The organism is Bartonella saheliensis (assembly GCF_902162175.1).
On the sequence record NZ_LR607201.1, the window covers coordinates 1 to 57,671 of the forward strand.

General features: G+C 37.3%; 41 protein-coding genes (1 of these 41 running past the window's edge). 20 read left to right on the forward strand and 21 right to left on the reverse strand.

The annotated features are described in order from the left end of the window. Positions 1 to 165 precede the first annotated feature (165 nt). Positions 166 to 1,431, reverse strand: a complete 1,266-nt coding sequence (gene rho, locus FS875_RS03725; protein WP_012232634.1) for a transcription termination factor Rho — start codon at positions 1,429 to 1,431, stop codon at positions 166 to 168. 556 nt (positions 1,432 to 1,987) lie between these two features. Here rho and FS875_RS03730 point away from each other — a divergent pair. From FS875_RS03730 to polA, 6 genes are all read left to right on the forward strand, one after another. Next, entirely contained in the window at positions 1,988 to 2,812 is an 825-nt protein-coding gene (locus tag FS875_RS03730) for a pyruvate, water dikinase regulatory protein (protein ID WP_144753226.1), read from the forward strand. A 9-nt stretch (positions 2,813 to 2,821) separates the two neighbouring features. After that, on the forward strand, positions 2,822 to 3,418 hold the full coding sequence (locus FS875_RS03735) for a Maf family nucleotide pyrophosphatase (RefSeq protein WP_144753230.1): 597 nt from the start codon (positions 2,822 to 2,824) through the stop codon (positions 3,416 to 3,418). Beyond that, entirely contained in the window at positions 3,411 to 4,292 is an 882-nt protein-coding gene (locus FS875_RS03740; protein WP_144753233.1) for a shikimate dehydrogenase, read from the forward strand. Before FS875_RS03735 ends, FS875_RS03740 begins: the two co-directional genes overlap by 8 nt. Next, a complete protein-coding gene (gene coaE / locus FS875_RS03745; protein ID WP_144753236.1) occupies positions 4,289 to 4,876 on the forward strand; it encodes a dephospho-CoA kinase in 588 nt (195 codons plus the stop codon). The genes FS875_RS03740 and coaE overlap by 4 nt, the downstream gene beginning before the upstream one ends. Before the next feature lie 4 nt (positions 4,877 to 4,880). Then, positions 4,881 to 5,588 carry a DNA polymerase III subunit epsilon gene (gene dnaQ / locus FS875_RS03750; protein ID WP_144753239.1) on the forward strand — a complete coding sequence of 236 codons (708 nt, stop codon included), beginning with the start codon at positions 4,881 to 4,883 and terminating at the stop codon, positions 5,586 to 5,588. A 308-nt stretch (positions 5,589 to 5,896) separates the two neighbouring features. Then, positions 5,897 to 8,806: a DNA polymerase I gene (gene polA / locus FS875_RS03755; RefSeq protein ID WP_144753241.1), complete on the forward strand. Its 2,910-nt coding sequence runs from the start codon at positions 5,897 to 5,899 to the stop codon at positions 8,804 to 8,806. A 10-nt stretch (positions 8,807 to 8,816) separates the two neighbouring features. Here the strand turns inward: polA and FS875_RS03760 are convergent, their stop codons facing one another. From FS875_RS03760 to ihfB, 7 genes are all read right to left on the reverse strand, one after another. Next, the gene (locus FS875_RS03760) at positions 8,817 to 9,677 is read right to left on the reverse strand and encodes an endonuclease/exonuclease/phosphatase family protein (RefSeq protein WP_144753374.1); all 861 of its coding nucleotides are present in this window, start codon (positions 9,675 to 9,677) and stop codon (positions 8,817 to 8,819) included. 111 nt (positions 9,678 to 9,788) lie between these two features. After that, positions 9,789 to 10,562 (reverse strand): Bax inhibitor-1/YccA family protein, encoded by a 774-nt coding sequence (locus FS875_RS03765; protein ID WP_144753244.1) that lies wholly within the window; start codon positions 10,560 to 10,562, stop codon positions 9,789 to 9,791. Between the two features lie 831 nt (positions 10,563 to 11,393). After that, the gene (gene lspA, locus FS875_RS03770) at positions 11,394 to 11,897 is read right to left on the reverse strand and encodes a signal peptidase II (protein ID WP_144753247.1); all 504 of its coding nucleotides are present in this window, start codon (positions 11,895 to 11,897) and stop codon (positions 11,394 to 11,396) included. Beyond that, entirely contained in the window at positions 11,894 to 12,742 is an 849-nt protein-coding gene (locus tag FS875_RS03775) for a TrmH family RNA methyltransferase (RefSeq protein ID WP_144753250.1), read from the reverse strand. Before FS875_RS03775 ends, lspA begins: the two co-directional genes overlap by 4 nt. 2 nt (positions 12,743 to 12,744) lie before the next feature. Next, positions 12,745 to 13,677 carry a class I SAM-dependent methyltransferase gene (locus tag FS875_RS03780; RefSeq protein WP_144753377.1) on the reverse strand — a complete coding sequence of 311 codons (933 nt, stop codon included), beginning with the start codon at positions 13,675 to 13,677 and terminating at the stop codon, positions 12,745 to 12,747. A gap of 160 nt (positions 13,678 to 13,837) precedes the next feature. Beyond that, positions 13,838 to 14,134, reverse strand: coding sequence for a lipopolysaccharide assembly protein LapA domain-containing protein (locus tag FS875_RS03785; protein WP_144753252.1), 297 nt, complete (start codon positions 14,132 to 14,134; stop codon positions 13,838 to 13,840). A 7-nt stretch (positions 14,135 to 14,141) separates the two neighbouring features. Next, positions 14,142 to 14,420: an integration host factor subunit beta gene (ihfB, locus tag FS875_RS03790; RefSeq protein ID WP_144753255.1), complete on the reverse strand. Its 279-nt coding sequence runs from the start codon at positions 14,418 to 14,420 to the stop codon at positions 14,142 to 14,144. 185 nt (positions 14,421 to 14,605) lie between these two features. On the opposite strand from ihfB, the gene lptC reads away from it, so the two are divergent. The 6 genes from lptC to rlmN all read left to right on the forward strand — a co-directional run bounded on the left by lptC (position 14,606) and on the right by rlmN (position 20,810). After that, positions 14,606 to 15,247 carry an LPS export ABC transporter periplasmic protein LptC gene (lptC, locus tag FS875_RS03795; RefSeq protein ID WP_144753258.1) on the forward strand — a complete coding sequence of 214 codons (642 nt, stop codon included), beginning with the start codon at positions 14,606 to 14,608 and terminating at the stop codon, positions 15,245 to 15,247. 106 nt (positions 15,248 to 15,353) lie between these two features. Beyond that, positions 15,354 to 15,926, forward strand: coding sequence for an LptA/OstA family protein (locus FS875_RS03800; protein WP_144753261.1), 573 nt, complete (start codon positions 15,354 to 15,356; stop codon positions 15,924 to 15,926). Positions 15,927 to 15,932: 6 nt separating this feature from the next. Then, positions 15,933 to 16,727: an LPS export ABC transporter ATP-binding protein gene (gene lptB / locus FS875_RS03805; RefSeq protein ID WP_144753264.1), complete on the forward strand. Its 795-nt coding sequence runs from the start codon at positions 15,933 to 15,935 to the stop codon at positions 16,725 to 16,727. 1,119 nt (positions 16,728 to 17,846) lie between these two features. After that, positions 17,847 to 18,311, forward strand: coding sequence for a PTS IIA-like nitrogen regulatory protein PtsN (ptsN, locus tag FS875_RS03810; RefSeq protein WP_039759419.1), 465 nt, complete (start codon positions 17,847 to 17,849; stop codon positions 18,309 to 18,311). A 726-nt stretch (positions 18,312 to 19,037) separates the two neighbouring features. Further along, entirely contained in the window at positions 19,038 to 19,541 is a 504-nt protein-coding gene (locus FS875_RS03815; RefSeq protein WP_144753380.1) for an invasion associated locus B family protein, read from the forward strand. A 42-nt stretch (positions 19,542 to 19,583) separates the two neighbouring features. After that, entirely contained in the window at positions 19,584 to 20,810 is a 1,227-nt protein-coding gene (gene rlmN / locus FS875_RS03820; protein ID WP_144753267.1) for a dual-specificity RNA methyltransferase RlmN, read from the forward strand. 720 nt (positions 20,811 to 21,530) lie between these two features. Here rlmN and FS875_RS03825 read toward each other — a convergent pair. After that, positions 21,531 to 22,172: a LysE family translocator gene (locus FS875_RS03825; RefSeq protein ID WP_144753270.1), complete on the reverse strand. Its 642-nt coding sequence runs from the start codon at positions 22,170 to 22,172 to the stop codon at positions 21,531 to 21,533. 173 nt (positions 22,173 to 22,345) lie between these two features. On the opposite strand from FS875_RS03825, the gene FS875_RS03830 reads away from it, so the two are divergent. From FS875_RS03830 to trxA, 6 genes are all read left to right on the forward strand, one after another. Then, positions 22,346 to 23,581 (forward strand): argininosuccinate synthase, encoded by a 1,236-nt coding sequence (locus FS875_RS03830; RefSeq protein WP_144753273.1) that lies wholly within the window; start codon positions 22,346 to 22,348, stop codon positions 23,579 to 23,581. 617 nt (positions 23,582 to 24,198) lie between these two features. Continuing rightward, on the forward strand, positions 24,199 to 25,860 hold the full coding sequence (locus FS875_RS03835; RefSeq protein ID WP_144753276.1) for a lysine--tRNA ligase: 1,662 nt from the start codon (positions 24,199 to 24,201) through the stop codon (positions 25,858 to 25,860). Then, entirely contained in the window at positions 25,860 to 27,434 is a 1,575-nt protein-coding gene (locus FS875_RS03840; RefSeq protein WP_144753279.1) for a peptide chain release factor 3, read from the forward strand. Before FS875_RS03835 ends, FS875_RS03840 begins: the two co-directional genes overlap by 1 nt. 312 nt (positions 27,435 to 27,746) lie before the next feature. Next, entirely contained in the window at positions 27,747 to 30,866 is a 3,120-nt protein-coding gene (gene addB / locus FS875_RS03845; protein WP_144753282.1) for a double-strand break repair protein AddB, read from the forward strand. Positions 30,867 to 30,868: 2 nt separating this feature from the next. After that, entirely contained in the window at positions 30,869 to 34,345 is a 3,477-nt protein-coding gene (gene addA / locus FS875_RS03850; RefSeq protein ID WP_144753285.1) for a double-strand break repair helicase AddA, read from the forward strand. A gap of 174 nt (positions 34,346 to 34,519) precedes the next feature. Beyond that, entirely contained in the window at positions 34,520 to 34,843 is a 324-nt protein-coding gene (gene trxA, locus FS875_RS03855; protein ID WP_144753288.1) for a thioredoxin, read from the forward strand. 202 nt (positions 34,844 to 35,045) lie between these two features. Here the strand turns inward: trxA and tsaE are convergent, their stop codons facing one another. From tsaE to gyrB, 11 genes are all read right to left on the reverse strand, one after another. After that, positions 35,046 to 35,513, reverse strand: coding sequence for a tRNA (adenosine(37)-N6)-threonylcarbamoyltransferase complex ATPase subunit type 1 TsaE (gene tsaE / locus FS875_RS03860; protein ID WP_144753383.1), 468 nt, complete (start codon positions 35,511 to 35,513; stop codon positions 35,046 to 35,048). Between the two features lie 11 nt (positions 35,514 to 35,524). Continuing rightward, the gene (locus FS875_RS03865) at positions 35,525 to 37,990 is read right to left on the reverse strand and encodes a PAS domain-containing sensor histidine kinase (protein WP_144753290.1); all 2,466 of its coding nucleotides are present in this window, start codon (positions 37,988 to 37,990) and stop codon (positions 35,525 to 35,527) included. 36 nt (positions 37,991 to 38,026) lie between these two features. Continuing rightward, a complete protein-coding gene (gene ahcY, locus FS875_RS03870) occupies positions 38,027 to 39,424 on the reverse strand; it encodes an adenosylhomocysteinase (RefSeq protein WP_144753293.1) in 1,398 nt (465 codons plus the stop codon). A gap of 720 nt (positions 39,425 to 40,144) precedes the next feature. Then, the gene (locus FS875_RS03875; protein WP_144753296.1) at positions 40,145 to 41,143 is read right to left on the reverse strand and encodes a complex I NDUFA9 subunit family protein; all 999 of its coding nucleotides are present in this window, start codon (positions 41,141 to 41,143) and stop codon (positions 40,145 to 40,147) included. Positions 41,144 to 41,186: 43 nt separating this feature from the next. Beyond that, entirely contained in the window at positions 41,187 to 42,506 is a 1,320-nt protein-coding gene (locus tag FS875_RS03880; RefSeq protein ID WP_144753299.1) for a bifunctional folylpolyglutamate synthase/dihydrofolate synthase, read from the reverse strand. A gap of 4 nt (positions 42,507 to 42,510) precedes the next feature. Continuing rightward, entirely contained in the window at positions 42,511 to 43,431 is a 921-nt protein-coding gene (gene accD, locus FS875_RS03885) for an acetyl-CoA carboxylase, carboxyltransferase subunit beta (protein ID WP_144753302.1), read from the reverse strand. A gap of 687 nt (positions 43,432 to 44,118) precedes the next feature. Beyond that, entirely contained in the window at positions 44,119 to 44,838 is a 720-nt protein-coding gene (locus FS875_RS03890) for a sulfate transporter family protein (protein WP_144753305.1), read from the reverse strand. Between the two features lie 1,108 nt (positions 44,839 to 45,946). Next, positions 45,947 to 47,371, reverse strand: a complete 1,425-nt coding sequence (coaBC, locus tag FS875_RS03895; protein ID WP_144753307.1) for a bifunctional phosphopantothenoylcysteine decarboxylase/phosphopantothenate--cysteine ligase CoaBC — start codon at positions 47,369 to 47,371, stop codon at positions 45,947 to 45,949. A 69-nt stretch (positions 47,372 to 47,440) separates the two neighbouring features. Beyond that, positions 47,441 to 49,027 (reverse strand): 2-polyprenylphenol 6-hydroxylase, encoded by a 1,587-nt coding sequence (ubiB, locus tag FS875_RS03900; RefSeq protein ID WP_144753310.1) that lies wholly within the window; start codon positions 49,025 to 49,027, stop codon positions 47,441 to 47,443. A gap of 2 nt (positions 49,028 to 49,029) precedes the next feature. Next, the gene (gene ubiE, locus FS875_RS03905; RefSeq protein ID WP_144753313.1) at positions 49,030 to 49,812 is read right to left on the reverse strand and encodes a bifunctional demethylmenaquinone methyltransferase/2-methoxy-6-polyprenyl-1,4-benzoquinol methylase UbiE; all 783 of its coding nucleotides are present in this window, start codon (positions 49,810 to 49,812) and stop codon (positions 49,030 to 49,032) included. Positions 49,813 to 49,929: 117 nt separating this feature from the next. Further along, positions 49,930 to 52,362, reverse strand: a complete 2,433-nt coding sequence (gene gyrB, locus FS875_RS03910; protein WP_144753316.1) for a DNA topoisomerase (ATP-hydrolyzing) subunit B — start codon at positions 52,360 to 52,362, stop codon at positions 49,930 to 49,932. Between the two features lie 534 nt (positions 52,363 to 52,896). Here gyrB and FS875_RS03915 point away from each other — a divergent pair. Next, positions 52,897 to 53,856 carry a transporter substrate-binding domain-containing protein gene (locus FS875_RS03915; protein ID WP_144753318.1) on the forward strand — a complete coding sequence of 320 codons (960 nt, stop codon included), beginning with the start codon at positions 52,897 to 52,899 and terminating at the stop codon, positions 53,854 to 53,856. An 11-nt stretch (positions 53,857 to 53,867) separates the two neighbouring features. Here the strand turns inward: FS875_RS03915 and FS875_RS03920 are convergent, their stop codons facing one another. Beyond that, the gene (locus tag FS875_RS03920; protein ID WP_144753321.1) at positions 53,868 to 55,400 is read right to left on the reverse strand and encodes a YifB family Mg chelatase-like AAA ATPase; all 1,533 of its coding nucleotides are present in this window, start codon (positions 55,398 to 55,400) and stop codon (positions 53,868 to 53,870) included. A gap of 398 nt (positions 55,401 to 55,798) precedes the next feature. On the opposite strand from FS875_RS03920, the gene FS875_RS03925 reads away from it, so the two are divergent. Continuing rightward, on the forward strand, positions 55,799 to 57,671 hold the 5' portion of the coding sequence (locus tag FS875_RS03925) for an autotransporter assembly complex protein TamA (protein WP_144753324.1). It continues 92 nt past the right edge of the window; only the first 1,873 of its 1,965 coding nucleotides appear in the window; it begins with the start codon at positions 55,799 to 55,801; its stop codon lies off the right edge, out of view.

Here is a 57,671-nt window from a genome sequence, read left to right on the forward strand (position 1 = left end):
GCAAACAACCACAAAGCGTTTTAACAACATTTACAACATGAGGACCAGAAAGCCGAATGACCGCAACCCCTGAAGGCAACAATCCACTCGAAACAGCAAAGATTGTATCCACAGGATGTATCCTAACAAAAAAACTTAATATTTCCCAAAAAAAACTTGATGTTTCTATGTATTCATTGAATCAAAGAATTCACTATTGTTTTTCGTTTGTTTTAATTTATCAATCAAAAATTCAATTGCATCCGTTACATTCATAGGTGCTAAAATACGGCGAAGTACGAAAATTTTATGTAAATCTTGCCGTGCTACTAAAAGCTCTTCCTTACGCGTTCCTGACTTCAAAATATCCATAGCAGGGAAAATACGCTTATCAGCAACTTTTCGATCAAGAACGATTTCCGAATTACCTGTTCCTTTAAATTCTTCGAAAATAACCTCATCCATACGACTACCGGTATCAATCAAAGCTGTGGCAATAATAGTTAAAGACCCACCTTCTTCAATATTGCGTGCTGCACCAAAAAAACGTTTAGGACGCTGTAGGGCATTTGCATCCACACCACCTGTTAAAACCTTACCAGAGGAAGGAACAACCGTATTATAGGCGCGCCCCAAACGTGTAATCGAATCAAGAAGAATAACAACATCACGACCATATTCAACGAGGCGTTTAGCTTTTTCAATAACCATTTCAGCCACTTGTACGTGACGTATAGCTGGTTCATCAAAAGTAGAAGAAACAACTTCTCCTTTTACGGAACGTTGCATATCAGTAACTTCTTCTGGCCGTTCATCAATTAAAAGAACAATAAGATAACATTCAGGATGATTAGTGGTAATAGAATGCGCAATATTTTGAAGGAGAACTGTTTTTCCTGTCCGAGGAGGCGCTACAATAAGTCCTCGTTGACCTTTTCCCAATGGAGATATCAAATCAATTACGCGCGACGACATATCCTTCTCTGTAGGATCTTGTATCTCCATTTGGAAACGTTCATTTGAATAAAGAGGCGTAAGATTATCAAAGTGAATTTTATAACGAATTTTTTCAGGTTTTTCAAAATTAATGGTATTAATTTTAAGAAGAGCAAAATAACGTTCCCCTTCTTTAGGACTCCGTATAGGACCCTCAATGGTATCGCCTGTTTTTAAAGAAAATGACTGAATTTGTGCAGGTGAAAGATAAATATCATCAGGTCCTGGAAGATAATTAGCATCAGCAGATCGCAAAAATCCAAATCCATCTTGTAAAACTTCTACAACACCTTCTCCGATAATTTCTACATCTTGTAGAGCAAGTTTTTTCAAGATAGCAAACATTAATTCTTGTTTGCGCATTAGGGAGGCATTTTCAACTTCTAATGTTTCAGCAAAAGAAACAAGTTCAACAGGATTTTTGCTTTTAAGTTCTTGTAGTTTCATTTTTTGCATGAAAGATGCTCTTTAAATTAAGGGAGAATTACCTTGAACAATTTATGGAGATTTTATAGAACGAAATATTCTCAAGAAAAAAACATTTTACACTCAATTTTTTTAATCTGCAAGTACCATTTATATGAAATTTATTCGCATAGCATCAAGAATATTACATAAAAAATATAAAATTCGATATGGACTTTAATTATCTTATAAAAAATATAATTTTAACTTATAGCATTCATAAAGTGTTGTTCAAGAGTATTTTTTCCAAAACTTTTTATTAATAAATTTATATTACAGAAAGGGATTATTTTTATTTAAAACTGTGTTTAGTGTGAATTATTATTTACACTTTATTTGTCCTCAATTTTATCCACAGAAGAGAAGAAAAAAAGGATAGAAATAACACTATCTTAAAGGCACTATCCCCTCTTTTCTCTTAAAAGAGGTTTTAGATTATCACAAGGGATTTATCTGTGTATAATAATGGAAGATTTTTTCTAAATTTTAGTCTTATAAAAAAGGTTAAGGATATATACACATGTCTTAACAAGGAGTTAAAATTTTTGTGACAAAAGAAAAAAAATTCTTTCATTTACATATGCTTTCTGATGCAACGGGGGAGACATTAATTTCTGTTGGAAGAGCTGTAGCATCCCAGTATACAACGATTCAGGCAACAGAGCATATCTATCCTATGATTCGTAATAAAATACAGTTACAAAAAGCTCTTGATGAAATACAACAAGAGCCTGGTATTGTTCTTTACACAATAATTGATGAAGAACTTAAACTTCTTCTTCAAAAAAGATGCGAAAAAATAAAAGTTCCCTATATTGATATATTACATCCTGTTTTAAATGCTTTTCAATCTTATCTTGGGATGCCAACTCACTTACGTGCGAGTGCACAACATGATCTTAATGCGGATTATTTTCGCCGTATTGAGGCATTGGATTTTACAATAGAGCACGATGATGGACAATCTTTCAGTAGCTTATCTGAAGCGGATGTAATTCTTGTAGGAATTTCAAGAACCTCTAAAACGCCAACAAGTATCTACTTAGCAAATCGTGGAATTAAGACAGCTAATGTTCCCCTTATTCCAGGTATTGATTTACCAGAAGCTCTTTTGGAAGCAAAAAATTCTTTAATTATTGGTTTAATTGCTTCAGCTGAAAGAATCTCACATATTCGCCAAAATCGTGACTTGGGAGAAGGTTTTGCTCTTGATAGTTATACAAATCGTATTAACATAGCTGAAGAATTAATCTATGCAAAACGCATTTGCGAACGTTTTGGTTGGCCCATTATTGATGTGACAAGGCGCTCTATTGAAGAAACTGCAGCGGCAATATTTGAGCTTTTATCACGATTTCGTGAAGGAAAGTGAAAGAGTCTCATGGCTATAAATAGGTTGATATTAGCATCTCTTAGTTTTTATCGTGCACAATTATTAAAAAAAGCAGGTTTAAATTTTTTGATTGAAGGAGCTTCTTTTGATGAAAGAGAAATAGAAAAAAAAGCAAAAGAAAAAACTCCTAAAGAACTCAGCTGTTTTCTTGCGAGTGCAAAGGCAAAAAATGTTTCTAATCGTTTTTCTGATGCTTTTGTTATTGGTTGCGATCAAGTGCTTGATTTGGAAGGTCAAGTTCTTCATAAAGTCACAAATAGTAAGGAAGCACATCAGCGTTTACGTGATTTATCAGGAAAAAAACATTCTCTTCATAGTGCAGTCGCTTTATTTCAGAATGGTCAGGAAATTTGGGTAGAATCTTTTAGTGCACATATGTCAGTACGTCCTCTTTCATCAGAGTTTATTGAACGTTATTTAGCGCGCGTGGGAACAGATGTTTTTAACAGTGTAGGAGTCTATCAAATTGAAGGAGAAGGGATTCAACTCTTTGAAAAAATTGATGGGGATTTTTTTACCATTGTTGGTTTACCTTTGTTGCCCTTACTCATAAAATTGCGTCATTTAGGGGTTATTGATGGTTAATTTAATAAGAAAGCATGAAACAACAGGAGATCCATGTGCTTTTGTTGTTGGTGCTCCTATTCATCATTCAAAATCGCCAAAAATTCATAATTTTTGGCTTAAACAATATAACCTGCAAGGCAAGTATATTGCACAAGAAGTAACATCTGAAGAATTTAGAGATTTTTTCACATCTATAAAAAAAAGGGGGTTTTGTGGAGGGAATATCACGCTACCCCATAAACAGGAAGCGTTTCATTTAGCAAATTATAAAGATGATGTAGCAACAATGATCGGTGCTGTTAATACGCTTTGGTATGAAGGAAATAAACTTTGTGCCACAAATAGTGATTCTTATGGTTTTAGTGCGAATCTTGATGATTTTGCTCCTGATTGGGTGGGAGAAACAGCAGTTATTTTTGGGGCAGGTGGTGCTGCACGTGCTGTTCTATACGCCTTAAAAGAACGTGGATTTGAACGCATTTGCTTAGTTAATCGTACAAAGGGGCGGGCAGAAGATTTAGCACAGCATTTCGGAAAACCTGTGGAAGTTCACGATTGGCAGAATACAGATAAAATACTTTACCAAGCTGATTTAATTGTCAATACGACTTCTATAGGTATGACAACTCTATCTGAGGAAAAAGAAACTTCTTTTTTTTGTGATTTTCATAAAGCAAAAACAACGGCATTGGTAACAGATATTGTTTACACACCATTGCTAACGCCTTTTCTACAACAAGCAAAAGCACATGGTTTAAGGACTGTTGATGGGCTTGGTATGCTTTTACATCAGGCTGTTTTAGGATTTGAACTCTGGTTTGGAATAAGACCACAGGTTACAAAAGCATTACGAGCAGCAATTTTACAGGATATGGGTGAAAAGGTGGAATGAAAATCATAGGGTTGACCGGATCAATTGCTATGGGAAAATCAACAGTTGCTGATTTTTTCAAGCAAGCGGATATTCCTGTTTTTAACGCTGATGAAGCAGTACATCAACTTTATAAGAGTGAACCAGCTGTATCACTCATAGCACATATATTTCCCAATGTTGTTGAGGATGGAAAGGTTAACCGCCTAAAGCTTTCTAAAATTTTGATAAATGATCGTGAAAAATTACAAATTTTAGAAAAAATAATACATCCTTTAGTGCAAAAAAAAGAAAAAGAATTTATTGAGACAGCACGCCAACAGGAAAAGGAATTAGTTGTTCTTGAGATTCCACTTCTTTTTGAAACAAATGGTGAAAAACGTGTAGACAGTATTGTTGTTGTCTCTGCGCCACGAGCAATACAAAAAGCACGTGCGATGATTCGCCAAGATATGAATGAAGAAAAATTTTCTTTTATTGATGCCAGGCAAATGTCTGATGAAGAAAAACGTAAACGTGCAGATTTTATTATTGATACAGGAAAAGATTTAGAGAATACACGTAGACAGGTTTTGTACGTGATAAAAAATTTACTAAAGAATTGAAATCATGCGTGAAGTTATTTTTGATACAGAAACAACAGGTTTAGATAAAGAAAAAGATCGCATAATCGAAATCGGTTGTGTGGAGATGGTTGATCGTTATCTTACAGGACGCCGATTTCATGTTTATTTGAATCCACAAGGTGTTATCATTCCTGATGAAGTTATAGCGATCCATGGATTGACCAATGAACGCCTAAAAAATGAAAAAAGCTTTAGCGATATTGCTGATGAATTTTTGGAATTTATCAATGGCGCAACAATGATTGCCCATAATGCAAGTTTTGATATAGGTTTTATTAATGCAGAATTAAAACGCGTCAATAAGCCGCTTATTAGTGTTGATAATATTCTTGATACATTGGCTATGGCAAGGCGTAAATTTCCTATGGGTCCTAATTCTCTTGATATTTTATGCAAACGTTTTGGAATTGATAATAGTCATCGTGTTCTTCATGGTGCTTTGCTTGATGCAGAGATTCTCGCCGATGTTTATATTGAACTAATTGGTGGAAAGCAGGGTACATTGGGTTTTGAGAACAAAAGAAGTGTTAATGAACATACTAAAAATGATAAAGATACACCTTATGCAGTTAAATCTCGTCCGCAGGCTTTACCTTCAAGATTGAGTGCACAGGAAAAAAAGTTACATGCTGATTTTATCAATAAAATGGGTGAAAAAGCTCTGTGGAATAATTTCAAAATTCATGAATAATATCCCTATCTTTTTTCTAAAAATAAAATACGGATATCAAAAAAAACGGTCGTTGTGGGGAGGGGAACACCACAACGACCTTGTCGCTACATCGTACCTCAGCTATCATAGGAGGAGCAAAATGAAAGCTATTAATCCTGTAACAGCAAAGAAAAGCTCTAGGTACGTAATATAAAATGTAACGACTTCATGTCTTATGAAAAGAAAAAATGGCTTTTTAGAGGCAAAATGAAAAAAATAAAATAAAAGTGAAAAAAATATATAAGGGGAATGTGTTTTTTTAGCTGAAATGGAGAAATAAAATTGTCATGAAAGCAACAGATCATCTTTTGTTGGTTGATGGATCAGGCTATGTTTTTCGTGCTTACTATGCTTTACCGCCTTTAAAACGTAAAAAGGATGGACTTCCTATAGGAGCAGTAGCTGGTTTTTGTAATATGTTATGGAAATTACTCTGTGATGCTCGTAACACAGCGACAGGTATTATTCCAACACACTTTGCTGTTATTTTTGATTATTCATCTGATACTTTTCGAAAACAAATCTACCCTCAGTATAAAGCGAATCGCTCTGAACCTCCCGAAGATTTAATTCCTCAATTTGCGTTAATACGCCAAGCAACAAAGGCTTTTAATTTGCCTTGTATTGAAAAGGAAGGATTTGAAGCAGACGATTTAATTGCGACCTATGCAACATTAGCAACAAAAGTTGGTGCAAAAACAACGATTATCTCTTCTGATAAGGATCTTATGCAACTCGTCAATAAGCATGTATCCTTGTATGATGGAATGAAAGACAAACATATAGGTGTCTTAGAAGTTATAGAGAAATGGGGTGTTCCTCCTGAAAAGATGATCGATTTACAAGCATTAATTGGAGATACAACCGATAATGTACCAGGTATTCCAGGCATTGGTCCAAAAACTGCTGCGCAATTATTGAATCAATTTGATTCTCTTGATCTTTTATTACAACGTGTGACTGAAATTAAACAAACAAAACGACGTGAAAATATTCAAGCTTATAGTGAACAAGTTAAAATTTCTCGTGAACTCGTTCGGCTTAAAACAGATGTCCCTGTAAATAATAATTTAGATGATTTTATTTTAGAACCCCAAGATGGCCCGCGTTTAATTGGTTTTCTGAAAGCAATGGAATTTTCAACACTCACGCGTCGCGTGGCAGAAGCAACATCATGTGATGCAGCAGCTATTGATGCCCTTGATATAGCTGTTGAGTGGGAAAAATCTGAAAAGGAGCGTGATTCTACTGTAAAAAAAGAAGATAGCACACTTCCTCATAACTTTTCTGAGAATTCTCCACAACAGTTAGCAGAAAAACGCAAAGATCAAGCACTAACTCAAAAAATTACAAGAGATGCTTACACAACGATTCTTGATGAAGGCGTTTTGAAAGAGTGGTTATGGCAAGCAGAAGAGCAAGGCTTTTTTGCATTTGATACAGAAACAACTTCCCTTGATCCTATGCAAGCAAAGCTTGTTGGCTTTTCCTTAGCATTGCAGCCAGAAAAAGCGGCTTATGTGCCTCTTGAACATGTTGAAGGGGGAGAAGATGATCTTTTGGGAGGGGCACGTATTGCAGAACAGATTAAAACCGAGAAGGCTTTAGCACTTTTAAAGCCAATATTGGAAGATTCTGCGGTGTTAAAAATTGGTCAGAATGTAAAATATGATTGGTTAGTGATGAAACAATATGGCATCGTAATGCGTTGTTTTGATGACACCATGTTGTTATCTTATGCTTTAGATGCTGGAACATTAACGCATAATATGGATGATTTATCTAAGCGTTGGCTTGGACATACACCAATTGCCTATAAAGATTTAACACATAATGGAAAAAAGATCACTTCTTTTACACAAGTAGATTTGAAACAAGCAACGCTTTATGCGGCTGAAGATGCTGATGTAACGCTGCGTTTGTGGCAAGTTTTAAAACCGCAGCTTGTCGCTCAAGGAATGACTAAAATCTATGAACGTCTTGATAGACCGCTCATAGAAGTTCTCGCAAGAATGGAAGAACGTGGAATTCTTATTGATAAGCAGATTTTATTGCGTCTTTCAGGAGAATTAGCGCAAGCTGCTACTCTTTTAGAAGAGGAAATTTATCAACTCGCGGATGAGAAATTCAATCTTGCTTCACCAAAGCAATTGGGTGATATCCTTTTTGGTAAAATGGGATTGCTTGGAGGAGCCAAAACTAAGGGGGGGCAGTGGTCAACTTCTGCACAGACTTTAGAAGAATTGGCAGCTGAAGGTCATATTTTGCCACGTAAAATTATTGATTGGCGCCAGCTTACAAAACTAAAATCGACTTATACAGATGCTTTGCCTTCTTATATTTTACCAAAAACCGGACGTGTTCATACGAATTATTCTTTGGCAACAACATCAACGGGGCGGTTATCATCATCAGAACCAAATTTACAAAATATTCCGGTACGGACCGTGGAAGGGCGTAAAATTCGCACAGCTTTTATTGCTCCCAAAGGACATGTGTTACTTTCGGCAGATTATAGTCAGATTGAATTGCGTATTCTTGCCCATATTGCGGATATAAAAGCATTAAAAGAAGCTTTTGCTAAAGGACATGATATTCACGCTATAACGGCGTCAGAAATGTTTGGCATTGCGATAGAGGGAATGCCTTCAGATACACGACGGCGTGCAAAAGCGATTAATTTTGGTATTATTTATGGTATTTCAGCTTTTGGATTGGCCAATCAATTAGGAATTTCACGCCAAGAAGCAGGTCGTTATATTCAACTTTATTTTGAAAGATTTCCGGGAATTAAAGATTATATGGAAAAAACTAAAAGCTTTGCACGTGAAAATGGTTATGTAGAAACAATTTTTGGACGTCGTATCCATTATCCAGAAATAAAAGCAAAGAATGTAAAAATTCGTTCTTTTAATGAGAGAGCGGCTATCAATGCTCCCATTCAAGGTTCTGCGGCCGATATTATTCGCCGCGCCATGATACAGATGGAAGATGCTTTAAAAGAAAAAAATCTATCAGCAAACATGTTACTTCAAGTGCATGATGAACTGATTTTTGAGGTACCAGAAGAGGAGAGTGAAAAAACCATGGCTGTTGTTAAAAATGTTATGGAAAATGCTACAATGCCGGTTTTATCTTTATCTGTACCCCTTGAAGTGAAAGTCATGACGGCTCAAAATTGGGATGAGGCTCATTAACTTTTTTCATTTATTTTTTAAGCATGTTTATCGCATTAGCAAGGTTAAGATAAGCTTTAATAGGTAAATGATCTGAGGCAATGCGTGCAAGTGGTGAATGGTGGTTTTCAAGATTTGTTACCAATTGGTGAGGAAAGGCAAAAACGCGATCAAGTGCTAAAAAGGGAAAGCGAGAGGGAAAACTTGGTACAACTTCAAGTGTGCTATTAAAATAGGGATAAAAATGGTTTAAAGATGAGCCTTTTCCCATCCGCCATTCATTAAAATCTCCAATAAGGAGTGTAGGCATAAGGGAGCGTTTTTGCAAAATTGCAAGGAGCATTTTTGTTTGTTGTTTGCGAGAATAACGTAATAAGCCAAAATGAGCTGCGATAATACGAATAGGACCTGCTGCCATTTCCAATTCTACAATGATAGCACCACGTGGTTCAATGCCAGGAAGAGTGACTTGTAAAGTGTCACGTACATATCCCTTTCGCAAAAAAAGGGCATTCCCATGCCAACCATGACCATGAGGTGACATAGTATCCAGAGGCACAGGGATCAAACCGGTTTCAGCTTTTAACAGCTGAAGATTAATCAAACCAATGCGTTCGCCAAAACGTTTATCTGCTTCTTGAAGAGCAAGGATATCAACTTGTAATTCAGTAATAACACGAACAATTCGTGTAGGATTAAAAATTTTATCAACACCTACACATTTATGCACATTATAAGAAGCAACGGTCAGATCATAATGATTATTTGGATTGAGGATATTTGATGGATGATGAGAGCGGCTGTAGATTGTTTTAAAAAGGGAGTTATGGAGCTTTTGTTGGATAAAATCAGTAAACCAAGGGAGTTTTTGCTTGTAAGGTATTTTTGTCATTTTGCGAAAAGAATAATCCCTAAAAGGCAAAAAATAAAAACTTACACTAAAAACAAAAGGACCTTGTCTCATTTAGAAACAAGGTCCTTTCATTAAGCGCTGTTTTTGCAATCAATCACGGTTTGAACCGAGAAATTGTAGCAAGAAGACAAACATATTGATGAAATCAAGATAAAGACTCAACGCGCCCATAATAACTTTACGACCTTTGGTATCGCCTTGATCCCCTTCATAATACATCAATTTAATATTTTGAGTATCGTAAGCTGTTAGACCAGCAAAGATAAAAACACCAATAACGGAGATAGCAAATTGCAAAGCACTTGATCCAAGAAAAATATTCACAACCATGGAAAGCATCAAACCGATCAAACCTATGAAAAAGAATGAACCCATTGCTGTAAGATCACGCTTTGTTGTGTATCCATAAAGTGAAAGAGCTCCAAAAGTTGCAGCAGAAATGACGAAGGTTTGTACAATGCTCTCTGTCGTATAACGTAAAACGATTGAAGACAGTGAAAGCCCAATTAAAGCAGCATAACCAAAAAAGAGGCTACGAGCAGCATTGGTGCTTAATGTATTAATTTTAAAACTAAGGAATAAAACTGCAACAAGTGGTGCAAACATCACAATATAAGAGAATGGCGATGTATAAAATGTCACTCCAAATGATGTTAAATAAATACTGCTATTGATCTGAGCTGCTGCTTGGCTCATATCTGTTGTCGTTGCTAATGATACAATTGCATAGGCAGCAGCAGCTGTAATAAGCAAACCAATGGCCATTGTATTGTAAACACCCAACATATAGTCACGCAATCCCTGATCAATCGATGCATCAGCATGAGAAGCAGGCGCTGAACGTAAATTTTTAAAATTAGCCATAATATAAAATCCTTTAGCATATGTCCCGTCAGGCATTGGGTTTTTAAGTATCTCTCTCATTGAAGAGACAAACTTTGTATAAGCCTTAATTTGGCGAATACAAAAAACCTTCAGAATCACTGGCGGAATTCCAGCATATTTTCCCCCTTATTATGGAGATTTATTTAAAAATTACAAGAGATTTATCGAAACAAGGAACCTTACAAATTGGTAAGGAAACAGTTCATTTTCATGAAAAATATTTTTATTTTTCGCCATATTTTTACAAAATAAAAGGACGATACTAAAATTTTTTTATTATTTGCCGGAACCCTATAATTCTCACTTACAAAATATCTATCTTTAAGGTGATAAGGAAGTGTCGCGCAGCATCACGCTACTTTTCAGCCTTCAAGATTGCATATGCTCTGCCCTACCAGAATCCCTAATTGAATTGAGTTTTTATATAACACATTGATATATAAATATATTAATTTTTTCATTCTAAATATCTCTCTCCAAAATATCGTAAGATTTTCTGATGACAAACCTGTTTATATTTAATCCATCAAGATTATTTTTTTTTGCACGACATAGGAGTAGAGTTGGCGTGCTAATAAAAAGCTGTAAAATATTTTTTCTTAGAGTGTAACGTGTAGATAAAAAGATATTGATTTCTATTTGAAGTCAATTCTTTTGTATTGAGCGAAGATGGACATGTACAGTTGGAGAAAAAATAAAGTTCTCATAAAGAAAAATATGTAAAACAATCAGCCGCAAGAATTATCTAAGAGAGTTTGTAATCAGGCTTATAATGGTTAAAAATCTCTGTTTTTTAAGGCAATGAGAACATTAATGAGAAGATGTATATTTGGAATGACGTTTTGCTTTCACCCAAGTGCGCAGTTCCTCAATAAGGATAGCAATAACACCAAGTGTGATAAAACTATCTGCAAGATTGAAAATAGCAAAATAAAAAATATCATCAATGTGAAAAAGTATATAATCAGTGACATGATGAAAGCGAATACGATCAATAAGGTTGCCGATTGCTCCTCCAATAATAAGGACAAGACCGAAACGTGTTAAAAATTTATTATATTCAGCATTCTTCCATAACCATAGAAGAAAGATAATTACAATGATTGTGATGGCAATGATTCCCCAATGAGAAAAGGAAGAAAAAAACGAAAATGCAATGCCAGAATTACGCACATGATAAAGGGAAAGGAAAGGAATAAGCGGAATTTCTGTTCCTAAAGGCATATTGTGCATAATCCAGTACTTAACAGCTTGGTCAAGTCCGACCGTAAGGGCTAAGCCAAGGAGAAGAAAAGAGAGTGATTTGTGGATCATATTTTTTCCTCACATGGTTCCAGTGTTAAATAAGGGCGACGGATTTCATAAAGCATAACAGCTGTTGCTACTGCCAGATTAAGTGAGTCAGCGCGTCCACTTTGTGGAATACGCGCAAGTTTATCACATCGACTTGCCAGAATATCTGATAGCCCCTGTTTTTCATTTCCCATTAAAAGGATTATTGGACCATTTTTGAAATCAAGTGTCCGATAATCCAGAGATCCTTTAAGATGCGTGCCAACAATCATGCCTTTAAAGTGAGCTGACCAGTTTAAAAAGGCGCTTTCATCAAAACGATAAAGGGGTATAGAGAAAATAGATCCCATGGTTGCACGAACTGTTTCAGGTGAGAAAGGGTCTGTTGTTTCGCCAATTAAAAAAACACCTTTGGCACCTACAGCATCAGCAGTGCGAATAATGGTGCCAAGATTTCCAGGGTCACGCACACGATCAAGCGCGATGTAAACATCTTTAGCTTGCCTTTGTATTGTTTCAAGAGGTTGCCATTTTTGTTTGAAAATACCAATAACTGTTTGTGGGTTATCGCGCCGAGTAAGTGATTCCATAACCTTTTGTGAGGCTTTTATAACAAAACCACCATTGGCTACAGCGCGTGCAGCAGTATTTTCGATAGTGGCATTACCAATTTCACTTTTAGAAAAAATAAGTGTCTGTATTGTCCAACCGAGATTGAGAGCATCAATGACCAATTTCAATCCCTCTGCCATGAAAAGACCTTCGCGATTACGATTTTTCTTTTGGTTAAGTGCCTTAAGATCTTTTATGATAGGGTTGCTAAGAGAGGTAATTTCTTTCACTCTACCAGTTTTTTGTCCACACATATTCAAGCAATCCAACGGCTAAAAAGAGAAGTAGAAAGGGCGCGCCCTGCAACTTCTTCACGCAAAATGAGTTCTCCTGATTCGACCGTACCACCAAGATTTACAAATGTATCGCGCATTAAAGTATGAAGTGCAAAAAAGGAAGCACGAATGGAATAAGCTGTCAGGACAACTGAGAGCGGTTTATCAGAGAGGAGTTTACGACAATTTGTGATCATGGCTGGTAAATGATCAAACAGTTGCCAAATTTCGCCATGGGGTCCACGTCCATAAGCAGGGGGATCAAGAAGGATCATATCATAGCTTTTTTTGCGACGGAGTTCTCGCTCGACAAATTTTACAGCATCATCGCAAATCCAGCGAATAGAATGATCTGGTAATCCTGCTCTTTCCTGATTAGCTTTTGCCCACGCAATGGCTTTTTTAGAAGCATCAACATGGGTAACGTTTGCACCCGCTCGTGCTCCAATCAAAGAGGCAACCCCTGTATAGCCAAAAAGATTCAATAGTTTTATAGGACGTGCGGCTTTTATGATTTGTTCTTCCATAGAGCGCCAATGGGCATCTTGTTCAGGAAAAACGCCTACATGACGAAAGGAAGTAAAGCGTCCTAGAAAAGACAATCCATTCCAAGAAAGAGGCCATGTTTCACCAAGTGGCTTTTTAGGAAAATGCCAACGACCAACACCTTCTTCATCACGGTTTCCTGTAAAAATAGCATCAACATCAGCCCATTTTTTTTGTGATAAAGCAGGTTTCCATAGTGCTTGACCTTCAGGGCGAATAATTCGATAATCTCCATAACGCTCTAATTTTTGTCCATTTCCAGAATCAATGAGAGCATAGTTTTCACTCATACCTGTTTCTAAAATAAGAGGCAACTTTTCCTGCGGATATCTATTCTTGTAGGAGGATTGAAAACATTGTGCAGGCATGTTTTGTATCATGGTATATGAGGCATAAAAAATTACATTATAAAGCTCTTAAATGTTTCGTAAAAGTGCAAAAGAACTAAAATCAATTAAAACACGTATAGAAACAAACTCTGTATTGACGATAAAATACTAAAGGGAAAACGATTTCATTAAAAGACCATTACACCAGATTTGTGATAGACGTTTTCAATTTTTCAATCTCAGCTTTACTTTTTTTGAGAGCTTTTTTGCATTTATGATAGGAAAACCAACGGATCAGATTTCCTAATAAAATACCAAAACCAAAGAAAATAAAAAGCCATATAAAGAGGGGAGCATGATAAGTAAAACTTTCAGAATTTTCTCGAAAAGGATCAAGGGTTAACGGAACTATTTGACGATTAGCTACGATAAAAACAATCAAAAGCGCTGTGATAATCACACCGATACTTGTTAGAAGAATACGTTTAATAATCATAAGTTTCTCACTGATTAAGACGGTCGCGTAAATCCTTGCCAGTTTTAAAAAAAGGAATCCATTTTTCTTCAACAGCAACGGCTTCTCCTGTTCGTGGGTTACGTCCATTCCGAGCTGAACGGCTCTTTACAGAAAAAGCACCAAATCCACGAAGTTCAACACGATCGCCATTGGCAAGCGCTGTCGAAATTTCTTCAAAAATAGCATTTACAATATTTTCCACATCCCGTTGAAAAAGATGCGGGTTATGATGAGCAATAATTTGTACAAGCTCTGATTTAACCACAATAGCCTCACTTTCACACAAAGAACTTTTTTATAATTGTGCACTTCATGCATATTACAATATATAAATGGATAAAAGCAAAATAAAACCAAGAAAAAGCAAATTTCAAGAAACAAAATTTGAAAATACCTCTTATAAAGGTTATACAGGTTAAAAATGCGGAATATTTAAGAGATTAGGAGAGTATGTCCGTACACAATCATTATGAAGTCTTTTCAACGCAATCATCAGTTGGAGATGTTTTTAAAAAGGCATCTCGTCATTCGCGTCGCATTAGCCTATTAAAAGTTTTTTTACCCCTCTTAGCGTTAGTTTCAGCGCTGGTTTTTTGCTGGTTTACGTTTTTCTTGGTTCCCGTTACTCCTGATCCTATGCCTTTGAATAATGAAGAGAATGGAGTGATCAACTTGACGATACTTAATCCAAAATTAGAAGGTTATACGCGTGCTCATGAACCTTATTGGCTTAAAGCAGAAAAAGCATTTCAAGATCAAACGCGCTCTGGAATAATTGGATTACAAAACATCACAGCGAAAGCATCTATGGGCCAACAAAGGCAATTTTTTCTTGCTGCAAAAGGGGGGATTTACGATAACATTCATGGTTTTTTACAGTTGGATAAGCCATTCACCATTACGACGAATGATGGAATGATAGCGCAATTTATGTCGGCTAATATTAATTTATCTGAGGGACAGTTAAAAACAGATCAACGCGTTAATATTCAGCGAGCCGGTTTTCATCTTGCAGCCAATGCCTTACAAATTCGAGAAAAAGGAAAAAGCATGTATTTCCATGGTGGTGTGCACTTAGTGCTTCAAAAGTAATGACGCAATATCAATACGAATTTTTAAGGGATTTTAAAAAGAGAATTCATATGTATATACAAACAGAAGAATTGAAAGAATGAGATCATACAAAAGATGGATAGGTATGACGTTGGCTTTTAGCATGGGAATGTTAGGAGGGGGAACGGTTTTAGGATATGCTGAAGGGACCCATTTTGGAATAAGTCTATCAAACGACAAAGAACCAGTAGAACTTCATGCAGATTCTTTAGAAATACGTGATAAAGAAGGTATAGCCCTTTTTAAGGGTGATGTTTCAGTGGTGCAAGGTGAACGTCTTTTACGGACGGCAAAATTAATTGTTTATTACGATAAAGACCATAAAGAAGCAGATAAAAACAAGGAAGATACGAAGGCATCATCTTTTACTTTGTTTGGTTCATCGGGTATACAAAAAATGGAAGCTTTAGGAAAAGTCTATATAAAAACAGCGACGCAAACTGCTACAGGGGATAAAGGCGTTTTTGATGGAAAATCAAAAATGATGAGTTTGACAGGGAATCATGTTGTATTGACAGATGGTGACAATGTGGCAACAGGATGTAAATTAACGGCAAATATGGAAAGCGGAAGGGCTTTTTTAGAAGGTTGTGAGACGGCTAAGAAAAAAGGTCGCGTTTCTATTATTTTTAAACAAAATCAACAAAATGTCCATTAAGGTTTCATGTTTGGAATTAAAAGAAAAAAACAGACTGATCAGCATAATCTTGTAAGTGAAGCTTCAAAAAAGCGCTTAAAAGGGACTTTGATTGCCAGTCATTTGATTAAAGTTTATCGAGGAAGACCAACGGTTAATGGTGTTTCTTTTGGCATTCGTACGGGAGAAGCAGTTGGCATTTTAGGTCCTAATGGGGCAGGTAAAACAACTTGTTTTTATATGGTTACGGGGCTCATAAAATCTGATGGAGGATCCATTAAAATTGATGGATTTGATATTACGCATCTTCCGATGTATCGACGGGCGCGTTTAGGGATTGGGTATCTTCCCCAAGAAGCATCTATTTTTCGTGGTCTTTCAGTAGAAAATAACATTAAAGCTGTTTTAGAAGTCGTTGAAAAAGATCGTCTTAAACAACGTGAAGAGCTTGATAGTCTTTTACATGAATTTAAAATTGATCATTTACGTAAAATGTCTGCGCTTTCGTTATCTGGGGGTGAACGTCGACGACTTGAAATTGCGCGTGCTTTAGCTTCTCGCCCTCATTTTATGTTACTTGATGAACCATTTGCAGGAATTGATCCTATCGCTATTTTTGATATTCAACAACTTATTCGTCATTTAACGAGGCGTGGCATCGGTGTTTTAATAACAGATCATAATGTACGTGAGACACTGGGGCTTGTCGACCGCGCTTATATTATTCATACCGGCAAAGTGTTAGTTCATGGTCGTCCTAATGATATTATCAACAACGTTGATGTCCGTAGAATCTATTTGGGACATCAGTTTTCTCTATGATTTTACGGCTTTCATACAGCTCTATTGAAGTTTAATAGAAATAACATAGTCGTCACAAACACATTTCAAAGGAGGTAGATAAGGTTTTATTGTAATTAGTTGTAATTATTAGTAAAGCATATTATTAGTATATATTCTCATTACAGAAACAAATGGAATTGTTATTTTATTGTAGAAACGATGATAATGTCATCAAAGATTTGTAAATCAATAAAAGAATACGATTTTAGGATAAAGTTTAAGTTTTTTAATTAAAGCTGTGCAATAGGATTTTCTCTGGTGATTATATTCATTCCATTATTATTGAAAATCTCCTTATTTATGCCAAAACTTGCTTTATGAATGCAATCTAATAAATTTTTATTGAGTGGAGAAAAAGGCTTCATCACTATAAGGTAAATTTATTGCTTTATTGGTTGAGCTTACACATGATTGTATCATAGAAAAGATATCATTAGATTAACTTGATAATAAGTGATAAATGAGGCTGTAAATAAATGCATGTGTTATTGAAAGGTGAGAGATATTCATCATATTTTTCTCTGTCAAATTAAAGAACATGTTGATGGTGCTGTTTTGGGTATTTTGATTGGAGCATTCATCCGTTATATATTGCGTTTATTTAATGGGGATTGTCGTGTTTTATTAGTTTGTATGGCGTATTTAAAATAGGAGCAAAATGCCGTTATGTTCTTGTTATAAGGCTTTGTTTAAGCTATACAGTAATTTTCAAACTAAAGGTCCATTTTGCTCAATACGCTTCTCATTCTATTAAGAGCTTATTTTTAAAGAAAGAAAAAACTCTAATGGGGAATTATATATTAACTCTTGTGACAAGTTTAATAAATTTATAAATAATGTCCTTTTCTAGGGTCTTAAGGAAATTAATTTTATGAACAACTTCATTTCTTTTTTTTCTTTTCTCATGCTGTTAATGAGGAGCTAAACACTATTTATTGTTCTGTTAAAAGTGATATGAGACGTATTAAGCCTTCACTCATTATAAATTAAAAAATAAAAACATATGCGATGCTACAACAAGTGAAAGAACTTTAAGGTTCGATATCGTTTATAGGGTTTATTAGTGAGCATTTGAGCGTGTAAGAGGAAAATTAAAGGATGAATTTGAGTGAGTTAATAGCACCGGAAGCAATTATTCCGGCTCTTAAGGCTAATTCGAAAAAACAAGTTCTGCAAATTTTAGCCGAAAAAGCGTCTCAGCTGACAGGTCTTAGTGAGCATGTAATTTTTGATATTGTTTTGCAACGCGAGAAACTTGGTTCAACGGGGTTGGGTGGTGGTATTGCGATTCCTCATGGAAAATTACCTGATATTAATCGGATTATTGGTATATTTGCGCGTCTTGAAAGTCCTGTTGATTTTGAAGCTCTCGATGACGAGCCTATAGACCTTGTTTTTCTCCTTTTGGCACCTGAAAATGCAGGTGCAGATCACTTAAAAGCTTTATCACAGATTGCACGTGTTTTACGTCATGCTGATGTTGTGCAAAAATTGCGCAATACACACAATGCCAATGCGCTTTATGCTTTATTGATTCAAACTTCAGAATCAAACGCAGCTTAAAAAAGATTATAAGTGTATAAATTGTGAAAGGTACGCCATAAAGCTTAGAAATAATATAATTTGTATCTTAAAGGGCTGATAGTAAAAGATCACGTTATGCGATTCGCTATTGAGACAGAGTTTAAGGATTCTCTGTTTCATAATTTAATATATTGATAATATTTGGTTATTTTGTGAGATCTTTTTAAGATTATGACAAGATGATATCAGGACGATATTGAATACGGCGTATGAATACACTATAATAGTTAAAAGATGGAGTATCTTACAGATATGCGTGTATTGAATGTGTAAAGTTGAGAAATGATATTCTCAAGAGCGTGAGATGCTGTGAAATTTTTGGGGGGAGTGTAGAGTATATTTTCAAAGTTTTGCAGTAGATTGCTTGTGATGTAAAGAGTATGGTTTATTTCTCAGCAGAGTGGTGGTATATTTTTATCTTGTTTTGAAATCCTATTGCTTAGAGGAATCGTTTTTTATGAAAAACGAAAAGGGTAGTGTGAAATCAAAAATATTGTTTTTTAATGTGATTATTGAATAAAAAGTTTATATTTTGGTAACGACTAAAAGGTCACAATGGAATGTAAAATCTATTTTGATTGCTGTGAAAATATTTTCCTTATTGAAGGAATTAGGATAATTACACATGAGTATCGAGGAGTTTTTGTTTGAACTTTCCCAATAAAGAGAATCTTGTTAGAGACTAAAGAAGTGAGCTAAATGAAGATGTTTGAAAAGACTGTTATTGCTGCATCTGTAATAGTTCTTGTTACAGGTGGGATCGCATGTGCACAAACGCCAAGCCGTTTAAACCAATTTGAAGCGTGGGGAGCCTATTCTTATAAATCGTCCCAAAATACGATTTGCTATGTGTTATCTGTTCCTTTGAAGGCTCTTCCAACAACAGTTAATCATGGTGATAATTTTTTCTTAGTTACCAAGCGTTCTCAGTCACCTGTTGCGTTTGAACCGCAGTTTATGGCTGGTTATACGCTTCAAGAAGGGTCGAAAGTGACAGTGACTATTGGAGGTAAGGACTTTGATTTTTTCACGAAGGATTCCTCAGCTTGGTTGGCATCATCAGAGCAGGAAAAGCAGCTTGTTTCTGCTATGCGTGCGGGAAACAATATGACAGTGAAAGCGATATCAAAACGGGGAACGCATACTACCTATACTTATTCCTTAAAAGGGGTTACTGCTGCATTAAATGCGGCTCAAAAGTGCCATTAAAGTTTTGATAAATTCTACAAGAATGATGTAAATTGGAAAGCAATGGCTATTTCCTATGACCTTAGACCTGTTGGTTCAGGTTTAGCACAAAAAGCAGATAATGTGGTGGTAAAGGAGAGTTCTAAGCTCTCTTTAATTGGCTTATCGCAAGATGAAATAGTGCAAACTTTAAAGACACTTGGTATACCAGAGCGTCAAACGCGTATGCGTGCACGCCAGCTTTGGCATTGGCTTTATGTTCGTGGTGTTTCAAATTTTGATGAAATGTTGAACATTTCTAAAGCAATGCAGGAAACTTTCAAACGTCATTTTTCCATTGCGCGTCCGGAAATTGTTGGAGAACAAGTATCAAAGGATGGTACACGTAAATGGCTCTTACGTTTTCCAGCGCGTGGGGCTGGAAGACCTGTTGAAATTGAAACGGTTTATATTCCTGAAGAAGGACGTGGTACTTTATGTCTTTCATCGCAAGTTGGATGTACGTTAACCTGTTCTTTTTGTCATACAGGAACGCAGATGCTTGTTCGCAACCTGACGGCGGAAGAAATTTTAGCACAATTACTCGTTGCACGTGATTGTTTGGGTGATTTTCCTGATAAGGATACGCCTGATGGGGCAATTGTTCCTGTTGAAGGGCGAAAAATTACCAATATTGTTATGATGGGAATGGGAGAACCTCTTTATAATTTTGAAGCTGTAAAAAAAGCTTTATTGATTGCTTCTGATGGCGATGGACTTTCTTTATCAAAACGTCGGATTACGCTTTCAACCAGCGGTGTTGTTCCTGGAATTATTCGAACTGGGGAAGAAATTGGTGTGATGTTAGCAATTTCACTGCACGCCGTACACGATACACTAAGAGATATGCTTGTTCCTATCAATAAAAAATATCCGCTTGCCTTACTCATGGATGCTTGCCGTCAATATCCTGGTCTGTCTAATGCCAAACGAATTACATTTGAATATGTTATGTTGAAAGACATCAATGATAGTTTGGATGATGCTAAGCGATTAATACAGTTGCTAAAAGGTATTCCAGCGAAGATCAATTTAATCCCTTTTAATCCGTGGCCAGGGAGTAATTATCAATGTTCTGATTGGGAGCAAATCGAGCGTTTTGCTGATGTTGTTAATCAAGCAGGCTATGCTTCTCCTATTCGGATACCGCGTGGACGTGATATTTTAGCTGCATGTGGACAGCTTAAATCGGCTTCAGAGCGCTTACGAAAATCTGAACGTTTGAAACTTGAAAATGCTATTGGTCATTAGTTAATACAATTTTCAGTGCTATAAAGCCTGAATTTTTTCTGTAAATCAATAATCTCATATAGAGGCATGTGTGGACAGGGATTAAGGTGGATTAGTGCTAGATGAATAGTTTTTGCTTTATAGGTTTAATAGGGAAAAATATTGTATTATATAAAGTCTGTTTGCGTAGTCTCTGAAATGAGGATGCAGCCTAATTTAGAGGAAAGTCTCAAGAGACACACATTTCCACCTCACTTTACATTCTTTACTTCGATTTTATGATTTTTAAAAGTATTGACGGTAATAAATTTTAAAGAGTGGATATATATATTATTTGATGCTTTTGTTTATTACGTTCTTTAGCAAGATTACGCTTTACATATAAACGGCGTGTCTAAAATATAAATACTCCACACCATAAATACCATTGTTACTCGTTGACATGTTTTTTAAAAAGCATTTTTTAATGTACTCTCCATATTACGACAACGCCTGTGAAAACTATAACAAAAAAAGCTTCTGTAAAATATATGATACCATCCATATTTTTAGGTTTCATACAAGGTGTATAAGTTGGTATGAACATTCAATTTTTTAGCTACACGACAGTTCCAGTTTTTCTTGGATATACAAGAGAATAAAGCTATTCTTTAGTTCAATATAAATAGATTTAAAAAGAGAACGTTTCGCAATATGTAGAATTCTTATTTAAATTAAAAATGATAAATTACACCTTATAAATCAATTTTTTGTAACGATAAGAAGATGGAGAGCAAAGCTGGTAAAAGTACCTGCAATAAGCCAGTCGAGAAAGCGAATATAAAGAGGGTTTTGTTTAAGGGTTTTGGTAAGTTTATGTGCTGTAAAAACAATAGAAATTGTAATAGGGAAAGAAATAGGAATGTAAGAGAGTCCTAAAAAAAGTAACTTTTGTGTCGCCATAGGATCATTCTCATTGATAAATTGTGGTAAGAATGTTGCGTTAAAGAGTATAACTTTAGGATTGAGAAGATTAATTCCAATACCAGCAAGATAGTTACGTTTAGAGCTTTGAGATTTAGAAGATGTTTGTTCAAAGGAAAATGTCTGTTTTCTCCGTAAAGCTTGGAAGGAAAACCATAAAAGATAAAAGGCACCCACAATTTTCAGAAGAACAAAGGCGTGTGGTGCAGCGAAAATAAGCGCTGACAAGCCAAGTGCTACAGCAATAACTTGAATAGCAAATCCTGTTGCACTTCCCAAGGCACACATAATCCCAGCTTTTTTGCTTTGTGTAATGGTTCGTCCTACAGAAAGCATCATGTCTGGTCCTGGAATAAGCGCTAAAATCAACGATGCTAAAGCAAATTGTACAATAATAGACCACTCCGGTAGAAATGACACGTAAATCTCCTCTCACTTTTAAGTAGTGTTCACACTATTCATTGTCCGAAGCGCCTTTATTTATGCTTTTTGAGTCTTTTTAATGTTGCTTAAAAAGAATTTATTTTTATATTTCTTGCATTGTTTAAATTTTTAGGAAAAAATGAAATAAGCAGCTCACGTAGAACTTTAAAATGAAAAAGTGGCAAAATATTAGAAAAGTTGTTTTGGCTTATTCAGGGGGGCTGGATACGTCAATTATTCTCAAATGGTTGCAAATTAAACTAGGCGTTGAAGTTGTAACTTTCACAGCAGATTTAGGGCAGGGGGAAGAGCTAGAGTTTGCGCGTCATAAAGCTGAAACGTTAGGGGTTAAAGAAATCTACATTGAAGATTTGCGTGAAGAATTTGTGCGTGATTTTGTCTTTCCGATGTTTCGCGCCAATGCCGTTTATGAGGGGACTTATCTTTTAGGAACATCAATTGCACGTCCACTTATTTCAAAACGTTTAATTGAAATTGCTAAGGAAACAGGATCAGATGCAATTGCTCATGGGGCGACAGGAAAAGGCAATGATCAGGTACGTTTTGAGCTTTCTGCTTATGCACTTAATCCTGATATAAAGATTATTGCTCCATGGCGTGATTGGGATTTTAAGAGTCGGACAGATCTAATTGAATTTGCGCGTATACATCAAATTCCTGTAGAAAAAGATAAGCAAGGTGAAGCACCTTTTTCAGTGGATGCAAATTTATTGCATTCTTCATCAGAAGGAAAGATATTAGAAAATCCAGCACTTTCTGCTCCTGAATATGTCCATATGCGTACTCTTTCGCCGGAAGATGCTCCCGATAAAGCAACCAGAATCACGCTTGGTTTTAAAAAAGGCGATGCTGTTTCGATTAATGGAAAAAATTTATCGCCTGCAACTTTACTTACAGAATTAAATCATTATGGACGCAATAATGGTATTGGTCGGTTAGATTTAGTAGAAAATCGCTTTGTCGGTATGAAATCACGGGGTATTTATGAGACCCCGGGGGGGACTATTCTTTTGGCTGCTCACCGAGCAATAGAATCTTTGACATTGGATCGTGGTGCTGCGCATTTAAAAGATGAGTTAATGCCCCGTTATGCAGAACTCATTTATTATGGTTTTTGGTTTTCACCTGAACGCAAGATGTTGCAGGCAGCGATTGATTTATCTCAAGAACATGTTGAAGGTGAAGTTACATTAAAACTCTATAAGGGTAATGTGATTGTTGAAGGACGCCAAAGTAAAAAATCGCTTTATTCGAGTGAGTTGGTAACCTTCGAGGATGATCAAGGTGCTTATAATCAAAAAGATGCAACGGGTTTTATTAAATTAAATGCCCTGCGCTTACGTACATTAGCCATGCGGCATCAAGGTGATAAAGAAAAGAAATAAAAGATTTTTTGATAAGTATCATGTGGGGCAGTGCTTTTGTATAAAACGATTTATTGAAGTCTTTTTATCTATTAATGTTTTACAGTTCTTTCGTTCACTATTAGAGATTTCGTTTTTATGATTTATCATATTGTTTTATAATGATAATTTATCTTTTTCTATTGAATTAGAATCTTGAAGACTCTAAAATTTTCTCATTTCAAATGTCTCTCATATCGAATCAATCAAAATCATTTTTTTTGCCCATTACAAGCTGATGATCCATGTGGGAAAGATTGTACAAGAAAGACATATCTTTAATGAATCATTTCAAGTGCTTAAGAATTGTAGCAACATTAGGGAGCAAAGTTTGTAATGATGTTGGTTTGCTCATCAATATAATAAGCGTGCCTCATGATAAGAGCAAAGAAGGCTTTGATAATCAAAACAAGACGCTTTTGCTTTATAATATTGAATGTTTTTTATTTTTATCAAAATAAAATATGTTTACAGTGCGGTTTGTTTTTATATTGTGAGTATCAAGAAATTTCCAAATTTTTGCTTGCTATTGTTGACGAATAAATTCAAGAACCATACACCCTAATTTGAAAAGAGTATAATTTTTTAGGATAAAGATAATGATGCGTGATCAGTGTGATGCCCTTAGCCTTACGCCAGAATTAAGAGATGCAGCTGCTCAATCGAGAGCTTGGCCCTTTGAAGAAGCACGTAAGATTATCAAACGCTATGAAAAAACAGGTTATCCAGAAAGTGTCATATTTGAAACGGGTTATGGGCCTTCTGGTTTGCCGCATATTGGCACTTTTGGGGAGGTGGTGCGTACCACTATGGTGCGTCATGCTTTTCATATTCTCACAGAAAATAAAGTGAAAACAAAATTGCTTTGTTTTTCTGATGATATGGATGGTTTGCGCAAGGTTCCAGATAATGTCCCTGATCGTGAAAAGATGGAACATTATCTTGGTCAACCGTTGAGCCGTGTCCCTGATCCTTTTGGAGATGACTATCCTTCTTTTGGAGCGGCAAATAATGCACGTTTACGGGCTTTTCTTGATCGTTTTGGTTTTGATTATGAATTTGCAAGCGCTACGGATTATTACAGTTCTGGTCGTTTTGATGAAACCCTTTTAAAAATCCTTGCCTGTTATGACAAGGTGATGGCAATTATTTTACCAACATTGGGTGAAGAACGCCAGGCGACTTATTCTCTCTTTTTACCGATTTCTCCCTTTTCTGGAAAAGTATTACAAGTACCGATGGTTGCGCGCAACGTTGAAAAAGGAACGGTTACTTATATCGAACCTGAAACAGGAGAAACTATAGAAACAGAGGTTACAGGGGGCAAGGTCAAGTGTCAGTGGAAGGTGGATTGGGCAATGCGTTGGACGGCGCTTGGCATTGATTATGAAATGGCAGGAAAAGATCTTATCGATTCCACAAATCTTTCTTCTAAAATTTGTAAAGTATTGGGTGGGAAGCCTCCAGAAGGATTTAATTATGAGCTCTTTTTGGATGAGAAGGGGCAGAAAATTTCCAAATCCAAGGGAAATGGTTTAACCATTGATGAATGGCTTACTTACGCCCCAACGGAGAGTTTAGGGCTTTATATGTTTTCAAAGCCCAAAACAGCAAAACGGCTTTATTTTGATGTTATTCCCAAAGTCGTGGATGAATATTATGCACATCTTTCAGCTTATGGTCGTCAGAGTTGGCAGGAGCGGCTTAATAATCCGGTATGGCACATCCATAATGGTTGTCCTCCACAGGTTGATTTACCGGTACCTTTTGCTCTGCTCCTCAATTTGGTAAGTGCTTCAAATGCAGAAAATAAAGAGGTTCTTTGGGGTTTTATTTCTCGCTATGCTCAAGGAGCTGATGCACAAACCTATCCAGAACTTGATCAATTAGTGCAATTTGCCCTGAAATATTTTGATGTTTTTGTTAAACCTAACAAAAAATTTCGAATGGCAGATGACAGTGAACGGGCAACATTAGCGCAAATTGATGCAAAATTAGCCAGTCTGCCTGAAACTGCTGATAGCAATATGATTCAAAATGCACTTCTTGATGTTGCACGTTTAATAGAACGCTATCAAGATCATAACAAAAAAAGCCCTGAAGGGGGACCTGGTGTTTCAAATGTCTTTTTTCAAATGATCTATGAAGTCCTTTTAGGGCAAGAAAGAGGACCACGATTGGGATCATTTATTGCTTTGTATGGAATTAATGAAATGCGTGCATTGATTAATGAAGCGCTTGCGCGACCTGTGGGGGAATAATGGAAAAGCGCGTGCAAGAGGTAAAACGGCGTCGCACATTTGCAATTATCGCCCATCCAGATGCGGGGAAAACAACACTAACAGAAAAGCTGTTATTATTTGGTGGAGCTATTCAGCTTGCTGGAGAGGTAAAAGCAAAAAAAGACCGGATTCAAACCCGTTCTGATTGGATGCATATTGAACGTGACCGGGGTATTTCAGTTGTAACATCGGTGATGACATTTGAATATGCAGACCATATTTTTAATCTCTTAGATACGCCAGGCCACGAAGATTTTGCAGACGATACTTATCGTACTCTTACAGCCGTTGATAGTGCTATTATGGTGCTAGATGGTGCCCGCGGAATTGAGCCTAGAACACTGAAATTATTTGAAGTGTGTCGCATGCGGGATATTCCTATAGTGACTTTTATCAATAAGATGGATCGTGAGGCACGTGATCCTATAGAGCTTTTAGATGAGATTGAAGAAAAACTTGCCCTTGATACTGCACCAATAACTTGGCCGATTGGTACGGGGAAAGATTTTGTAGGAACATTTGATCTTCATCATAATCGGTTTCGTCAAAAAGATGATGAAGTAACACAACAGACAGTTTCTAATCTTGATGAGGTTGCCAACCTGCTTCCTGAGTATCAGCGTTCACATTTTATCGAAGGTGTAGAACTTGCACGAAGTGCTTGCAAAAATTTTGATCTTCAATCTTTCCGTGAAGGGCATATGACACCGGTTTATTTTGGTTCGGCTTTACGAAATTTTGGTGTTCGTGATTTGATTAATGCGCTTGTTGATTTTGGTCAAAGTCCTCGTGATCAGGATGCAGATCAACGCAATATTGTTGCAACGGAAGCTAAAATGACAGGGTTTGTTTTTAAAATTCAAGCAAATATGGACCCTAATCACCGTGATCGTATTGCGTTCTTTCGGGTCTGTTCTGGAACACTTGAACGTGGCATGAAGACAAAGTTAGTCCGAACAGGAAAACCAATGACACTTTCAGCACCACAATTTTTCTTTGCGCGTTCACGCCAAATTGCTGATCAAGCCTATGCTGGTGATATTGTAGGAATTCCTAATCATGGCACATTACGTATAGGTGATACCTTGACAGAAGGAGAAGATATCCTCTTTAAGGGGGTACCCAATTTTGCACCGGAAATTTTGCGTCGTGTTAGTTTGGGCGATCCGATGAAAGCAAAAAAGCTAAAAGAAGCTTTGCAACAAATGGCGGAAGAAGGGGTTGTGCAATTATTTATTCCTGATGATGGTTCACCCTCGTTGATTGGTGTGATTGGTGCTTTGCAGATTGATGTTCTCAAGGAACGGCTTAAAATAGAATATGGTTTGCCAGTCAATTTTGAACCAGCGCGTTTTAATATATGCCGTTGGATTTCGGCAGAAAATAAAGATGAGTTGCAAAAATTTCTGACCAATCACCGCTCTGCCATTGCTCATGATCTAGAGGGTGCTCCAGTTTTCTTAGCAGAGAACCATTTTTCATTAAATTATGAAGCAGAACGAGCACCAAAAATAAAATTTGCTGCTTTAAAAGATTATCAAATACGCTCTTAATATAAAGAAGAATCTATTATACAACAATTTAGTTGGTAATAATTTGTCACGTTGAGTTGGAGTATTTTTTTTAAAGTGCTTATATAAATTAGAAGACAAGCTGTCGGCAATTCTCTGTTAAAAAATATCAAAAAACTTTGATATTATATTTTTTCACGATAGCTTAAGATATGGAACGTCTTTCAATCTTTTTTAATCTAAGCTAAAAATCTCCTGTATAAATATAGTTTTTCCTTGTATGAGAATAGTATACAATCAAAATAGTACAAATAATCAATAAGATGGAATTTGTTATTCCAAATATGATATCATATGATCTATAAACCACGTGTCTTTTCTATTTCTTCTGGAATAGCTTTTTTGCCTCACTTTGTTGATGCACTGCTCTCTGGTACCCTTATTGATAATTTTGCTCTCAATGGAGATATTCAAACGGCTCTTGCCGATAGCCTTATTTATGTTCCGACACGTCGTGCGGCTCGCGCTTTGCGCTTAGCCTTTGTTGAAAGAAGTGATACACAATCAACCTTCTTGCCAACCATTCGTGCTCTAGGAGATATCGATGAAGATAGTTTCCTTTTTGTTGAAAATCATACCAGCACTCTCAATCCGCCCATTGGCGAAAGTGAACGGCTACTGCTTTTAGCGCGTCTTATTCGTCCATGGCGTGAAAATTTGCCTGCACATCTGCGTGCCATGTTTGGTACGGAAGATGTGCTTATTCCGGCTCATAGTGCCGATGCACTTTGGCTTGCTCAAGATTTAGCACATTTGATGGATGAAATTGAAACAGAAGGAGCAGACTGGTCAAAACTTAAAGATATTGCTCCTGATATGGTTGCTGAATGGTGGCAAATAACGCTCGATTTTTTAACGATTGTGACACAAAATTGGCCACAAATCTTAACAGAAAGGCAACGAAGTAATCCTGCTGAATGGCGTAATCAAGCACTTACAATGCACGCAGAGACTTTACGACGCACACAATCTGATAAACCTATCATTGCGGCTGGTGTATCAGGTTCTATGCCCGCAGTTTCTCATCTTTTAAAGGTTATAGCTTCTCTACCCAAAGGGGCAGTTGTTCTTCCTGGCCTTGATTTTCATATGGATGAAGAGCAATGGAATGCACTTGGCACAAGCAATAAAGAAAAAACAGCTTGTGATTTTTTTGATCATGCAGAAAATGTTTTTAGTCATCCTCAATATCATTTAAAAAAACTTCTTTCTCTCATGGAGTGTCGACGCGACCATGTTTGCGAAATTGGCCAACAGAGCACAACAAAGAAAAGGCGAATGACGCTTTTATCAGAAGCATTCCGACCAGCTTCTACAACCGATAAATGGGTACAAATTATCCGTGATGATTATGAGGAACTTTGTGCAGATTGGTCATTTATTGAAGCGATAAATGAACGTGAGGAAGCTCTGGCTATCGCTGTTGCTTTACGAAGAGCTATTGAGAACCCCAAAAAAACCGCAGCCCTTATTACAAATGATCGTAATTTAGCCCGCCGTGTTGCTGCGGAATTACAGCGGTTTGGTATTGAAGCAAATGATTCAGGAGGAATACCACTTGCACAAACATTGCCTGTAACGCTTTTGCGACTGATCTTAGAAAATATTTTGCAACCTGATGATCCCATTGCTTTTCTTTCTCTTCTGAAACATCCATTGACAACACTCCAACAAAACCGTCATCGCTTACGCGAACTGGCAGAAAATTTTGAACTTTTTGTACTTCGAGAGAATACAGGGCGCATCAATCTTTTTGAATGTGATCAATTCCTTGAAAAATGGATTGAAACATATTCCCATAATCGTCCTGAAGTGAATGCCCTTGATCAGCAGAAGTTTGAAGAAGCACGTTTTCTGTGTCATCTTTTAAAGAAAGCTGTTGAACCTTTAACCTCTCTCATGAAACAAGAGAAAGAATGCACCGTCAATGAAGCTGCGATAGCAACTGTTGAAGTTTTTGAGAGTTTTGGTCGCGATGAGGATAATTCTCTTGCTCATCTTTATCAACACGAAGCAGGACAAGCCCTATCAAATTTTTTACGTGAATTGGTCAGTGATCAATCAGGATTAACATTTCATTTGAGCGAATGGCCTGCTATGTTTTCTGCATTGATTGCAACGCGTTCTGTCACACCTTCACCTGGAGGACATCCACGTTTATTCATCTGGGGTACTTTGGAATCACGTTTGCAAACGGTTGATACAGTGGTTATCGGCGGTCTTAATGAAGGTTCATGGCCGATATCAACCCGAAATGATGCTTTTTTATCGCGACCGATGAAAATGATGTTAACGCTGGAACCACCAGAGCAGCGTATTGGTGTTTCTGCGCATGATTTTCAATGGGCTATGGGAATGGATAAAGTGGTTATGAGTCGCGCATTGCGGGTTAATCATACCCCTTCTATTCCTTCACGCTGGCTACAACGTATAGAAACAGTTGTAGGAAAACAGGTTTGGAAACAAATTCGTGCACGAGGTGAAATACTCCTCTATTGGAGCAAGATGCTTGAACATACAAGCATCAATTCTGAGGTGAAACGTCCTTGCCCTGTACCACCTCTTGATATGCGTCCGTGTCATTTTTCAGTCACTGAAATAGAAACATTGCGGTATGATCCTTATGCTATTTATGCCAAAAGAATCTTACGACTCAAACCCCTTAAAGCACTTATTTATGACCCGAGCGCTATTGAGCGTGGAATACTTTATCATGCTATTCTTGCCGCTTTTTGCACACAAATAAAAAATCCAAATGCTGCAAATGCACTCAATGTTCTGCTTGTTATTGGACGTAAAGAATTTGATAAATTCAATTTTCCACCCGATATTGAAACAGTTTGGTGGAATAGTTTTGAAAATCTTGCTCCACGTCTCATTCAATGGGAACAAAGTTTAGGACCGCGAGAGCGGTATTCTGAAGTAGTCTCACAAAAAATCCCTATAGGGACAACAGGGGTAACCCTTTCAGGACGTGCTGATCGAATTGATGTTTTGCCAGACAAAACGGTTGAAATTTTAGATTTCAAAACTGGAACCCCTCCTTCATCAAAACAAGTTCGCGAATTATTATTTCCACAATTGGCGTTAGAAACAGCTTTGCTGATGGAAGGGGCATTTCCAGATTTTCAAGATCTTGTTCCCTCAAATTTATTTTATATTCCCCTGAACGGAAAAGGTGAAATTAAATCTCAATCCATTCTTTCAACGGAAAAAGACAAAAAAACTTATCTTAGTGCCGTTAATCTTGGTGAAATCGCATGGAAAAATCTTATTGCCCTTATAACATATTATAAAAATCCACAACAAGGCTATCTCTCACATGCTGTTCCCTTAGAAAAACGGTATGAAGGTGACTACGACCATTTAGCACGGTTGTGGGAATGGTCAATTGGTTTTCATGAAGAAGAGTAATCATGACGTTTTTTTCTATTCCTGAAGCTGCTCTTGATGCACAAGCAACGGCAACACATCCCCAGAAAAACGTGTGGGTTTCTGCAAATGCTGGATCTGGAAAAACGCACGTTTTAAGTGAACGTGTTATTCGTTTGCTTTTAAATGGTACGCCTCCAGCACGTATTTTATGCCTTACTTATACAAGAGCTGCTGCGGCTGTTATGCAATCACGAATTTTTCGCACGTTATCCAGTTGGAATGAACTCGATGATGCACAGCTGCAAGAAACCTTAACACGCTTTGAAAATAAGCCCGTCAATGCGCAAAAATTAATGTATGCACGACAACTCTTTGCGCGTGCGCTTGAAACACCTGGTGGCTTGAAAATTCAAACGATTCATGCTTTTTGTGAATCTCTTTTGCATCAATTTATGTTAGAAGCCAATATCGCAGGGCATTTTGAAATTCCCGATGATGTCAGTCGCAAAAAATTACGACAAGAATCCCGTCGTCAACTTTTAGTACGTCGTGATATACAGCCTGCTTTACAACAGTTACTTCAAGTTATTAGCGAACATACTTTTAACAAACTTCTCTATGAAGCTGTTGAAAAGAAACATAAACTCTCTGATTTTTTCTCTTCTCTTTTATCTGAAAATGGAGAAGAAAAATTTCGTGCGCTTTTTAACTTAGCGCCTAGTGAAACAAACCAATCCCTATTAGAACAAATTCAACAAACCGCGCGTCTTCCTCTTTATGCTCTTAAGCATTGTGAAACCAATGGCAGTCAACGTCTGAAAGAGATAGTGGAAAAGTTTTCCCAATTAGAAAAAGCGCGTGATGAGACCAATATTCTCAATATTATCTCTGATATTTATTTGACCACAGAGGGTAAACCACGTAATTTTCCGCATTTATTTCGTAAAAAATCAGATGAAATTTGGCCTTTTATTCAACAAACGCTAGAAGATAAACAAAGTAAAATTTTTGTTCTTTTAGAAAAATATCAATGCGCAAAAGTTGCCACCCTCAATATGGCTGCTTTTCAGATCTGTGCTGTTTATCTTGAAATCTATACCAATCTAAAAAAGGCCAATGGCTTCTTAGATTTTGATGACATTATCGAGCGTACACTTCATTTGTTACAGCGCAAAGGTGCAAGCCAATGGGTGCACTATAAACTTGATCAGGGGCTTGATCATATTCTACTTGATGAAGCACAAGATACCAATCCTGAGCAATGGCAAATTATTCAACTGTTGACACAAGAATTTTTCTCAGGGTATAGCCAACGAACAAATATACGGACTCTTTTTGCTGTTGGAGATGAAAAGCAATCTATTTATTCTTTTCAAGGCGCTGCTCCAGAAAATTTTGCTGCAAATGGACGAATCATTCAAAAAAAAGTGCAGCAAACAAATCAGCAGTTTGAAAAAGTACAACTGCATTATTCTTTTCGCTCTACAGCAGATGTTCTTAAAAGCGTTGATCTTGTTTTTGAAACACCAGAAAACTATAAAGGACTTTCGGCCGAAAATACAAAGACGGTGCATGAAGCTATTCGTGTTCATAGTCCGGGAGAGGTTGTTATATGGGATGCTATTTCCAAAGAAACAAGCGAATTTCCGCATGATTGGCATTTAAGCGTTGATCATTTAGATACCCCTGAAGTGCGTTTAGCAGAAAAAATTGCTGAAACAATTGCTGGCTGGTTACAAAAAGGTGAAATGCTTCCAGCAAAGGGACGTTTAATACGAGCAAGTGATATTATGATCTTGGTCCGTAAACGTGATAAATTTGTCTCAGCTCTTTCCCGGGCTCTTAAACACCGTAATATTCCTGTAGCAGGGGCTGATCGTTTACAACTCACCAAACATATTAGTATCCGTGATTTAATGGCACTTGGGCGTTTTGTTTTGCAGCCACAAGATGATCTTTCTCTTGCTTGTGTATTAAAAAGCCCCCTTTTTTCCTTTTGTGAAGAGGAACTCTATCAGCTTGCTGCACACCGCACCGGCTCTCTTTGGCAAAGCTTATCTATGCACACATCATTGAAAGCATCTTTTAAAGATGCTTTTGAAAAGCTGAATCATTATCGCGCTTTAGTGGATAAAATACCGGTTTTTGAGTTTTATAGCCATATTTTGAATAATGATAAGGGAAGGCAAAAAATTCTGTCTCGTTTAGGATCTGAAGCAAATGATGTGCTCGATGCTTTTATGGATTATACGCTTAACATTCAAAAAACAGGATTACCAGGATTACAAGCTTTTTTAGAAACATTAAGTGCAAGCGAACCAGAAATTAAACGTGAATTTGAACAAAACAATGAAGAAATTCGCATCATGACTGTTCATGCTGCAAAAGGACTAGAGGCTGCTGTTGTATTTTTGGTTGATCCTGGTAGTGCGATTTGGCATCCTCAGCATGCGCCTCATTTGCTTAAAGTGTCTTTAGACAATGCACAAGAGAGCGGACAACACGCTTTTGTTTGGCGCCCCAATGAAAAGTTTGATACAAAACTCTCTAGACAAGCAATTTCACATTTAAAAGAGGGTGCAGAAGAAGAATATAGGCGCCTTCTTTATGTAGGCATGACACGTGCTGAAGATCGTTTATTTGTTTGTGGATATAACGGTAAAAAAACGCCCTCTGATACATGGCTACAACTGGTAAAAAAAGCCCTTGAACCCCATGCGGTTGCTATAAAAGGTCCTACAGAAGATATCGCAGCTTGGCGTTATTGCATTACATCTTCTTCTGCTGCTCCTATAAACCAAGAAGTCGCTTTCGCTGAGAGTCAAGCCTTACCACCTTTGCCTGCCTTTTACTCCCATAAAGTACCAGCAGAACCAGTGCTCCCAAAACCGTTAAAACCCTCTGTCGCAAGCCTTTCCATTGAAGCTGATAGAGAGCTTTCTTCAAGCTCAAAACAACTTTTTACCTCGCCTGTTTTAGGAGAAATAAATACCAACAGAGCTTTTTCCATTGAATATGGAAATCTCATTCACCGATTATTACAATATCTACCTGACTGCCCCCCACAAAAACGTCAAGATTATGCTCGAAACTATCTCAACATTAAAGCCTCTCATTGGGATGAAAGCCAAAGAGAAGATGCTCTTCGCCATGTTTGGAAAATGCTAGATCACATTTACCTCAAACCCCTCTTTTCTCAGCATTCACGTACTGAAGTTCCTTTAATGGGTATTGTAAAAATTCGTGGAAAAGAACAAGCAATTTCTGGTCAAATTGACCGTCTCTACATCACAGAAAACAGCATTATCTTTGCTGATTTTAAAACGGGATACCCACCTGAAAATGAAGCTGCTATTGCTCCTCATCATTGGTTGCAAATGGCTCTTTATCGAAAATTGTTGCAAGCTATTCATCCCGATAAAGATGTCCAAGCTCTGCTTATTTACAGTAAAGAAGCTAAAATTTTTAAACTTCCTCCAGAAAAGCTTGAGGCATTTCTTGATGAAATTGCCTTATAAGTTATTTCTTCTCTTCAAAGTATCTTTACGCTTTTTACTTTCATAAAATTGCTCAAATAAACACGCTCCACAATTTTTGGTATAGTAAACCCCTTTAATAATTTATCTTTGCAATAACTTGATATGAATTGTTATCATACCAATCTATAAAAAATGAGTATAAAGGATAAATCAATGACGTGTGTAAAAGTTGATAAAGACAATTTCGAAAGTGAGGTTCTAACCTCTTCCATTCCTGTTGTGGTTGATTTTTGGGCAGAATGGTGCGGTCCCTGCAAAATGATTGCGCCAATTTTAGATGAGATTTCAACGGAAATGCAAAATCAAGTTAAAATTGCTAAAGTAAATATTGATGAAAATCCGGAATTGGCTACCCAATATGGAGTGCGCTCTATCCCTACATTATTGATGTTTAAAAATGGAAATGTTTCATCAAATATGGTTGGCGCTACCTCTAAAGGACGTCTTTCTGAGTGGATAAAAGATGGGCTTAGTTAATATCATAATTGTTTTGAGATATCTTGAAAACGAGCAATAAACGATAAAGGAGAGACATTTTATCTCTCCTTTTGAGTTTTTCAAACATTTTTTCTAAAATATATTGGGTAGTAGAAAATTAATTAAATCAAAAATTTAGATGCATTTATTTTAAAGCTTTTTAAGAAATCCTTGCTGTTATACATGATTATGTCGATGTTTTTTATGTGGAAATTGCAAAAGATTGTTGCAAACGTTCAATGGAGTGTTGTGACGATCTCAATGTCACATGACGTCCCTGTGCTTTATAGTGTAAGGTGAGTGCAAAAGTGGCAATCTCTAAAAGGTCTGGACTTCTCTCTGGCCATTCAACGAGTAAAATGTTTTTCTCACGTGCTTCATGAAGCCCTAATTCATCAATTTCTTCTGCCATAGAAAGGCGATAAAGATCAGCATGAATAATTTCAAACTGTGGAAGTTGATAGCTTTGCACAAGAGTAAAAGTAGGGCTTGGAACATCCATAGTATCATTATTTGCAAGCGTTTGGATGATGGTCCGTGCAATGGTTGATTTTCCAGTCCCAAGATCTCCTTGAAGCGTCACAAGATCCCCCGGCTTTAAAGAAAGGGCTAAATTTTGTGCAAAAAGCTTTGTTGCCTCTTCATTTTCAAGAAAAAAATCAAAGTTCATTAAGGCTTTCATTAAAAAATCTTATCCTCTTTGGGGAGGGGAAAAAAACACTTAACGGTTGTTCCTTGTCCTGTACCGGTAAGAATTTCAACATGTCCACCATGTAGTTCAACGAAACTTTTCACAAGCGAGAGACCAAGTCCCGCTCCCGCACGTCCACCATGGTGTGAATGGGAAGAAAAACGTTTAAAAATACGATCAAGAATATCTTTCGGGATGTCAGAGCCCTCATTGTGAACGCTAAAGACGATATTATCATCTTGTTCATCGACACAAAATTCAATAGTGCTCGCCTCCGTTGCAAAGTTAAGTGCATTACTTAAGACATTCACAAAAATTTGATGTAAGCGTTTTTCATCAGCAGAAATAGTATTTAAGGAAGGAGAAATTTGTTGTAAAAGCGTAATATGGCGTCCATTAAGGCGATCTTCTACACGTGCTACTGCTTGTATCATTGCATCGGCAATCTTAACTGGCTTTATGTCTAACTCCATAATGCCTGCATCAAGAGTGGCAAGATCAAGAATATCATTAACAATATTTAAAAGAGTTCCTGATTCTGAATGAATATGCCCAAGATATTCTTGTTGACGTTCATTGATAGAACCAAAAATTTGATCCCGTAAAATATCGGAAAATCCAATAATATTGGTGAGGGGGGTCCGCAATTCATAGGAAACATGTTGAACAAATTCATTACGCAAACGATCTGCACTTTCTAAGGCTTCATTTTTTTCTTGAAGAGCACGTGCAACATGGACAGTATCTGTAACGTTCACAAAAGTAAGCATTGTTTGTCCATCGGGAAGAGGGACCAAAGTATAATCAATAATCATATCATTTTTAAGATCTATACGACCCGAAAATGTTTCGCGTTTTTCAGCAAAACCAGTAATGAATTTAGTAAATTGATCCCATTCTTGTCCCAAGGTTAAGGCTGAACAATGGTTTTTTAACTGTGTAATGTGGGTTCCTTCTACCATTAAATTATAAGGAAGCAACCACAATTTCGACAGGGAAGGATTCGATAAACGAAGGCGTCCATCAGCACCAAAAACAACCACTCCTTCGGAAAGTTTATCAAGTGTTTCACCTTGTATTTTAATAAGTGTATTATAACGGCGCTCAAGATCAATTTTTTCTGTAAGGTTTTCATAAAGCCACGTGACCCCTCCTTGTGGATGCGGGTTTGAGACAACACGTACCGTACGACCATCTGGAAGATTCCAAATTTGTTGGTTCGATTCTGTTTGCCGATAGGCTTTAAAAAGTTCTTCTTTCCACGTGCGCCAATCAGGATGTTCAGCAATGAGCCCTTTTTCACGTAAGCGTTCAAGAAATAATGTATGACTTGGTTCACTTTCTAAAAAGGAACTTTCTAATGGCCATAAAACTTTAAAAGCATGATTGCAAAATTTTAATTTTTGGTTTGTATCGAAAATAGAGACAGCTGTTGAAATTTGGTCAAGGGTTTCACAATGGCTTTGAAGCACATATCTTAATTCATGAGCAAGATTTTCATAGGCGCTGTCATCACGTGCGAAAGCAGCCATTCCTTCAGCTGTTGTGAGACGTGTGAGGTGAAAACGGCGCCGTTCACCATCAATGACAGTATGAACATGTTCTTGAAAAATTGTTTCTGTTTCATCTGTTGTGCGTTGTGTGTTTTCATTGAAAAGATCGCCCACTTCATCACTATCTTCACGAAAGTCTGTCATTTCTCTAAAGGCGCGATTGATAAAACAAACTTTTCCTTTACAATCTTTTATCCATACAGGCTCTTGAATAAGATCAAGAAGATTACGTTGCATTCTCAGTTCAGTAAGAAGGTGGGCAATATCTTTCTGTAAACGAGCATTTTCGCTCTGCTGTTTTGAGATATCTTGAAAACGAGCAATAGCGACTGTCCCTGCGATAACCCCTGTAACTTGTAGCAGCACATTATTTGTGGTGGTAATAGAAAGTTCAAAAGGGTGACATTTACAACGCAGTTGAGTCAACACATAATCAAGTTCTCGTAAAGAATTTTCTTCAACCCAGAGTTCAAAGCGCTGAAACTCTTGCTGACTAATGCCTATTTTTTGCAATGTGGAAAGGCCACCAACGACACGAGGCAAAGATGTTGGATTTTCCCAAATAAGAAGGCATTGTTCGGTTTCTTCCAGAAGCCATTCATAATATTTAAGTTTCTCAGAAAAATCTGTCTGAATTATCTTAAAAGGCTTCTGGGCTGCTTTTTTTGCATGAATAATAACAGCTATGCACGTGAAAAATGAAGCACAAGAAATTCCTCCACATAGCGCTAAAAGCAGCCATGGACCATTTGGCAAAGTGAAGGAAAATGGTAAATAACTTTCCAACGACTGAGCAACAGCGCGTATTGGAGAAAAAAAGAAAAAAAGGCAAAATATATATGTACAGATTCGAATCATTTTTTGAGCTTTTTCTTTGGGTGTATGATCACCAAAGCTGAGCACGACATTTTCCCCTTATTTTAAACCCAAGGAAGCATTTTAGTAACGGTAATGGTTTGATTTATAAGGTCCTTGTGGTGTAACTCCAATATAAGCTGCTTGTTCTTCTGATAAAACAGTTAGTTTTATTCCTAATCGATCAAGATGGAGACGTGCAACTTTTTCATCAAGATGTTTAGGCAAAACAGTGACTTCATTTTTATAGTGTTCAGAGCGAGTAAAAAGTTCAATTTGCGCTAAAACTTGATTGGTAAATGAGGCTGACATGACAAAAGAAGGATGCCCCGTCGCATTCCCGAGGTTTAACAAACGCCCTTCAGAAAGCAAAATAATGCGTTTTCCATCGGGAAAGGTGATCATGTCAACTTGAGGTTTAATGTTGATCCATGGCAAATTTCTAAGGGCTGCAACTTGGATTTCATTATCAAAATGACCAATATTGCCAAGAATACACATATCTTTTACTTGTCGCATATGGTCTAAACGGACAACATCTTTATTGCCTGTTGTTGTGATGATAATATCAGCACTGGAGGCAGCATCATCCAAATTAACAACTTCATAGCCATCCATAGCCGCTTGAAGGGCGCAAATAGGATCAATTTCTGTTATTTTAACACGAGCCCCAGCACCTGAAAGAGACGCCGCTGAACCTTTTCCTACGTCACCATAACCACAGACAATGGCAGTTTTCCCCGCGATCATCACGTCTGTTCCACGGCGAATACCATCAACCAATGATTCTTTACATCCATATTTATTATCGAACTTTGATTTTGTGACGCTATCATTGACATTAATAGCAGGAAAAGGCAGAAGCCCTTCTTTTTGTAATTGATAAAGACGATTAACACCTGTTGTGGTTTCTTCGCTTACACCTTTAATTGCTGCACGTTGTCGTGTAAAAAATCCTGGCGTTGTATCCATACGCTTTTGAATTTGTTTGAAAAAAATTTCTTCTTCTTCTGTTTTGGGATGCGAGAGGATATCTTTATTTTGTTCTGCACGACTTCCCATTAAAATATAGTTTGTAGCATCCGCTCCATCATCTAAAATCATATTGGAAGGATTACCATCAGGCCATTGAAAAATTGCATCTATATAAGTCCAATATTCTTCCAATGTTTCACCCTTAACAGCAAATACAGGAACACCTGTTGCGGCAATAGCTGCTGCTGCATGATCTTGCGTAGAAAAAATATTGCTAGAGCTCCACCGTATATCGGCACCAATCGCTTTTAATGTTTCAATTAAAACAGCTGTCTGAATTGTCATATGCAATGAGCCAGAAATGCGTGCACCCCGCAAAGGTTGACTGGAGGAAAATTCCTTGCGACAAGCCATCAAGCCAGGCATTTCAGTTTCAGCAATATCGAGTTCTTTACGACCATAAGCGGCAAGGGCAATATCTTTGACAACAAAATCTTGAGCTGTCATTCTTCATTCCTTTAAAATCAATTTTTTAAAAGACGGTAGGAGAAATTAAAAAAAAATGCAAGACAAGAAGAAGACTTCTTTATGTGAAAAAGCTCTTTTAAAATCTCTATAAATTTGTACAACAAACATGCATTTATGGATCTGAGTAACGATTTACGAAGAGGACAAGAGATCTCATGATGAAGTCTTATTATAAAAACAAAATTTTATCCTTTTCACATAACTTTAAAGCTTTTAAAAATCTTCAGAGGGATACTTTTTAAAGAATAAAAATGATGCATTTCTTCACGGTTTTTATAGCAACTTTTTTACAGGATAATCAAAAATAGTATAGTCTTATTCTCCTTGCTCATGCGGTTGTTTAGAAAATATACATTACCTCGTTTCATTTCATGATTAAGCTTTTGAACAAAATAATATAATGCAAAGCCATATATTGTTTTCTTTATGTTTATGAATAGACAATCTATATCTAGTTCTTCTGGATTCCTATGGTACCTTTGCTCTTGCATAAAGACAGTTTATAAGAGACGCTTTTTGCTGTTTTCAATAATTTTCATCAAAAGACTGTAAATGTGTGAAGAAACACTTTGTGTAATCTTGAATAGAGCATTTAAGATGCAAAAACACCAATCTATTGAACACGCTGTTTTTTAAATAGCGAACAACAAACTGTGAATTATAAATCAAATAACTAATTCAGTTTTGGGAGAATTTATTTTAGACGAATAAGTTTTGGGAAAATTGACCATGTGGACGAAATCTCCAGAGATAATTTGGCAAGCATGCAGCGATTGCTTTAGGGGTAATTCCCACACCTTCTAAAGTGTATCCATTTTCAAGAGCTTCTTGAGAAACAATGTTATCCATTTGCAAAAAGCGTATCTGATTGGTTGTTACAAGTGTTGGTATAAAAGGCAATTTACCGATTATTCCCAAAATTCCTCCAATCAATAACCCCGCAGAAAGAGGCATGGACAGGAGCGTTTTTTTACGGTGAATAATTTTGAGTATATTTTCAAGAGTATTTTGGAAGGTGATAATCTGGGGGCCACCAAGATCATAATTTTTTCCCCAAGAAACTTTCCCATCTAAAGCACGTGCGATAAATTCGGCAACGTCACCAACATACACGGGTTGCAATTTACTTTGCCCACCTCCAAAAAGAGGCATAATGGGTAAAAAACGTGACAAATCTGCCAAGGTGTTAAAGAAACAATCCTCTGGTCCAAAGATAATAGATGGACGGATAATAATTGCTTGAGAATGCTTATTATGAATGATTTGCTCACCCATAAATTTAACACGGGCATAAAGACATGAAGCATTCTCTTGGGCTACAAGTGTTGACATATAGATGAGTGGAATACCAGCTTCTGCTGTTAGTTCAGCAACATTGTAAGTACCATCAATTTGTGTACTTTTAAAATTGGATTGATCTGCTTGTTTTAAACTACCAGGCAAAAACACTGCAGCATCAGCTCCAAGTAATGCGCGTGCAACAGAGGCACGATGCTTGATATCCGTTTTAAGCATTTGGGTTTGCCCTACTTCTCCTATTTGGAGCATGTAATAAGCCTTTTGTGGACAACGAACAGCGATACGAACGCGATATCCCCGTTTCGTCAAAGTTTCAACGACATGACGTCCTACAAAACCAGACCCGCCAAAAACAGTAATAAGTTTAGGATGTTGATAAAGTGCACAATCAAGTTGCATGGTTAAAAAGTCTATCTTTCAAAGCTTTTAAAATAGCTAATCTCTAACACGGTGGTGTTTTATTGTCACGCAAAATATCGCCAGCAAGATAAAGGGAACCTCCAATAAAGACAATAGCCTCTTGATATTCTTCCTTAATTTTATGCAAAGCATCTTGTAGGTGCGCTTGGGGGGACGCAAAGATTCCTGCTTTTTGGGCTGATTCAGCTAAATTTATAGGACAGATACTGGCGTTATTATTAATAAGCGGTATCGTATATATTTTCTCGACAAGGCTCGCTAAAGGACAAAAATAACCGACAGCATCTTTTGTATTGATCATGCCAGCAATCATAATAATGGGACGATCTGTTTTTTTTCTCCATTGTGTAAGTTCAGCCGCAATAACTTTTCCAGCAGCAGGATTGTGACCACCGTCTAACCATAAATCAAATTTAGGAGACAGTTTATCAACCAAATATCCGTGGGTGAGATGTTGCATCCGTGCAGGCCAATAAATATTTTTCAAAGCGTCACGTATGACTTGTTCTGAAAGGTGAAAACCTGCTTGATAGACTGCTTCAAGAGAAGCACCAGCATTGGCAATTTGGTAGTCTCCAATAAGGTTAGGAAGGGGAAGATCCATAAGACCTTGATTGTTTTGAAAAACCATACGTCCATGTTCTTTATAGCTTTGATAATCTTGATCAAATAAAGAATAAGGTGCTTTATGTTTATCGGCAAGGGATATTAAAGTAGCAAAAGCTTCCTCATAATTTTGCTTACCGATAACCACAGGAACCTTTGGTTTGATAATCCCACCTTTTTGAAAGGCGATTTGAGAAATTGTGTTTCCAAGAAAGTTCTCATGATCATAATCAATGGGCATAATAAGTGATACAGCTGGTTTGTTAATGACATTGGTAGCATCAAAACGTCCTCCTAACCCAACTTCTAAAATAACGACATCAGCTGGATGTATACTAAATAGTATAAAGGCAGCGGCTGTAAAAATTTCAAAAATAGTAATTGGCTCTTGATGATTGATTTTTATAATTTCATGGATTGTTTCAGCCAATAAGCTCTCTGTAACAAGTTGACCACCTCCTTTTTGGCCTAAACGGCAGCGTTCATTCCAGTTGACGAGATGAGGTGAGCTGTACATATGAACATGATAGCCTGCACTTTCTAAAAGAGCACGGCAAATTGCTGAGGCAGATCCTTTGCCATTTGTTCCAGCAATGTGAATAACAGGGCCAAGTTTTAAATGTGGATTGCCAAGACGCTCTAAAAGGCGGATAATACGTCCTAAAGAAAGATCAAATTTTTTCGGATAATTCTTGAGTAAATCATCCACCACCCTTTGTACTTGACTTTGTTGCATAAATTTAAGCTGCTTTTGTTGTAGAAAGAGACGTTTGAGGATCTGTTGGGGATGGGTTGGAAGGGTTAAGAACAGCAGGATGTTTCATCATTAAGCGTAAAAGGCGTGCAATGGTTGTTTTCATTTCTAAACGCGATACAACCATATCAATCATACCATGTTCGAGCAGATATTCACTACTTTGAAAGCCTTCTGGTAGGGTTTCACGTATAGTTTGTTGAATCACACGTGGTCCAGCAAAACCAATCATAGCCCCGGGTTCAGCAATGTGAATATCACCAAGCATGGCGTAAGAAGCAGTAACACCACCGGTGGTTGGATTGGTCAGAACAACAATATAGGGAAGTTTTGCTTCTTTCAGCATTTCAATTGCTACTGTTGTACGGGGCATTTGCATCAATGAGAGTGTTCCTTCTTGCATGCGAGCACCACCGGAAGCAGAAAAAAGAACCAACGGACGCCTTTCCGCAATGGCAGTATCAAAAGCTTTGATAATAGCTTCTCCTGAAGCCATACCAAGAGACCCACCCATAAAGGCAAAATCTTGAACGGTTGCAATGATGGGTAAACCTTCAATCGTACCGCGTGCGCTTAAAATATTATCATCAACACCAAGTTTAGAACGATAATCTTTTAACCGGTCAATATAGCGTTTTTCATCGCGAAACTTTAAAGGATCTGTTACAACTTTTGGATTTTCAAGAGCTGTATAAACACCATCATCAAAAAAATGCATAAGACGATTTTTGGCACTGATACGCATATGATAGCCAGAATTGGGAGCTACAAATTGATTGGCTTCCAGATCTTTATGGAAGATCATTTCACCACTTGTAGGATCTTTTATCCATAGATTTTCTGGAATTTCACGGCGTCCCAATATAGAATTAATTTTAGGACGAACATAATTTGTAATCCAGTTCATCTTTATAGCCTTCCTTTAAATATTACACATCTTTTTTGCATGATTTGAAAGAATATAGAACTTAAGCAGTCACATTTTCTTTTGCTTTTCCGGCTGAACAGTAACGAATCCATTTAATACTTTTATCCACGCACGTATAGCTCTAACTCCATTGCTTTTTTATTTTTAATATTTCCAATGTCATAACAATCATATGCATAAAGAGTATTCCCTATAACAAATTTCTCAGAAATTTTAAGAATTTATATGTTTTTATTCTTTGATTTTTATATTAAAATTCACCTCTTGCGCTGGTTAACAAACGGCTTATTTCCTTTTAATAAATAATGACTCTTCTCAATTAATCACTAATATCGACAGTTCTGCAGCAAAGAAACCTGATAATAATAAAACCTTAACAAGACTATACGCATCCATTAAAAATTATGGATATGATGACGTTATGTTAGCGAAACGCTAATACCAGAGCAAGATTTTTTTCAAATGATTTTCTTAAAGAGCACGCGTTTCACATAAAATAAAGCACCCCAAAAAACATTATTTTTATTGTGTATGCACACATTGCTCCCGTTTATGACATTTCAACAAACGATTATAATTAATTCAATATGAATAGGGGGGGGTAAAATGAGAAAGCTTTATAGTATGCTTTCTTTGGCTAGTGCGTTTTTTGAAGTTAAAAAAACATTATTTTTGAGTGATGCGTGCCATAGTTTTTTGGGAAAGCATTTTGTGTAAATGTGTCATAAAGGCCGCTGCAAAAAGTGGTGTGGCTAAATTAAGAATGGGAATTGAAACAAAAACTGCGATCAATAATCCAGCGACAAAAACCGTTGTATAATGAGTATGTAAAAAAGCACGCGCATCTTGCTCTGTTCGAAAACGATAAGCAGCAAACAAGAAATATTCGTGCCCAAGCAAATAACCATTAATAATATAAAAAGCAATGAAATTAACACCCGGTATGAAGAATAAAATAAAAGCAATTCCATTACCAAGAAGGCTCAAAATAACAAATTTAAAGGAGAGGATAAGAGAACGTCCAAATGGCATCGCTTGTCCAAGAGGCTCATTTAGATAATCTTCCTTTTCAATAATTTCCGCAGCAGAGTCAATGAAAAAACTACCAATCATAGCAGTGATGGGAGCAATAAAAAAAGCTAATAAAAGAGCCAAACCAAGATTAAAGATGATAAGCATGCTAAATCCCAACCATCCTGCCCAACTCGGAAGTCCAGGAAGAAACTGGGAAGCCCAAGGCCAAAAGTAAGATACAAAAAGTTGGTGCACACATAACCATAAAATGGCGAGCAAAAAAAAAGTAATCCCCAATGCTTTTAGGATCATAATGCTATATTGCGAAGTCAGCAAACGTTGTAAAGCACGATAGGCAGCAGTAAAAATCATAGATTAATAAACTAAGGAAAGAAGCAAAAAAAAACAAGAAATATATTTAAAGAAGGCGTTGTATAATTTTTTCTTTCTTGAATTACAAGCTCTATTTTCAATAATACTAAAGAAATACATTGATATTGCTTTATAAAAAAGAGGATTTTCACCTTTATATATTATTAAAATCAGGCTAAATTTTTCTTATAAAATGGATAGAATAAGTAATTAAAATAAAAAATAACAAAAGCTTTTTTGTTTAAAATAAAATTTGAATCAATAGAAATTTTGGTTTTAAAAAACCGAGCAGAATTTAAGAAGCAGCTGTTGTAGCAAAGTTTTTAAATATTTTTGTAAGGAGTTTAGCTTATTGCGTTTACATGATATATATAAGTTTAAGGTGGTAAGAGATATTGAGTAGGCGTTTTTTACTGCAATTTTTTTATCCAGTATAGCTTCCGAATTTTGTTTATTGATATCCTTATTTGTTTTGCACGATCTCTAATATTTTGAATTTTAAGAGCTATTAAGTGTAATAAAATGAAGAGTTCATTGAAATATTTTTCATAAAAATGGTGCATTGGGGCGAATAATTTTGAGCGAATAACACTATTCATTTATGAAAGAATTTATCATCTTTAATTTTAATGAGGATCTAAAATAGAGAGATATTCTCTCAACGCTCATCATACCCCTTTTGCAACAGTCTTCGTTAATGGAATAAAGATAGCTGCTATGAATACTATAAAACTTATGAGGCGCACCACTACCTTTATGCTTAACAAAAGAATATGCCGGGAGCACCATATACTTTGCCAGTCCTCTCAATGTTGCGACAAGCACTTAGCCCTTGAAACAGCTCATTATAGATTTTTTGTCTTTTCTTAAATATTTTATATTCACGGGGCTATCTTTGCTAACGTGCAAGCAAATGGTTTTGATTGATTCAATATATGGATTTGGAATGAGAGAGGCTTACGCTATTCGGGTTTCTCATTCAAGTTGAATAACGCTAGATTATCATGATAAATTAATATGTTCTCTAATCTAATCGAGATGGATAGATAACTTCTGTATCTTCAAAAATTCAGTTCTTATTTTATAAGATATTTTAGTATTTTAAAATTTATGATTTGAAATGAGGTGTTTTTTTCTCATGTGGCGTAGGCGTTTGGGGAGTAAAAAATGATACGATCATGTTTGCTAGTTTTTGCGCTACGTGTTGTTTACGCATAGGGAGCCATTGTTCAACTTTTTCTTTACTTACGAGATAAACTTGATTTGTATCAGCGCCCATGACACTTGTGCCATCTGGTTGAAGAGAAATATCATTAGCAAGAATGAAATCAGCGCCTTTTTCAACACATTTTTTTTGCGCATTGGCAATGATATCACAAGTTTCAGCAGCAAAACCAATGACCAAGGAGGGGCGATTTGGAGCATGTCCAATTGTTGCTAAAATATCGGGATTTTCAACCATATGGAGGGATGGTGGTGTTTTATGAGCATTCTTTTTAATTTTGTGTAAAGATTGCGTTTGACTGCGCCAGTCACAAACAGCGGCAACAAAGATGGCACCATCCGCAGGCAATGATTCTTGAACGGCTTGTAACATCTGTTGTGCTGTTTCAACGTGGATAGTTTTTACTTTTTGCGGATCTGCAAGATTAACGGGTCCACAAATAAGGGTTACTTTTGCTCCCAAATGCGCAAGAGCGGTAGCAATGGCATGACCTTGTTTACCCGAAGACCGATTAGCAAGATAACGCACGGGATCAATGGGTTCATGGGTAGGACCAGAGGTAACGATGAAATGGCGACCAGAGAGAGGCTTTTCATGGTTATCTAAAAGAGCCTCTATGGCAGCGACGATGGTTAAGGGTTCACTCATGCGTCCATAGCCTGTCTCATCACGTTCAGCCATTTTTCCTATTTCTGGTCCAATAATATGGACACCATCTGCGCGCAATTGTGTAACATTGCGAACAGTGGCTGGATGCGCCCACATGGATGGATTCATAGCGGGGGCAATTAGAAGTGGACAGCGTGCTGCTAAAAGGACGCAATCGGCGAGATCATCTCCTATACCATGGGCTATTTTTGCAATGCGATTGGCTGTAGCAGGGGCTAAAATAATAAGGTCAGCATCACGAGCTAGTCGGATATGTCCGATATCATGTTCTTCTTCGCGTGAAAATAAATCGGTATATACAGTACGACCGCTTAAAGCTTCAGCGGCTAAAGGCGTAATAAATTTTTGCGCTGCTTTTGTCATTATGACATTTAAGTGTGCGCCACGTTCTTTTAAACGACGAATAAGATCAAGCGCTTTATAGGCCGCAATACTTCCACCAATAATAAGGAGAAGAGATTTTGATTTCAATGATTGCATCTCAACGGCACTTGCATGAGAGAGGTGTGTGGTGAGAGTGGTGGGATTACTTAAAAGACGGCGCGCTTCTTCTTCCATAGAGATACCATTTTTTGCAGCACGTACGCGCAAAGCTTCTTTGACTTCAGGGGAAAGATTACGAATAGTAAGGCTAGCCATAAAATACCTCTAAGAAATAAAATGATTTCAATGATTTCATCTTTGGTATTTTTTAGCACATTGAGCAGATTAGAAAAGATGAAAAAGATAAAAAGTAAGACAAACACAACAAAGTGCGATGATGAACAGACTATAACGTCCATAACGATTTCTACGACTTTGTTCAGCAGCAAGTTGTTTCAGGGTGGTAGGAGAAAGACTAAAACCTGTTTTCCTCATTTGATTGAAATCTTCTTCTATACGTTGGAAATTTTGTATCAATTGTGGTGTTTTGCGTGCCAGCGAAAGGAGAGCTTGTGCTCCTTCACTAAAGTCTTTTGCAACGCCTATGGGTCCTAAATTTTTACTAATCCATTCTCTAACAACGGGTTCAGAAGCTTTCCACATGTTAAAACTGGGGTCTAATGTGCGAGCAACACCTTCCACGACAACCATTGTTTTTTGCAGTAAGAGAAGTTCGGGTCGCGTTTGCATGTCAAACAGTTCAGTGACTTCAAACAACAGTGTAAGCAACTTAGCCATGGAAATGCTTTGTGCTGATTGTCCGTGAATTGGTTCACCAATCGCGCGATTGGCTTGCGCAAAGCTTTCAATATTATGGTGTGAAGGGACATAGCCTGCTTCAAAGTGAGCGCGGGCGACCCGATGGTAATCACGCGTAATAAAGCCATAAAGAATTTCAGCAAGGAAATGTTTTTCTTTTTTGCCAAGCCTTCCTGTAATCCCTAGATCAACAGCGACAATACATCCATCTGAGTCTACAAATAAATTACCAGGATGCATATCGGCATGAAAAAAACCATCACGCAATGTGTGGCGTAGAAAAGATTGAATAAGCGTAATGGCAAGCGCTTGTAGATCAAAACCTGCTTCTTTAAGCTTGGAAATTTCGGATATTCTTATACCATCAATCCATTCCATGGTGAGAACATTACGCCCTGTCCGTTCCCAATCAATTTTTGGCACTCGGAAACCCGTATCCTGTTGAATATTTTCAGCCATTTCAGATATGGCTGCTGCTTCTAAGCGTAGATCCATTTCAAGGCGTGTTGTTTGTGCTAAAGTATCCACCACACGAACAGGGCGCAGCCTTCGAGAGGCAGGGATATAACGCTCTTGTAAACGCGCAATGAGATAAAAACCTCTAAGATCTTTAGAAAAACGCGCGCGAATATTAGGACGGATAACTTTTACGGCACATTTTTTCGTATGACCGGTTTCATCACAATATTCAGCAGGATGAACCTGAGCGATAGAAGCAGCAGCAATGGGGGGATAAAAATTGACGAATAAATCATCAATAGAACGACCAAGCGAACTTTCAATTTGAGCAATAGCGGCGGTGCAAGAAAATGTTTCAACACGATCTTGGAGTTGTGACAAATCGTCTGCAACATTCCGTCCGACAATATCAGGCCTTGTGGCAAGAAATTGACCAAGTTTTATGTAAGAGGGTCCAAGCTTATTGATGGCATACGAAATATTTTCAGATCGCTGTTTCTCTTTTGTTTTGCGTCGTGTTAATGCACGCGCTATACGATGACATAATGCTGGAAATCCTTGAAGATCATCATGAGGAAGAGCACTTAAAACACCTTCACGCGCTAAAACCCACCCTGCACGCATCAATTGAAAGTAAGGAGAAATTTGCACCATTTTTAAATTTTCCAACCTGAATGCAGTGCTGCAATCGCACCGGTGAGATTACGGTACGATACGCGTGAAAATCCCGCTTGCTTGATCATATAGGCAAAATCATCTTGTTTAGGAAATTTTCGAATAGATTCAACCAAATAACGATAAGCATCGCCATCATTTGCAATAAATTGACCCAGCTTAGGGATAGCATGGAAAGACCAAAGATCATAAATTTTATCGAGCCAAGGCATCTCGACACTTGAAAATTCTAGACATAAAAAACGTCCACCGGGTTTTAAAACACGAAAAGCTTCTCTAAGAGCTTGATCAATATGAGGAACATTGCGAATTCCAAAAGCAATTGTGTAAGCGTCAAAGCTTTGATCTTCAAAAGGGAGATGTTCTGCATTGGCTTCAACAAAATCAATCAGAGGAGCAAGACCATTTTTTTGTGCACGTTGTTTGCCAACGTTGAGCATAGAGCCATTAATATCAAGAACCGTAGCATGGGCTTTTTGGCGCGAAGCATTAAGGATGCGAAAAGCAATATCGCCTGTACCACCAGCAACATCAAGAACTCTCCAATGAGAAAGTGCTGGGGGAGAAAGCCATGCAACCATAGAATTTTTCCACACACGGTGTAGCCCTAAGGATAAGATATCATTCATCTTGTCATAATTTTCAGCAACAGAATGAAACACACCATCGACCATGGATTGTTTTTGTGTTTCATCAACTCTTGTGAAACCAAAGGAATGCTCCATCCCCCCTTTGACGCCTACACGCTCTGTTTCAGTTGCCATATCTATGACCTTCCTTATTTTTCTTTTATCGTAAATGAAAAGAGAGGGAATGTTCAAATACGAAAAAACAATGTATAAAACCACAACGTTTATACAGCCAAAAACAGAAGAGTACTTTTAGATATCAAGATTAGCAACGCTTAAGGCATTGTCTTGAATAAAAATACGTCTAGGCTCAACTTCATCACCCATGAGACGAGAAAAAAGTGAATCTGCATCGGTTGCATCATTAATTTTTACTTGTAAAAGAGAACGGGCATTGGGATCAAGGGTTGTTTCCCAAAGCTGTTCAGCATTCATTTCCCCAAGACCTTTATAGCGTTGAAGCGTAATACCCTTTTTACCATTTGTAAAAATGCTTTCTAAGAGGCTCATAGGTCCAAAAATGCGCTCTGTTTTATCTTTGCGGCGTAAAAGAAGAGGCGGATGATATAGGTCGCTAAAATTTTGGGCAATGCGATCAATTTGACGTGCATCCGTTGAGTTTATAAGCCCTGCATCAAGCGTGATAACATCTTTAACGCCACGTAAAACACGTTCAAAACATAAATCTCCATCTTCTGTATATCGTCCACACCAACCTTGCTCCATATCATCAGCAATCAGATTAAGACGTTGCGCGACAGCATCTGCTATTTTTTGTGCTTTTTCTTGTGTTGCAAAGGCTTCAGAGTTAAAAGCTCCAACAATGGCTGCTTGCTCAACAACATTGCGGTTATAACGGGTATGAAGGCCATTTAAAAGTTGACGGAATATACGGGCATCTTTAGCGAGTTGATATAAATCAGCTCCTGCACGAACTTCTCCCGTTGAAAGCTCAAGAGTTGTTTCTTCTAGTCCCGTATCGATCAAGAATTCTTCAAAGGCTGCTTCATTTTTAATATATTGAGAAGATTTTCCACGCGATACTTTATAAAGAGGAGGTTGAGCAATATAAAGATGTCCCCGTTCAATCAACTCGGGCATTTGTCTAAAAAAGAAAGTGAGCAGCAGAGTGCGGATATGAGCTCCATCAACATCCGCATCTGTCATGATAATAATCTTATGATATCGTAATTTATCGGGTGAAAATTCATCTTTACCAATAGATGTTCCAAGAGCGGTAATAAGTGTTCCGATCATATCAGATGAGAGCATGCGGTCGAAACGGGCTCGTTCAACATTGAGGATTTTACCGCGGAGAGGTAAAATTGCTTGATTTTGACGTGAGCGTCCACTTTTTGCTGAACCACCCGCCGAATCTCCCTCCACAATAAAGATTTCTGATTTTGCAGGATCACGCTCTTGGCAATCGGCAAGTTTTCCTGGCAGAGAAGTGATGTCAAGCGCTCCTTTTCGCCTTGTGAGCTCACGTGCTTTACGTGCTGCTTCACGTGCTGTTGCAGCTTCCACCACTTTACTAATGAGAAGCTTTGCTTCATTAGGATGTTCTTCCAGCCATATTGAAAGACCTTCATTGACCAAATTTTCAACAATAGGGCGCACTTCAGAAGAAACTAATTTGTCCTTTGTTTGTGAAGAAAATTTAGGATCAGGAACTTTGACAGAAAGAATAGCTGTTAATCCTTCACGGCAATCATCACCAGTTAAATTCACTTTTTCTTTTTTGGCAATCCCTGAAGATTCAGCATAACCATTAATTTGGCGTGTAAGAGCACTTCTAAAACCGATTAAATGCGTTCCACCATCCCGCTGAGGAATATTATTGGTAAAACATAAGACTTTTTCATGATAGGAATCATTCCACCATAGGGCAACATCAACGCTCATACCATCTTTTTCACTGGTAATATAAATAGGAGTGTCAAGCAGCGCTTTTTTTGATTGATCAATATATTTGACAAATTCTGTTAATCCGCCTTCATAATGCAATTCAACGGATTGAATGTCAGCATGACGCTCATCAACAAGCAGAATGTGAACGCCAGAATTGAGAAAGGCCAATTCCCGTAAACGACGCTCTAAAGTTTCAAAATCAAACTCAACCATAGTAAAGGTTTCAGAGCTTGGTAAAAATCTAATTTCTGTTCCACTTTCTTGATCACAATCGCCAACAATTTTTAATGGAGCATCAGCCACTCCATGGGTAAAAGACATTTTATGAATTTTACCATTACGTTTAATTTGCAATTTAAGCCAAACGGAAAGTGCATTCACCACAGAGACACCAACACCGTGTAATCCACCTGAAACTTTATAAGAGTTTTGATCAAATTTTCCGCCGGCATGAAGCTGTGTCATGATAACTTCAGCGGCAGAAATACCTTCTGTTGGATGGATATCAGTTGGAATTCCACGTCCATTATCACGAACAGAACAAGAACCATCAGCATGGAGTGTAACGTTTACAAGAGTTGCATGACCGGCTAAAGCTTCATCAATAGCATTGTCTACAACTTCATAGACCATATGATGTAACCCCGATCCATCATCCGTATCACCAATATACATACCCGGACGTTTGCGTACAGCATCAAGACCTTTGAGAACTTTGATAGAGGCGGCGCCATAGTCATCGCCTTGTGTCGGTGAGGTTATTTCATCACTCATAAGTTAGTCCATTTCTGTGTTCAATTTACAATATTCTATCCGCTTTTTAAAAGCTCAATGTTCCGCTCAGTTATTTATGGAATAACCACATTAAACATTTACCGTATATCAGCACTAGATTCAATATCTGTCGATATATAATGGAGAGAATGATGAAACGATATGACACTATTATACAGCAAAACTTGTCACTTAGGGCAATCATATAAGAAAAGTAAGCGCTTCTTTGATATATTTTAAGTATTTTTACAGTGCGTGGTGAATATTCAGCGCAGGGTTTATCTGTTTAGCCTTTCGTTAAGTGAATCGCATGAATGGGAAGACAAAAGAATTTAAAAGTGTAATTTATCGAAAGAAGCTGAGTATGAAGAGTATAACGTCAAATACCTCGAGAATATTTGAGATCAAAAGTTTAAGTATTTTCAATGTATTTCAAAAAATATACGAAAACTGTTAAAATTTTTAACAGTTTAAAAAGAGTAAGAATTTTATTTATGAAATGAAAGATATTTTGATGAAGTGCATTAGATAATAATGAAGCAGTGTTGCATCTTATCTTTGAAAAATGGGGAAGAGATTTTGAAAATAAGAAAACCTATCCACATCAAACATTTTCAATGGCGTTTATGCTACTTTTTACTCCATAATTTATACACTCTTTTTATTCGCATTTTATTTGTAGCAGGAGGATTTCTATCTTTCTCTTACGCAGAAGCTGAAATAGCTGGAAGGTTGCCTTCTTTTTTTGATTCGCATGAACATTTTGTACAACCTGATACCAAGAACATCACTCGTTTACGTTTTGTAACAACTTTTGATTTTCCTCCGTTTAATTTTCTTGATCAAACAGGGCATCTTACAGGTTATAATATCGATTTATTGCGTGCTCTTTGCTTAAAATTAAAATTAGAGAAACTTTGTGAAGTAGAGGTGGTTCCTTGGAAAGAGCTGGTCGAGCATGTCAAAAATGGTGGTGCAGAAGTCATTATCGCGGGTTTAAAAGAAACAAGTCAAACCCAACAAGATCTTATTTTTACAAAGTCATATTTGCGCTTTCCAGCGCGATTTGTTGCTTCTCGACAATTAAACCTTGATGAGCCATTAAGCAACCAATTGGTTCATTTAACCAGTGGTGTCTTATCTAACACTATTCACGAAAAGCTTTTTCATGATTATTTTCCTAAAGCAAAATGGCAAGGATTTAAAGAGAGGGAAGAGCTTTATAAAGCCTTACAAGAGCATAAAATTGACCTTATTTTTGATGATGGATTTTCTTTATCGTTATGGTTCAACAATCAAAAATCTATAGATTCCTACCATTTTGTTGGGGGGGCGTATATGGCACCCCAGTTATTGGGTCAAGGAATGCAGCTTGCTGTTGCAAAAAAGAACGAAAAATTGATTGATATCCTCAATTATGCCCTAAAATCTTTAGAAGAGGATGGTAAACTTACAGAGCTTTATTTGCGTTATTTTCCAATAAGTTTTTACTGATGAACAGTTTTTTAGTTAAGAGCTGTTAATCTTTCCGTACCGAGTCGATAGGAGATAGCTTCTGCGAGATGACGGCATGAAAGATTATCGGATTCATCAAGATCAGCAATCGTACGTGCAACTTTGAGAATGCGATGATAAGCACGTGCAGAAAGGTGCATTTTTTCACTCACATCTCGTAAGAGTATAGCGGCATTTTTATCAGGAATGGCGATTTGTTCTATAATTTTGGCAGGGCAATCGCCATTGGTTCGGATATGATCCAAGCCTAGTGCTGCAAAACGTTTGGCTTGAATGGTACGACACCGTGCGACGCGTTTAGCAACATCGCAGCTTTTCTCTGATTGCTCTGGTTGCATAAGGTCCATAGCTGTCAAAGCAGGAACATCAATCCGTAAATCAATTCGATCGAGAAGTGGACCAGAAATACGGGATTGATAATCGATTTGACAGCGTATTCCTTTAGCACAAACATGGCCTTTTTCACCTGCCATACCACATCGGCAAGGATTCATTGCGGCAATGAGTTGGAAGCGAGCAGGATAGCTGATATGATGATTAGCCCTAGCGATAACCGCTTCTCCACTTTCTAAAGGTTGACGAAGGGAATCAAGAACTTGCGGAGAAAATTCAGGCAATTCATCAAGAAATAATACCCCATTATGGGCAAGAGAGATTTCTCCTGGACGTCCTTTAAGTCCCCCACCAATCATTGCGGCCATGGAAGCAGAATGATGTGGGGAACGAAAGGGGCAATGAAGTGAAATGGTATTATGAATCGTTTCTCCTGTAATAGATGCAATCAGACAGACATCTAAAAGCTCACGACTATCAAGAGGGGGTAAAATAGAAGGTAAGCGTTGCGCCAACATAGATTTTCCAGCACCAGGAGGACCAACAAACAAAAGGTTATGGCGTCCAGCAGCACAAACTTCTAAGGCACGTTTGGCTGTTTTTTGTCCTTTGATTTCACAAAGATCTGGAAGTTCAGTTTCGATCGTATATTGGCGCGGTTGTGGACGTTTTTGAATTTGTGTCCCTTTAAAATGATTGACTATCGTGAGAAGAGTTTCGGGGGCAAGAATATTTATTTCTGCATTTGCCCATGCTGCTTCAGGTCCACATTGAAAGGGACAAATCAGTCCTTTATCGAGGGATACAGCTGTCATGGCTGCTGGTAAAACACCATTGACAGCGGTCAGCGAACCATCCAGTGACAATTCACCTAAAATGACATAGTCTTGCGCTACTTCTGGAGGGAGGATTCCCATAGCAAGCATTAAGCCTACGGCAATTGGCAAATCATAATGCGATCCCTCTTTAGGCAAATCAGCTGGTGCAAGATTAATCGTAATTCGTTTGGTTGGCATAGAAAGACCACAAGCATGGAGGGCTGCTTGTACGCGTTCACGGCTTTCTGCAACGGCCTTATCGGCTAACCCAACAATAGCCATTCCTATTTTACCGGATGAAATCATAACCTGTACATCGACAGGAACTGCTTCTAGACCGCGAAAAGCAACAGTTGTAATACGTGCGATCATTTATCTCCCCCTTTAGATTTTGGAGAGACAATCATATCTACGCACAAAAATCAAGAAGCATCTCTATGGTTTTTTTTATGGATAGATCTATATACGTACGCGGGTTTTTGTAGCGTTCTAAAAATTATTTGTACAAATTTAACCATGATAATATGGAGCGCAATAAAACATTTATAATAAGCTCAATGAATATGTTAAGGAAAAGGAACGAGGGTGTTTGTATGACACAACAGAGCAGAATTTTGTGAAGATATGAGGGGAGGGGGGCGTTATGTATCGTAGAGTATTATTTGATGTGATAAAACGTGTAGAGTATGCAAAATAGTTATATTTACCTTTATTATTTTATATTATTCAGAAGTGTAGTAGATGCAAAGTATATTAAAGGTATCTGATTTATGGTATATCAGACGAGAATTTTGTTAAAATCAGGAACTGTGCGCTGTGTATTTATAGGCTTGTGTTTCGCTTTTTCTTTTCCACAGCCACTTGCTGCATTTGATTTTTTTGGTCTCCCTCTTTTTGGTCAAAAGAAAACAAATTCTTCTTCACGTTCTGTTAAAAGTACAGAGAAATTTTATAAAGTTGATATTGTTACACCACCAGGGGCGCCATCAGAAGGCATAAAAATAGTTAAATCTGTCTCTTCTCTTTTTGCAGATAAAGAGAAAGCATCTGCGAGTTCTTCTGGTTTGTTAGCCAAAGCACGTTCAGATTATCGTGCTATTCTTTCTGCTCTTTATGCTGATGGGCGCTATGGTGGTGTGATCAGTATTAAAATTAATGGGTTAGAAGCTGCTGATTTAAGTCCAGTAACGCAACTTCCAACACAATCCAATATCGTTATTACGATTAATGCTGGCCCACAATATGTTTTTAGTATTGCAGATATTGATAAAGTAGCGCTTCCTGAAGAGCGTAAAGCGCATAAAATGCTCACCATTGAAGAATTGGGCTATAAAGTTGGTGCTATTGCCAAATCTGAAACCATTTTGAAAGCAGAAAAATGGGCGGTAGAAGGATGGCGTCAACAAGGTTATGCAAAAGCTAAAATTACAAAAAGTAATATCGTGGCTGATCATGCTGCGTTGCATATTGAAGGAAGGATTGTTGTTGATCCTGGACAAAAGGCTCATTATGGTCCTTTAAGTGTCCGTAATATAAGTAAGAAACCACGTGTCGATTCAGCTTATATCGCATGGATGACCGGATTGAAACCCGGCCAGAAATACGATTCCGATGCGTTAGCTAAAGCAAATGAACGTCTTGCACGCCTTGGTGTTTTTCGTGCGATCAATATCCGTGAGGCTGATACCATTAACCCAGATGGCAGTTTACCACTTATGCTTATTGTACAAGAACGTAAACCGCGTCGTTTTGGTTTAGGGGGTAGTTATTCAACATTAGATGGTGCTGGTTTTGAAGCTTATTGGATGCATAACAATCTTTTTGGGCATGCAGAAGTCCTTAAAATTGAAACAAAAATGAGTGGTGTTGGCAGCAATAAAAAACAATCATATAATTTTAAAAATTTTGATTATCTTTTCGGCGGTACGTTTATAAAGCCGGGTGTACTCACACCTGATACAGATCTCAGGTCAGAATTAAAAATACAGCAAGATGTTCTGGAAAATTATACAACAAAAGCCATCAAAGGGAAATTAGGTATTACGCATATTTTCAATAGTAATCTATCGGGACAGGCTGCTATAGAAGTTTCAAATGGTTACTCACGTGATATCTATTTTGGAAGTCGTAATTTTACAACAATTGGTTTTCCTACTGGTTTGACTTATGATAGTCGTAATAATAGGTTTAATGCAACAAAAGGTTTATATGGTGAAGTTCTCATTGAGCCCTTTTATGAGATGCGTTTTAGTAATTTTGTTGCAAAAGTAACGGCAGAAGGCCGTTCTTATTGGGCGTTGGATGAAGGGGATCGTTTTGTTTTTGCAGCGCGGGCAAAGCTTGGTACAATTCTTGGAAATAATACAGCACAAGTTCCTGCAGATACGCTCTTTTTTGCTGGTGGTGGGGGCTCTGTTCGTGGTTATGCTTATCGTAATATTGGTATTAAAACAGAAAATGATGCGGTTGTTGGTGGACGGGCGCTTATTGAGGGATCGGCAGAATTGCGTGTTTCTTTAAATGATAAAATAGGATTTGTCGGTTTTCTTGATGGAGGTCTCGTAGGGGAAAAAGCGAATTTTGATTTTTCTCAAAAAATTAAATGGGGAGCCGGTATAGGAGGTCGCTATATGACAGGTCTTG

What these genes read in the sequence shown, in the direction of transcription:
- rho (WP_012232634.1), bottom strand. Translation starts at nt 1,431, where the DNA reads ATGCAAAAAATGAAACTACAAGAACTTAAAAGCAAAAATCCTGTTGAA.
- FS875_RS03735 (WP_144753230.1), top strand. Translation starts at nt 2,822, where the DNA reads ATGGCTATAAATAGGTTGATATTAGCATCTCTTAGTTTTTATCGTGCA.
- FS875_RS03740 (WP_144753233.1), top strand. Translation starts at nt 3,411, where the DNA reads ATGGTTAATTTAATAAGAAAGCATGAAACAACAGGAGATCCATGTGCT.
- coaE (WP_144753236.1), top strand. Translation starts at nt 4,289, where the DNA reads ATGAAAATCATAGGGTTGACCGGATCAATTGCTATGGGAAAATCAACA.
- dnaQ (WP_144753239.1), top strand. Translation starts at nt 4,881, where the DNA reads ATGCGTGAAGTTATTTTTGATACAGAAACAACAGGTTTAGATAAAGAA.
- polA (WP_144753241.1), top strand. Translation starts at nt 5,897, where the DNA reads ATGAAAGCAACAGATCATCTTTTGTTGGTTGATGGATCAGGCTATGTT.
- FS875_RS03760 (WP_144753374.1), bottom strand. Translation starts at nt 9,677, where the DNA reads ATGACAAAAATACCTTACAAGCAAAAACTCCCTTGGTTTACTGATTTT.
- FS875_RS03765 (WP_144753244.1), bottom strand. Translation starts at nt 10,562, where the DNA reads ATGGCTAATTTTAAAAATTTACGTTCAGCGCCTGCTTCTCATGCTGAT.
- lspA (WP_144753247.1), bottom strand. Translation starts at nt 11,897, where the DNA reads ATGATCCACAAATCACTCTCTTTTCTTCTCCTTGGCTTAGCCCTTACG.
- FS875_RS03775 (WP_144753250.1), bottom strand. Translation starts at nt 12,742, where the DNA reads ATGTGTGGACAAAAAACTGGTAGAGTGAAAGAAATTACCTCTCTTAGC.
- FS875_RS03780 (WP_144753377.1), bottom strand. Translation starts at nt 13,677, where the DNA reads ATGCCTGCACAATGTTTTCAATCCTCCTACAAGAATAGATATCCGCAG.
- FS875_RS03785 (WP_144753252.1), bottom strand. Translation starts at nt 14,134, where the DNA reads ATGATTATTAAACGTATTCTTCTAACAAGTATCGGTGTGATTATCACA.
- lptC (WP_144753258.1), top strand. Translation starts at nt 14,606, where the DNA reads ATGTCCGTACACAATCATTATGAAGTCTTTTCAACGCAATCATCAGTT.
- FS875_RS03800 (WP_144753261.1), top strand. Translation starts at nt 15,354, where the DNA reads ATGACGTTGGCTTTTAGCATGGGAATGTTAGGAGGGGGAACGGTTTTA.
- lptB (WP_144753264.1), top strand. Translation starts at nt 15,933, where the DNA reads ATGTTTGGAATTAAAAGAAAAAAACAGACTGATCAGCATAATCTTGTA.
- ptsN (WP_039759419.1), top strand. Translation starts at nt 17,847, where the DNA reads ATGAATTTGAGTGAGTTAATAGCACCGGAAGCAATTATTCCGGCTCTT.
- FS875_RS03815 (WP_144753380.1), top strand. Translation starts at nt 19,038, where the DNA reads ATGTTTGAAAAGACTGTTATTGCTGCATCTGTAATAGTTCTTGTTACA.
- rlmN (WP_144753267.1), top strand. Translation starts at nt 19,584, where the DNA reads ATGGCTATTTCCTATGACCTTAGACCTGTTGGTTCAGGTTTAGCACAA.
- FS875_RS03830 (WP_144753273.1), top strand. Translation starts at nt 22,346, where the DNA reads ATGAAAAAGTGGCAAAATATTAGAAAAGTTGTTTTGGCTTATTCAGGG.
- FS875_RS03835 (WP_144753276.1), top strand. Translation starts at nt 24,199, where the DNA reads ATGATGCGTGATCAGTGTGATGCCCTTAGCCTTACGCCAGAATTAAGA.
- FS875_RS03840 (WP_144753279.1), top strand. Translation starts at nt 25,860, where the DNA reads ATGGAAAAGCGCGTGCAAGAGGTAAAACGGCGTCGCACATTTGCAATT.
- addB (WP_144753282.1), top strand. Translation starts at nt 27,747, where the DNA reads ATGATCTATAAACCACGTGTCTTTTCTATTTCTTCTGGAATAGCTTTT.
- addA (WP_144753285.1), top strand. Translation starts at nt 30,869, where the DNA reads ATGACGTTTTTTTCTATTCCTGAAGCTGCTCTTGATGCACAAGCAACG.
- trxA (WP_144753288.1), top strand. Translation starts at nt 34,520, where the DNA reads ATGACGTGTGTAAAAGTTGATAAAGACAATTTCGAAAGTGAGGTTCTA.
- tsaE (WP_144753383.1), bottom strand. Translation starts at nt 35,513, where the DNA reads ATGAACTTTGATTTTTTTCTTGAAAATGAAGAGGCAACAAAGCTTTTT.
- ahcY (WP_144753293.1), bottom strand. Translation starts at nt 39,424, where the DNA reads ATGACAGCTCAAGATTTTGTTGTCAAAGATATTGCCCTTGCCGCTTAT.
- FS875_RS03875 (WP_144753296.1), bottom strand. Translation starts at nt 41,143, where the DNA reads ATGCAACTTGATTGTGCACTTTATCAACATCCTAAACTTATTACTGTT.
- FS875_RS03880 (WP_144753299.1), bottom strand. Translation starts at nt 42,506, where the DNA reads ATGCAACAAAGTCAAGTACAAAGGGTGGTGGATGATTTACTCAAGAAT.
- accD (WP_144753302.1), bottom strand. Translation starts at nt 43,431, where the DNA reads ATGAACTGGATTACAAATTATGTTCGTCCTAAAATTAATTCTATATTG.
- FS875_RS03890 (WP_144753305.1), bottom strand. Translation starts at nt 44,838, where the DNA reads ATGATTTTTACTGCTGCCTATCGTGCTTTACAACGTTTGCTGACTTCG.
- coaBC (WP_144753307.1), bottom strand. Translation starts at nt 47,371, where the DNA reads ATGGCTAGCCTTACTATTCGTAATCTTTCCCCTGAAGTCAAAGAAGCT.
- ubiB (WP_144753310.1), bottom strand. Translation starts at nt 49,027, where the DNA reads ATGGTGCAAATTTCTCCTTACTTTCAATTGATGCGTGCAGGGTGGGTT.
- ubiE (WP_144753313.1), bottom strand. Translation starts at nt 49,812, where the DNA reads ATGGCAACTGAAACAGAGCGTGTAGGCGTCAAAGGGGGGATGGAGCAT.
- gyrB (WP_144753316.1), bottom strand. Translation starts at nt 52,362, where the DNA reads ATGAGTGATGAAATAACCTCACCGACACAAGGCGATGACTATGGCGCC.
- FS875_RS03915 (WP_144753318.1), top strand. Translation starts at nt 52,897, where the DNA reads ATGAAGCAGTGTTGCATCTTATCTTTGAAAAATGGGGAAGAGATTTTG.
- FS875_RS03920 (WP_144753321.1), bottom strand. Translation starts at nt 55,400, where the DNA reads ATGATCGCACGTATTACAACTGTTGCTTTTCGCGGTCTAGAAGCAGTT.